The following is a 56362-nucleotide window of genomic DNA, read 5'->3' on the forward strand; positions in this document are numbered from 1 at the left end:
GTGTGGCTTTTCAGCTCGTGCAGTAGAGGTTTTGAGCCAAATTGGTCGTCCATTTGCTTTTGTCAATATCCTTGAAAACCCAGACATTCGTGCGACCTTGCCTATCATCGCTAACTGGCCAACTTTCCCACAGCTTTGGGTAAATGGCGAGTTGATTGGGGGTAGCGACATCATTTTGCAGATGTATCAATCAGGCGAGTTAAAGCCGCTCATTGAAGAGTTTAGCCCAGAAGTGTGATGTGTGATAAGAGCGGAGAAATTCGCTCTTTTTATTGGATGAATACAATGTTACAAATTTCCCAAAAAATCATTGAGCTGTGCCAAACGCCCCATACCGCTTTGCAGGCGATTCATTTGCTTATTGGGCATAATGGGGCGAGTGAGTCGGCGTTTAGGGCGATTTATGAACGAGTGATGAGCGACCAAGATGTCGATGGGGCGTATTATCTGGCAAGTTTTGCTCAAAAAATCGATGATTTACCTTTTGATGGTTTGCCACTCATTGATTTGGTCATGAATGGCAATGACAAAAATATGAAACTGTCTTTAATCGAAAAAATGCCAAAAGACATGCAAAGCGATTACTTGACTCGGCTCATCGATGTGTAGCATGACTCACCTGCTTGATAAATTAAGATTTTAGTCCCATGGCGTATGTTGCTACCATTGGCTTGATGAATGGCACTTTATCAAAGGCAATCAGACCGACATTGCGAGCCAGTTTCATGGCGGGATTGGTGCTGGTAAAACTACCTACGATAGTATCACAGAATTTCATGACACGTTTTTGGTCGGTTTGACGAGATTTTTCATAGGCAAACAATCTGTTTGGTTCGCCAAAATCTAGGTCGTCTGTGCCAAATTTTTGGGTTTGAGCGTCTTGTAAGGCATTGCCAAGTAGGTTGGCTAGGGCATGGGCGTCTCTTAGGCACAGATTGAAACCCTGTCCTGCCACAGGGTGCAAGGTATGGGCGGCGTTCCCCATAAGCACACAGCGACCCACAACTTGCCGATGAGAGATGACTTTTGTGAGAGGATAAGCTCCTCGCTTTCCTACACCTAAGAATTTTCCTGCGTCATTGCCAAATATTTGTCGTAGCGTTGCCAAAAAATAATCGTCATCGTCAAGATAGCGTGCCTCTTGACCTGTCTTACAAATAAACACTACCGAGCGTCTATGGGTGTCATTAATCGTGGGTAGGGGTAGTAGTGCCAAAGGTCCAGCGGTGTTGAATTTTTCGATGGCGATGTGATGATGAGGCATGTCTGTCTCTACCACGCCCACGATGCCTGTTTGTCCATAATCATGTGTGTCCACACCTACCCCCAGCATGTGGCGTATGGGCGAGTGTTGTCCATCACAGGCGACAACAAGTGGGGCAGATAGCTGTATTTGTCCGTCTGACCCATCGGCATAAATGTGTGCCATGTTGTCATCTTGGCGAATGTCGGTTACGGTCATGCCATCAAAGAGTGTGATGTATGGGCTATTTTTGGTGGCTTGTAACAGCATGCGTCCAAGCCACGCATTTTCCATGACCGACCCAAAGCTCTCTACGCCTTCTGCGTGTTTATCAAGCGTGGCACGCCCAAAGCTACCAAGCTCACTAATCAGCACTTTGTCAATATGGCAGGCGTGATGAGATAGGCTATCCCATAGTCCTATTTCGCCATAAATTTGCACACTTCGCCGAGATAGGGCGGTGTTTCGGCTATCCAAATAGGATTGTCTGTGATTATCCTCATCTGGAATGATGGTGGGATATTTGGTGGATTCTAGTAGCGTACTATAAATGCCACGATGTGCAAGCAGTAATGCAAAAGACAAGCCGACATGACCGCCACCGATGATGATGACGTGATTGTTGGGGTTGGGTGTTTTTGGGGTAGTCATGATGGTTTTAAAATAATAATAGATGTATTTGTCAAATTATAGCATATTTTATGTGCAAGTTTGATGTCGATTGTAAAATACCCATGCTGTTAAGTTAAAGATGGAATTTTTGGAGTATTAATAATTTTCATTGGGTTAAAATTTTGCTATAATGAATGAATTTTTAAATTTGGAGAAACTCATGAACATTCAAGCACTCATGCATCAAGCCCAAGCCATGCAAAAGCAGGTTGAGCAAAATGTTGAAGTCGCCAAAAAAACACTTGCTCAAAAAGAAGTGCAGGGTGAAGCAGGCAATGGCTTGGTTAAAGTTACCATGACAGGTCGCCATGTGGTAAAACGTCTGTCCATCGACCCCAGTTTGATGGGCGATGAGCCTGACATGATTGAGGATTTGGTGGCGGCCGCCATTAATGATGCAGTGCGTCAGGCTGACGAGTTGCATGAAGAAGTCATGGCGGGAGCAACTGCAGGTATGGGATTGCCTAAGGGTATGCAAGGCTTGTTTGGTTAATTCATGCTTACCCCAAAATTTGACCAACTCGTCAAAACCTTACAAATTCTGCCCTCAGTGGGGTCAAAATCGGCTCAACGTATGGCGATTGACTTACTCTCAAAAAAGCGAGAGCAGGGTTTGGCGTTGGCTCACGCCTTAGAAATTGCCATGACACAGATTAAAGAATGTCAAATTTGCCATTCATTTAGTGATGATGATATTTGTCCCATTTGTGCTGATGTGCGTCGTGATGATACGCTGTTGTGTGTTGTTGAATACGCCTCTGATGTCATGGCGATAGAGCAAAGCGGTGCGTATCGTGGCAGGTATTTTGTGCTGGGCGGACATCTATCTCCGCTTGATGGTATTGGGGCAGAGAATTTGCACATTGATGAGTTGGTGTTACTTGTCAAAAGTCGTGATATTGATGAGCTCATTCTTGCCACAGGGGCTACTATTGAGGGGCAGACTACTGCTTTTTTTATCCATGATGCCATCAAGTCTTATGTGCCTAAGATTACACGTTTGGCACAAGGCATTCCGATGGGTGGCGAGTTGGGTTATGTAGATAGTCTGACGCTTCACCAAGCCCTGCAAAACCGAGCGTTTTTGTAGATATCATACCCCTTGTTTACAGCGTTTGGATTTACCAAAGACCTAAGTCTAGACATAGTCTTGGGTTTTTTCTTTGGGCAAAATTTGGTGGTTGATTTTTTTAAAGAAAGCCTTTTGTTTAAAGGGTTTTTGTTATGTTTTAAACCAAAATAAATTTTCACTATTTATTTAAAAAATGATGTTTTTGAAAACATTTCTCAAAATCATACCAATTTATGATAAAAATCCTTTATAATGGCAAAGATTTTTGGTTTTGCAAAATCATATCTAACGATTAACCAATCCTTAAAGGATAGCTTTATGACAACAACCTATTACAATGACCCTGACCATATCGAAACCCAAGAGTGGCTCGACGCATTTGAGTCAGTCATTAAAAACGCCAGTAAAGAACGTGCAGGCTTTTTATTAAAAGCTCTGTATAACAAAGCAGTTCAAGAGGGCTTGCAAGCCAACCGCCTAGAAACCGCCTATGTCAATACCATTCCTGTCGAAGATGAACCTGCCTATCCAGGGGATTTGCACCTAGAACGCAAAATTCGTTCCATCATGCGTTACAACGCCCTTGCGATGGTCATGCGTGCCAACCAAAACGATGATGATTTGGGCGGACATTTGGCGACTTTTGCATCAAGTGCCACCCTTTATGAGACTGGCTTTAACCACTTTTGGCGTGCCCCAAGTGAGGCACACGGTGGCGACATGATTTATTATCAAGGTCATGGTGCCCCCGGTATGTATGCTCGCTCCTTTATGGAGGGTCGTCTATCTGAAGAGCAAATCAAAAACTTCCGCCGTGAAGTAGACGGTAAGGGACTTTCAAGCTACCCACACCCTTATCTCATGCCTGACTATTGGCAATTCCCAACCGTGTCGATGGGCCTTGGTCCACTCATGAGTATTTATCAGGCTCGTACCCAAAAATACCTAACCAACCGTAGCTTGATTAAGGACGAAGACCGCAAAGTGTGGGCGTTCTTGGGCGATGGCGAAACAGACGAGCCAGAGAGCTTGGGTGCGATTAGCATGGCAGGTCGTGAAAAGCTTGATAACCTGATTTGGGTGATTAACTGTAACCTACAACGCCTTGACGGTCCTGTGCGTGGTAATGGCAAAATCATTCAAGAGCTTGAATCGGTGTTTCGTGGGGCGGGCTGGCGTGTGATTAAAGTCATTTGGGGCGACCATTGGGACAGCCTACTTGCCAAAGACCACACAGGCGTACTCAAACACCGCATGGAAGAAGTGGTGGACGGCGAGTATCAGCTTTATACCGCTCGTGATGGGGCGTTTGTCCGTAAAGAATTTTTTGGCAAATATCCAGAGCTTGCCGACATGGCATCTGCCTTGTCTGATGAAGAAATTCATCGCCTAAATCGTGGTGGACACGACCCTAAAAAAGTCTATGCTGCTTATGCTGAGGCAATAAAAACCAAAGGTCAGCCAACGGTGATTTTGGTCAAAACTGTTAAGGGTTATGGCTTATCCACCCAAATCCAAGCGGTCAATAAAGCTCACCAGTTGAAAAAATTGGATGAAACAGGTCTAAAATATTTCCGTGATAGATTTGACCTACCAATCAGCGATGAAGAGCTTAAAAACTTACCATTTTATCGCCCAAGTGAGGACAGTCCAGAGTACAAGTACTTGATGGGTCGCCGTGAGGCATTGGGTGGACACTTGCCTGCTCGCCGTAGCGGTCATATCCCCCTAGAAATTCCAGAATTATCGATTTTTGATGGGGTATTACAAGGTAGTAAAGGCAAAGAGCAATCCACGACGATGGTATTTGTGCGCTTGCTATCTGCCCTATTAAAAGATAAAGGGCTCAACAAGTACGTTGTACCAATCGTTCCTGACGAGGCTCGTACCTTTGGTCTAGAAGGTATGTTCCGTCAGCTTGGTATTTATTCGTCAGTTGGTCAAAACTACACCGCTGAAGACGCCGAAGCCTTGATGGGCTACAAAGAAGCCAAAGACGGACACATGCTCGAAGAGGGTATTAACGAAGCAGGGGCGATGAGTTCTTGGATTAGCCTTGCGACAAGTTACTCAACCAATGCCTTGCCAATGATTCCGATGTACATCTACTACTCGATGTTTGGTTTCCAGCGTATTGGCGACTTAGCATGGGCAGCAGGCGATATGCAGGCACAAGGTTTCTTGTTTGGTGCTACCGCAGGTCGTACGACATTGAACGGTGAAGGCTTACAGCACCAAGACGGACACAGCCATATTCTATTTGGTACCGTACCAAACTGTGTAACCTATGACCCATGCTTTGGCTATGAGCTTGCCGTCATCATGCACGATGGTCTGAAACGCATGTATGGCAATGGCGAACGTGTGTACTACTACATCACTTTGATGAACGAAAACTACGAACATCACGCCATGCCAGCAGGTGTTGAAGAAGGCATTAAGCGTGGTATGTATCTACTAGAAGACAACGGCTCTACCCAAGTTCAGCTTTTGGGTTCTGGTGTGATTTTGCGTGAAGTACAAAAAGCAGCAACCATTTTGGCAGAAGAATTTAACATCAAAGCCAACGTATGGAGCGTAACGAGCTTCAACGAGTTGACTCGTGATGGTATGGCGTGCGATGATTACAATCGTCTGCACCCCACCGATGAGCCAAAACTGCCTTGGATTACAGAGCGACTCGCCCCACACAAAGGCATCGTGGTAGCAGCGACCGATTATATGCGTAACTATGCCGAGCAAGTGCGTGGTTGGCTTCCTGATAATCGCCCTTATGCAACTTTGGGTACAGATGGTTTTGGTCGCTCGGACACTCGTGCTAATTTGCGTAGTTTCTTTAATGTGGATGCACAGCACATCGTGGTGGCGACGTTGAAAAAACTCGCTGACGAAGGCGAGATTGACGTGCGTTTGGTGCAAGATGCGATTAGCAGTTTTGGCATTGACGCAGACCAAGCCCCAGCATGGCAACCACAACCGCACCATGATTATTACCCTGACGCACCCGCTCCTGCACACCCAACACCAAAAGCTGTGCCAGAGCTAAAAGACGACATCAAATAACCCAAATAGGAGAAAATCATGGAAATTAAAGCCCCCGATTTGGGTGTAGATAGTGCCATCGTTGCAGAAATTTTGGTAAAAGTTGGCGATGTCATTGCTGAGAATGACAGCCTAATTTTGGCAGAATCCGATAAAGCGTCCGTAGAAGTGCCGTCTCCTGTGAGTGGCAAAATTACAGCCATCTTGGTTAATGCTGGCGACAGTATTTCAACAGGTACAGTATTATTTACTGTGGAGGCAGGTGATGCTCAGCCTGCTCCTGCACCACAAACTGAAGAACCCAAAGCTGAGCCAGTTGCCGAAGCCAAAGTCGAAGCACCTGCCCCTGTCGCCTCACAAGCAACAGGCGAGGCAGTTAGCCAAACTCACAACCTACCTGATTTGGGTGTGGATAGTGCTGAAGTTGCCGAAGTGCTTGTCAATGTTGGCGATAGCGTAACAGAAGGTCAATCTTTGATGCTTGTCGAATCCGACAAAGCGTCCGTAGAAGTGCCAGCTCCTGTGAGCGGTGTGGTTGAGGCGATTTTGGTCAAGGCGGGCGACACCGTCTCAAATGGTCAAGCCTTTATTACCATCAAAGGTGGTGCAAGTGGTGCAGTGGTTAGCGAACAGCCACAAGCCCAAGCTCCTGCACCTGTCCCCAGAGCTAAACCTACCCCTGCACCACAAGCAAGCACGCAAGCTACCGCTCCTGCTAGTAAATTGCCAGAGGCTGAAGTTAATGCTCGTGCCAAAGATGCTCACGCAGGACCTGCGGTACGTAAATTGGCTCGTGAAATGGGTATTGACATTAGCTTAGTCAAAGGTACAGCACCGCACGGTCGTATCCTAAAAGAAGACCTATTTGGCTATGTCAAATCAGTGATTCAGAATGTCAATAATGCCAAACCCACCCAAGCCAGCACGGTCGCAAGCGGTTCGGCGATTAGCTTGCCACCACTACCTGACATGAGCAATCTTGAGATTTGGGGTGAAACTGAGACAGTTGAGCTATCACGCCTCCAAAAAGTCTCCATTCCGCAACTTAATCTTAATACCTTGTTGCCACAGGTTACGCAGTTTGATTTGGCAGACATTACTGACACCGAAGCCTTGCGTTCGTCTTTGAAAGATGAGTTTAAGGCAAAAGGCATTGGCTTGACCATTTTGGCATTTATTGTCAAAGCTGTGGCATATGCCTTGACCCAAAATCTCAAATTCAACAGCCATGTGTCTGACGACAACACCCAAATGATTGTCCGCAAAACTGTCAATATGGGTATCGCTGTTGCGACCGATGATGGCTTGGTTGTGCCCGTCATTCGCAACGCCCAAAGCAAAGGCATTAGCGAACTTGCCAAAGAGATTGGCGAACTTGCCAAAAAAGCCCGTGATAAGAAATTGACTGCCAAAGACCTGCAAGGTGCATCATTTACCATCTCATCGCAGGGCAATATGGGTGGCACGTACTTCACTCCGCTGGTCAATCACCCACAAGTGGCGATTTTGGGGATTTCTGAATCCACCATTCAGCCACGTTGGAATGGCAAAGAGTTTGAGCCACGTCTGATGTTGCCATTGTCATTGTCTTATGACCATCGTCTTATCAATGGGGCGGATGCGGCGGTATTTACTCGCTATATTGCTAAATTGCTTGCTGACCCACGCAAAATTTTACTGTAATCTTGGTAAAATAATGCTACAAAAAAGACGGAACATACACCGTCTTTTTTGTTATAATCCGTTTTATTTTTGGAGTTGTTTTATGAAAAAAATTGCCCTAGTCTCGCTTGCGATGCTCTTTACTCAATCTGTTTTTGCTAATACCGCCACATCTGCGCCCAGCTTGGTGGGCGATTGGCTGTGTGAGGCGACACTAAGTTATGAAGGGGGTGGTATCACGCAAGTTAAAAATCGTTTGAGCTATCAGCCTAGTGGCTGGGCAAGCGAGGTGGTTCAGGTTAATCGTTATCATAATGGTGCATTACAAGCCACCACCAATATTCGTTTGGGCTATCAATGGGAGCTTTTAGGCGGCCGCCAAAAAATATCCAATATGATGATTGATGTTTATGAAGTATACGATCACGTTACAGGGAAGGCTCTCGGGTTTGGCGAGGCGGCTGTGTTAAAACAAAACCTCTTAAATCAATATCAGCAAGATCCATGGCAAACCATTGCTTTTGTGAATGATCACATGCACCAATACATTGCTGATGATGGTTCTAAGGGTGTTTGTGTTAGAGAATCCTAAATGTCAAATCGCCGAACTTTTTTACAACTACTGGCTTTATCGCCCACTATTTTGATGTTTGCGTGCGGTAACACTCCAAAATTTACCAGACTGCCTGTGGGAAGTAAGGTGGTGGCGTTGGGCGATAGTCTTACTTTTGGCTATGGCGGTCAAGGCAAGGACTATCCATCGGTATTGGCGGAATTGACAGGTTGGCAAATCGAAAACATGGGGGTTAATGGCGATACTACCGCTGATGTGCTAAGACGTATTGAAGCGGTTATCGAGATGAATCCCAAACTTGTGCTGTTGGGGATTGGCGGTAATGATGTGTTAAAACGTGTCAATCCCTCCGAGACAAAATCAAATTTAATAAGAATTATCGAGGCATCTACAAAAGAAAATATCGATGTGGTGCTGATTGCCGAACCTTATTTTTCGGTAAGTGCCTTATTTGGCAAAGCAAGCGACAATCCCATTTATAAAGAAGTGGCTGACGAATTGTCCGTGCCATTATTTGCCAATGGCTGGTCAAAGATTTTATCCGATGATAAATTAAAATCCGACCAAATCCACGCTAATGGGGCAGGGTATGCTAAATTTGCCCAAATGTTATTTGAATATTTAAAGGGAATTGGCTATGTTTAATCGTGTTTTCATGAAGCAAGCATTGGTGGTTTCTTTGCTTGTTTCTACCAATGCTTTTGCTCAATCTGCATTAACGACAAATCAATTCATTGGAAAATGGCAATGCCATACCAAGCATAATGACCCTCTTATTCATCAAGAAAATATATTGCAATTTTTAAAAAATGGCGAAATGCGTGAGAGCGTATCCATCTCTTATGGACAAAAAAGTGATTATGCTTACCAAATAGAAAAAGCCACCGCCCATTCAAAATGGTCTATAAAAAATAACACACTGCATTATGACAATCATCAATTTTATCATTATGGTGTCAGAATGCCTAATGCTGATAAAAACGATATTTATCAGGCGAATGTGGCATTACAAAAATCATTGCCCATGATACAAGATATGATGAATGATGATATTCATCATCGTCAATTTAATGTGGATTTTATAAATAAAAACTCCTTTATTATGAATGATATAGACAATCAAATATTGACGACATGTCATAAAAAGAGTTTATTTGGTTTTTAGTTTAATGATTGCTATGGTAGTGGTCTATTTAGGAGATAAAAAGTGGTTAAATCAATACTGCTAAAATTGGCATTGTTTTTGGGTTGTTTGCCAATGATGGCAATGGCAATGATACCCTCTAAGCAGACATTGGTGGGGGATTGGCTTTGTACTACTGATGATGACGATTATGTCTCTTCGGCACTCATACGTTATCGAGCCGATGGTACTGCCAGTGAAATGATAGAATATCAAGAAAAAGATAGTTTTTACCCGCTTGTGGAGTTGGTTTTTGCAAATTATCGCTGGGAGCTTAAAGGCGATAAATTGTACATGACAGATACTGATGATTTGGCGTATTATGCCAGTTATTATAACTCTTCTTATGATGGAGGGGGTATGGTAAAAATGAGCGATGAGACCACCCAAGAGATGAAATTAGATGTCATAAATAGTTATAAAGAAAATAACTGGCACTATATCAAATTTCATGGTAGTGATAAACATCATTATTATTTTGAAAATGGCTTTACGGGAGATTGTCGTCGGTTAAAATAATAAGATTGAAATAGGTGTGATGATGATAAAGATAATTCTCTTTTTGGTTTGTTTGATGGTTATGCCCTCAATGGCAGGGTATTCATTTTCCAAAAATGATTTGGTGGGTAGATGGCATTGTCATACCACAGCAAATGTCAAAAATCAACCTCAGGCATGGGTATATCATACCAGTATTGAGGAGATTGATGTAGATGGTGTGAGTAAATCCTTTGTAGTGGGAGAGTTGGGATTTTCCCATATTTTATTTCGTGCATTTTTTGCCAAATCTTTAAATGAATGGAAATTGGATAAAGATAAACTTTATACAAAAATCACGCACATCGATACTTATGTTTATCATGACATGTTAGAAAAACCTGACGAGGAGAAACAAGAGATTATCAGAATGAGCGCAGAGGATTATAAATACCCTTTAATCATAAAATTTAATGATAAAGATACTTATACGCTAACACCAACTAAGCCGCCTAGTGATGATGGTTTTTTTGATAACGTATCTCCCACGTCTTGTCGTCGTATGATGGATTGAGCGGAGGAAAATATGAGTTTTATTGGTTATTTGATTTTGGGTAGCGTGGTTTATGCGGTGGGTTTTTTCATTCATAAAAAATGGCTGACCCCAAAACGTGAAATGGTCGTGAAATACACTTTGTTGCACCCTGTGATTATCAAGTTGCTTTTGGCGTGTTTGGTGGTTATGATGTTGGTGTCGGTGCTTTTGGGGAAATTTGTATTGGGTCATGATGGTATTGATGTGGCATTTGTGGGGGTTAATAGTTTGGTGGCAACATTTGTTTTTTATTTTGGGTTAAACCCCGACCAAACCCAAATGAATATTCCAGATTAAAAGTATTGGTAAATGGGCTAGATGGCACGTCATTTATCATAAAATATCATTTGCATAAACAGCCAAACGGTGGTAAATTATAGCGGTTTTAGTTCTTTGGTTTTTGGAGCGAGTATGTCAAATAAGTTGCTTGATTTGATTGAATCATCAGGGGCAAAGTGGGTGGATTTTCGTTTTACCGACACACAAGGCAAGGAGATGCATCTCACTTTTCCAGCGTATAGTGTGGACGAGGATACCCTAGAAGACGGTAAGATGTTTGATGCATCGAGTGTGGCAGGTTGGAAAGGGGTGGAAAGCTCGGACATGATTTTGCTTCCTGACCCTAATACGGCTTATCTTGACCCATTTTTTGAAGTGCCAACGGTAGTGGTAAGCTGTGATATCATCGAGCCTGATACCATGCAAGGTTATGCCAAAGACCCACGCTCCATCGCACGTCGTGCCGAGATGTACTTGCGTTCAACTGGGATTGGCGATGAAGCACTTATTGGTCCTGAGCCTGAGTTTTTTGTGTTTGATGAAGTCAAATGGGACATTGACATGTCAGGGGCAAGACACACCGTCATCAGCGAGGCGGCGGCGTGGAGTACGGACAAAGACTACCCATGGGGCAACAACGGTCAGCGTCCTACTGTCAAAGGAGCTTATGCGGTTGTGCCACCGATTGACCATTATCATGACATGCGTTCGGTCATGTGCGACCGTATCCATGATGTTATCGGCGAAGGTCGCATCGAGGTACACCATCATGAGGTAGCAAGTGGTCAGCTCGAGATTGGCATTTCGTTTAATACCCTCGTTAAAAAAGCGGACGAAGTTCAGCAGTTTAAATACATCGTGCAAAACGTCGCTAACCAATTTGGTAAAACTGCCACTTTCATGCCAAAACCCCTTGTTGGCGATAATGGCTCTGGCATGCACGTCAACATGTCGATTTCCAAAGACGGTGTCAATACTTTCTCTGGCGATGAATATGCAGGTTTGTCAAAAACCGCTCTTTATTTCATCGGTGGGGTCATCAAGCACGCTCGTGCCTTAAATGCTATTACCAACCCCAGCACCAATAGCTACAAACGCCTCGTACCGCATTATGAAGCGCCGATTAAGCTTGCTTATTCTGCCTCTAACCGCTCGGCAAGTATCCGTATCCCTCATGTAAATAGCCCCAAAGCGGTACGTGTGGAAGTGCGTTTCCCTGACCCATCAGCGAACCCCTATTTGGCATTTGCAGCACTACTCATGGCGGGTCTTGACGGCATCGAAAATAAAATCGACCCAGGTGAAGCCTCTGATAAAAACTTGTATGATTTGCCCCCAGAGGAGGAAATGCTCATTCCTACCGTTGCCGAAAATCTAGAAGTGGCGTTAAATGCTCTACGTGATGACCATGAGTTTTTGTTAAAGGGCGATGTGTTTACCAAAGAAATGATTGATGATTATATTGCTCTTAAAATGAAAGAAGTGCAACGCATCAATGAAGCGGTACACCCCTTAGAGTTTGATATGTATTATCGTTGCTGATCTTAGCTTGATAAGAGACAAACGGTATAAGTTTTATCTTGTGCCGTTTTGTTTTTGCGTGCATTTTTTGATAAATTTGGGTACAATAACACAATGTTAAAAATCATTGGAAGTCCTATGAAATACTCTTTAAAATCCCTTGCGGTGGCAATGCTCATCGCTTTGCCAAGCGTGAGTTTCGCTTATCATGTCAACATCACAGAGCCAGCTGGGGAGCGTGCGTATCATCGCCCTGCCCAAAATATCAAGGTGCAAGCCTCTATCTCTCCACGATTGGAGATGGGCGATACGGCAGCGGTTTTATTGGATGGTGCGGTGGTTGCCGATGGGGTCAGTGCGAGCATACCAACACTGGATTTGTCGGTGGGCGAGCACGATTTGGAAGTGATTGTCATGGATAAAAATGCCAATACCATTGCCAGTGATACACGTAAAATTTACGTCATTCAAACCAATCAAATCCAACGCCAAAAGAAAGCTGCTATCGCTAAATGGCAAGAATACGAGAATTCCTCTATCTGGCATAAGATTGCGGTGGGGCTAAACCCTAAGGTTCAAGCACCGCCTAAGGTAGATGAAACCACACCAACATGGGAAATCAATAAACCAAAAACCCAGTAATTTGGTGGTGTTGCCATGACGTGCTTGGGTGTGGGTCATGGCAAGATGATTTGGGTAATTTGCCAACGTAGCATGCCATCACGAGTAAGGATTATTCCTGTGGGTTGATTGGAGATATTACCTGTAACCATAAAGCGATGCAAGCCACAATACCGAAGGCTTGCATCGCTTGGAGCAGCCTTACCAAAGCGAGCCACAACCTTCTTTGTGATGATACTCTCTTGGTTGTGAATGGCGGTGTCTAAGTCATGCACAAGCAAATCCTTTACAAGGCTTTCGTAATCAACATAATCGCTGGCGACCGCCCACACCGCCACTAATTTTTTACTGTCTGCACTGATGTCATTTGTCAGTAGCTTTTTTAAATTGTCTGCATTAATGGCTTGCTCGGTGGTTTTGTTAATCTCTTGCTTGGCTCTGTTTGAGAGTGTGTCTTTGATATTTGGGAATAGTGTAGTTAGTCCAACAAGTTTTGGGTTGTTGTTGAGTGTCTCATCTAGCCTTGCGTGTAGGATGGTTTTGATGTGTTGTTGAGTTCGAGGAATGTCCACATAGGAGATGACTTTGTCATAATCACCAGCTTGATACGCAGATTTTATTTGGTATAATGTATAATAAGGCGATAGCACAATCACGCCCACCACGCACATGATCACCAAAAATGCCAGCCAAAATTTTTTCATCATTAGTCCTTAGGTTAGATTAGCACACGCCACAGCACAAAGCTCATCGCAATCAGATGAAAGAGTATGCCTACCCACCAAATCGGTATGGTGAGCCCAATTGCCACAAACCCTACAAATCCCCCTAATGCAATCCAGTCATGGCGTTTTTGGTTAAGTAGGTCGGAACGTAGAGCTTGAATTTCCCGAAGTGTTTTATCTTGTCTTGCTCCTAGTGTGGCTAGTGACTGCATGCCTTGCGTCATGAGTTTGGGAAATTCGGTGGTGCTAAGCAAAAGCTCGGTGGATTTTTCTCGGATTTCTTGAAGGTTTTTGATGGGGTCAAGTTGCTCACGCACCCATGCAGTCAAGATGGGCTTGGCAAGCGACCAAATGTCAAGCTCTGGATAGAGTTCACGACCCAGCCCCTCAACATGAATGAGGGTTTTTAGTAAAAGCATGAGCTGGGGAGGAATGCTTAGGTGGTGGCGACGTGCAATGGTCAAAATTTCAAACAGAATCCCTGCAAAATCCAGCTCACTCATGGGCTTGGACACCATTGGGCTGACGGTGCGTGCCATGTCATTAATCAGGGCGTATTTGTCGGCGGAGGGCGGTATCCAGCCTGCACCGCTGATGATGTCTACTAAGATGTCATAATTGCCATTCATGACCGACAAAAGCATGCGTGCAACAATCAGTTGGTCATCAGGTGGCAACTGTCCCATGATAGCACAGTCTAGCCCTAGATATCGTGGATTTGCGACCGCTTCGCCATTTGGTAGGGTTTCGACAAAGATGTTGCCAGGGTGCATGTCGGCATGAAAAAAATTATCCCTAAACACTTGCGTGAAAAATATCGTCAAGCCGTTTTTGGCGAGCGTGGCACGGTCATAGCCTAGTTTATCCAAAGCATCGGTCTGAGAAATGGGTATGCCAAAAATTCTCTCTGATACCATCACGGATTTGCTTGCCATATACACTTCTGGCACATAGATAAGCTGTGAGTTTGTGAAGTTGTTACGCATGCGTGTGGCGTTGGCAGACTCCAAAGTCAAATCCAGTTCATTGAGCATGATTTGTCGATACTCTTCAACAATCTCAATGACGTGTATCGCACGTGCCGACTCCATGCGAGCAGATACCCAACTTGCCAACGTGCGTAGCAGTTCAAAATCAGCAATGATACCTTGACGCAGATTTGGACGAACGACCTTAACCACCACTTCTCGCCCATCAGGTAAAGATGCGGTATGTACTTGGGCGATACTGGCAGCAGCAAGAGGTTTGTCATCAAAACGTGCAAAAAGTTCGTTGACGGGCTTGCCAAGTCCTGTTTTTGGGTCTTCGATGGTACTTTTTAGGGTGGCTACATCAAAAGGGGCGACTTTATCTTGTAATAAAGACAATTGGGCGATGATGTGAGGTGGCAATAAATCTGAGCGTGTGGAGAGTAGCTGTCCTAGCTTTAAAAATAATGTTCCCATTTCTTCAAGGGCAAATTTAATCCCCATCGGCTGATGGGATTTGCCAATACTGGCAGGGTGCATGCGAATGATTCGGCACAAAGGGGCAAGCTCTGGTACATCGCCTAAGTGTGTATCTAAACGATATTTGGCGGCGATACGGTATAAATGACGTAGGCGTTTTTGGTGGGAGATGAGCATGGTTATTGGTGGGGGATTTTAAATGAGTGAATAATGTTTTTTAAAATAGCTGAGTCAAATTTGGTGTTTGGGGTTGGCAAGGCAAGATTTTCTACCAAAGCCAAAGCATTAAAGCATTGGCATAGCTGATACACGTCCATGAGTATCTGGTCATGACCGTACATCATCACGGCCTCATCATAAGATAGCTTGACAAATGCCAATAAATCGGCAAGGTCATTAAATGTCATGTGGGTATCAGCAACGGGTAGGGCATCTTGTGCCTCAAAAATCTGCATTGGCACAGACTCAAAACGCACGCCATGCTCGCCAAACACAACATTGGCATGCAGGTGGGGTTCAAGCAGGGTAATTTGTACAGTTTTATCAATGAGTGGCACCAAACTTGCTGATGCCTCCTCATTTAGCATAAGCATGTGGTTAATGCTACGCTCTATGCCAAGCAAGATAAAAGTTAGAAGCATAAGGTTTATTGATTCGCCTTAAAACCACGATGAATGGCAACAATGCCACCTGTTAAGTTGTGATAGTCGCAATGCACAAAACCCGCTTGCTCCATCATGTCTTTTAGGGTGGCTTGGTCTGGGTGCATGCGAATGGATTCGGCAAGATATTGGTAGCTCTCGCTATCGCCTGCGACAATCTTACCCATGAGGGGTAGGGCGGTAAACGAATATAAATCGTAGGCTTTGGAGAGTGGCTCAAATACAGGTTTGCTAAATTCTAGCACCAAAAGTCGTCCACCAGGTTTAAGTACACGGTGCATGGCTTCTAGGGCTTTTTGTTTGTCGGTTACGTTACGAAGTCCAAAGCTGATTGTTACCAAATCAAAGCTCTCATCAGCAAATGGCGTGAGTGTCTCAGCATTGGCAAGCACAAAATCCACATTATTACAGCCAGCATTAATAAGGCGTGTGCGACCCACTTCGAGCATGGCTTCATTAATATCAGACAGCACCACTCTCCCAGAGTGTCCCACGGCACGGCTAAATGCTTTTGCCAAATCGCCTGTACCACCTGCAATATCAAGCACATGTTGACCCAAGCGAACGCCAGTTAAGTTAATAGCGACACGCTTCCAAAGTCTGTGAATGCCAAAACTCATGAGGTCATTCATGATATCGTATTTAGTGGCGACAGATGTGAATACTTGCCCTACTTTGGCTTCCTTGTCAAAGGCGTTGATGGTTTGATAACCAAAATGCGTGGTTTCGCCCACATTTTCAGAGTAGCGACCATCAGCATGGTCAGTACCAGCAGGGGTTTGCATGGTAGATTGTCCTTGCGGTGTGCCTGTGGGTAGAATGTTTGGGTTGGTAAATTCGCTTTGATGGTCGGTCATGGTGATTCCAGTTTGTCAATAGATATGGTTATTATACGATAATTTGACAATAAATGGGTGTTTTTGTGGTGTTAGCGATGAATTTCCTCAATAACCGCTAGCTCGTTTTCTATAAAAGGGGTGGTAAAGTCGCTGGCGTGTTTTAGAGGCTTCATAGCAACTAACCCATCTTGGATAAAGTCATAAAGAGGCTGGTAGCCGTTATCGTACGCCATATTTTTGGCAAGTTTAAAGGCATTTTGCAAGATAAATGAGCTAAAATATTTATGTGATTGCTCGCACACACCCTCAATGGCATACAGCTGGGCGGTGCGCGCTTCTTTGGCGTTGACCTTGCGATACACCGCTGGCATGAGTTCATCTAAGTTGTTATTGTTGGCGTCATTGGGTTGATAATGAAAATCCGCCAACAAACTTTTTGCCAACGCCAAATCCAGCTCAATGGTATCAATGGCAAGACCAACCCCTGATATGCCAGCACCGAGTGCATTAGCAGGAATGAGCTTTTCAAGCTTGCCCGAGCCATTTAGGGCGTTGTTGCCTGCGGTCAGCAACTGCCGAGCCAGCACGTCAAAATCATCATCACCATAAATGCGACTGATGAGATAATTGGCAAGCGGTGCGGTTTTTTCATCGTGGAATAACGCATGGTTAGTGCGTCTGATACGTTGTTTTTGCCAATGCTGCACTGCCGTGAGTGCCTTTTTTAGGGTGGTATCATGATGATGAGGCAGAGCTTGATAGTGTAGCAAGGTATCGACAAGCGTCTGAATTTGGGACATGGTACACCTTTAAAAGATTTCGGCGTTTTTGAGGGGACTGGCTTCCCGGTCTTTTTCGTTAATGATGAGACCTTGACTGTCAATCCCCCAATCAATATTCAAATCCACATCATTCCATACAATACTGCGTTCGCTGTTTTTGTCATAAAAATTTGTCGTTTTGTACAAAAATTGAGTATTGTCTTCTAGTGCCACAAAACCGTGAGCAAAGCCAGCAGGAACCCAAAATTGACGGTGGTTGTCAGCAGTCAGCTCCACACCCACCCATTGCCCAAAGGTGGGGCTATTTTTACGAATGTCCACCGCCACATCAAAAGCTCTGCCTTGTACCACTCGCACCAGTTTGCCCTGTGCAAAAGGCGGTAATTGATAATGTAACCCCCGCAATACCCCTTTTTTGGAGATGGAATGATTGTCTTGGACAAAAGTGGGCACTTCAAAGCCTCGTTCTTTTAAAGCGGTTTCAAAAGTTTTTTGATTAAAACTTTCAAAAAAACAGCCCCGCTCATCATTAAAAACTTTGGGTTCAAAAATTAAAAGTTCGGGAATTTTGGTTTCAATAATATTCATCATTCGCTCTCTTGTGCTAATTTTAAAATATATTGTCCATAGCCTGTTTTGGCAAAAAATTCGCCACGCATTTTTAATTGCTCACGGCTTATCCAGCCATTATTAAAGGCAATTTCTTCTAGGCAGGCAACTTTTAAGCCTTGACGGTTTTCAATGGTTTGCACAAATTGACTGGCTTCCAATAAACTATCGTGTGTGCCTGTATCAAGCCACGCAAAACCCCGCCCTAATAATTCCACATTCAAACTGCCTTTATTTAAATAGGCATTATTAACATCAGTAATTTCAAGTTCGCCTCGTGAGCTTGGTTTAATATTTTTGGCAATTTCTATTACATCATTATCATAAAAATACAGCCCTGTTACAGCATAATTGGACTTTGGCGATTTTGGTTTTTCTTCAATAGAAAGTGCTTTGCCATCTTTATCAAATTCCACCACGCCAAAGCGTTCTGGGTCATTGACATAATAGCCAAATACCGTTGCTCCATTTTGTTTTTGGGTGGCTCGTTTTAATTGCTCGCTAAAATGTTGTCCATAAAAAATATTATCGCCCAAAATCAAACACACATCATCATCGCCAATAAACTCTTCGCCCAAAATAAAAGCTTGGGCTAATCCATCTGGACTTGGCTGAACTTTATAAGACAGTTTAATACCAATTTCTTCGCCTGTACCCAATAACTTTTCAAAATTTGGCAAATCTTCTGGTGTAGAAATAATCAAAATTTCTTGAATGCCAGCCAGCATTAATACCGATAAAGGATAATAAATCATCGGTTTGTCATAAATGGGCAATAATTGCTTGGAAGTACCCATTGTAATCGGATATAGGCGAGTGCCAGACCCACCTGCCAAAATAATACCTTTACGAGTTTTCATATATCAGTTTCCTATTTAAATCAGTTGATTTTGTGCCAATACTTTTAAAGTTTGCTCCACACCAAATTGCCAATGCGGTAAATTTAACCCAAAAGTATTTTTTAATGTATCGCAATTTAAACGAGAATTAAAAGGGCGTTTGGCGGGTGTTGGGTAGTCGCTGGTGGGAATTGGATTAACCGTATTGATTTTTAATTCAATACCGAGTTCATTGGCGGTTTTAAAAATAAAATTGGCATAGTCATACCACGAGCAAAACCCATTGGGGGCTAAATGATAATGCCCTGTTAGATTATCTTTTTCAAAAGATGAACTTCTTTGATAAATTTGTATGATTTGAGCGGTTATATCAGCAATCAAAAAGGCAGGCGTTGGCGAGCCGATTTGGTCATTAATAATAGTTAAAGTTGCTCGCTCTTTGCCAAGTTTGATCATCGTCTTTAAAAAATTATTGCCATAACTGCCATAAACCCAACTGGTGCGAATGTTAATAAAATGACAGCCGCTATTTTCTAGGGCAATTTCGCCATTTTGTTTGGATAAGCCATAATAATTTATCGGATTGGTAATATCATTTTCTTGCCAAGCACTATCGCCATCACCATTAAATACATAATCGGTGGAATAATGAATGAGTAGGGCGTTTATTTTTTTGGCACAATCGGCTAAATGTTTGACTGCCAAATGATTGATTAAATCGGCAGTTTCTTTATCACTTTCGGCTTTATCCACCGCTGTATAAGCGGTGGCATTAATGATAACATCAGGATTAAATTCATCAATGACTTTGCTAATGGCATTAAAATTACTGACATCGCCACAATAACCGTCCGCATTGGTATTTCTATCCAATGCCAATAGTTGCCCAATGGATTGTAGGCTGCGGTTTAATTCAAAACCAACTTGTCCGTTTTTGCCGAGTAATAAAATTTTCATTATGATTTAACCTGATTGTATTTAATCTTGATACTGCTTTTCAATCCACTTTTGATATTCGCCACTTTGCACATTTTGTACCCAGCTTTGATTTTCCAAATACCAAATGACGGTTTTGCGTAGCCCTGTTTCAAAAGTCTCCATTGGTTTCCAGCCAAGTTCTTTTTCAATTTTACTAGCATCAATGGCATATCTGACATCGTGTCCAGCTCTGTCTTTGACAAAAGTAATTAATTCTTTGTAATTAGAAATATTGGCAGGTTTATTTGGGGCAAGCTCTTCTAATAATTCACAGATTTTATTTACTACCACAATGTTTTTTTGTTCATTATGGCCGCCAATATTATAACTCTCGCCAATTACCCCTTTGGTTAAAACCAAATATAAGGCACGGGCGTGGTCTTCAACATAGAGCCAATCCCGAATTTGATTGCCATCGCCATAAACAGGTAATGGTTTGCCATTTAGGGCGTTTAATATCATTAAGGGAATTAACTTTTCGGGAAAATGATAACAGCCATAATTATTAGAACAATTGGTCATCACAATCGGCAAGCCATAAGTTCTATGCCACGCTCGCACCAAATGGTCGCTACTGGCTTTACTTGCCGAATAGGGCGAGCTTGGGGCATAAGGCGTATTTTCGGTAAATAAATCGTCTGTACCGTGCAAATCGCCAAAAACTTCATCGGTAGAAATGTGATGAAATCTAAAATGGGTTTTTTTATCATCGCTCAATGAATCATAATAATGGCGAGCGACTTCAAGCAAAGTAAATGTGCCAATAATATTGGTCTGAATAAAAACATCAGAACCTGTAATAGACCTGTCCACATGGCTTTCGGCAGCTAGGTGCATTATACAATCTGGCTGAAAAGTATTAAACAGCTCAATTAACTTTGTACGGTCGCAAATATCGGTTTGGCTAAATTGATAATTAGGACTAGCACTCACGCTTGCCAAAGATTCTAAATTGCCCGCATAGGTCAATTTATCGACATTTAATACTTCATCAGAAGTATGCTCAATAATATGGCGAATAACCGCAGAGCCGATAAAGCCTGCACCGCCTGTGATTAGGATTTTCATACTGCTTTCATCTCTCAATTCAATTTTTGCCAATCATATTTTTAGAAAATCTTTTCAGATAGCTACGTCGCCATCTTGCAAGGATTTTATTTTTAAATACCCAGTTAAAAAACCTTGAACGCCCAACCGTAAAATGACTACAAACTGCAAAAAAATCTTGTGGTTGCTTCCTTTGATATTGAATTTCTTTATATTGATGCTCAATATCAAAATAACTTTGATTTAAATGACCACCACTTTTATGTAATAAGTGAAAATCAATAACATAACACGCTAATCCCATTGCAATCGCATTTTGACATAAATCCAAGGCGTATAAATGAAATCCATTTAAAAGTGCAGATGAGTTGGCAAAGCGATTTTTACGGTTCAAAATTAAAAAGTTTTCATCGAGGCTCGCCACAGATACTGGAAAATTGCCAACAGATAAATTGTCCATTGCTGGGTCGGTAATTCTGACCTTTAAATCTCCTAAATAATCTCTACCAGCATTGCCACATACTGCCCAATTTTTATTTTTATGCTCCAATTCTTTTAAGCAAGTATCAAGTTTTTCTCTATCATCATCAAAAAATACAATGTCTTGATGACAAAAAATTAAATACTCGCCTTGTGCTGTTTGTAAAGCGACATTGATACCAAGATAGCCATCCGCACAATTACTCTTTTGATTGTCAAAATATAAAAACTCAACATCATCGCCAACAAATCCCTTATTTTTTGCACTTTCTACCATTTCTAGGTATTCATCAAGGCGAGTTACCAAAGTACAAAAAGTGTATTTTTTGGTAAATATCAATTCAGTTGTAATAGGAATTGGGACATTCATAAAGTAAACCTCGCTATATCAAAGAAAGGGAAGTATGTGGTTTAATGTCTAAAATATATTTTATCCAATTCCCAAAAGAATATTTTTCGGTAATCGATTTATCTAAAATTGCATAGGGTTTATGTAAAAATTCTTGGAATTTATCCAAATCCAAATTTTGATTATCCCAAATAAACACATTGTCAGGGTGATATAAATCATAATCTTTGACTTTATGATTATTGGTAATCAGCTTCTTATGATAATGAATTGATTCAAAAAAGCGAAAAGATAATCCATTATGTTCTGCTTTAACAAAATCTACCAAAATATCAGAGTTTTTGACATGGTTCAGATTGTTCTCAAAGCTCATGGATTGACTTAAAAATTGGATTTTGTCCGCATTTTTATATTCGTGCCGACCTTCGCTTTTTTCATCTAAGATGCAAAATTTTGGGTCAATATCACATTGACTGATTTGCCCCAAAAATCCATCAATCATTGGGGTACGATTTGACCAATGTCTGCCGACAAAATAGACGCTCGGATTATTTATATTATATGGTGGCAACTTCGCTATTTCGTCATCATCAAAATCAAAATAAAAGTTAGTTGTACTCAATAGATTAAACTGCGGATTGTTTTTAATATCGTCTACATCAAAGGCAAAAAACCGCTCAAACTTGGGAATGTAATCCATGATCTCTGGAAAAATGGCAAATCCGTCCCAATGATAAGCAATATTGTGATGGGCTAACTCATACACCTTATCAAAAACAAAAGGCTCAAAAATAGAAGCGTGAATAAAAAGTGTGTAGTCTATCTTATCTTTACCATAAACTAAGCCATGAGTGGTAAGCTGATGAGCGAGGTTCTCCTCCAAAAATGTTTTTGCTTGGCGTTTGGCCTTATAATTGCGTTCTTGTAAAAATACATGACGCAAAAACTTATAAACTTTTTCCCAGTTACTTTTGTAGGCAAAAGGTCGATAAGTGCCATCAATGACAGTAAATCCATGATATTCAAGGTTTTTCATGATCATCTCAGGTAGACCAACTACGTCAGGCATGGCGAGCATGATGGTTTTGCCTGTGCCGAATTTATCGTGAGGGCGTGTTGCGTCGTGCATGGGTATCGTTTTGATTTATTTTTTGAATATTATACAGTATTTAATGAAAAATGTAAAAAAATATTGTATAATCGGATGTACTTTAAACAAGGAGGGTTTTTTATGAATCAGTTGTTGGTGTCGGTTATTATTCCATGTTTTAATGCCTCGGAGTATGTGGTGGAGACGGCTAGATAGCGTGGCAAATCAGACCTATAAAAACATTGAGGTAATTGCCATTGATGATGGCTCTACTGATGATAAATTGGATATTTTATATGGCTATCAAAAAAAACATGCCAACGCTGACGGTAATTAGTCAGCCTAATACTTACTGTGTCATTGCTCGTCAAAACGCCATTGCTCATGCCAAAGGAGGTTATTTGGTGTGTTTGGATAGTGATGATAAACTTCATCCAAATTACATAGAAAAATGTGTCAATCTTGCCCAAAAAGATGATTTGGATATTATCTATGCAGATGCACAGTATTTTGATGCGATTGATAAAAAGTGAGATTTACCAGAATTTAAACTACCTGATTTTTTACATTGTAACTGCATTTATATTACAGCCATGATTAAAAAATCAACTTTTGACAAAGTGGGTGGATTTGATATAAATTTAACTCACTTTGAGGATTGGGATTTGTTTATTTCTATCATAAAAAATGGCGGAAGGGTTGGTAAGATAAATGAGGTTTTATTCTTTTATAGGCAACGAAAAAATAACTCATCAATAACCAATCTTGCAGATGATGAAAAGCTATCTAGCAATGTTTTAAAAATATATCTAAAACATTATGATTTCTATATGAAAAACAATATTTATTTTCACAAAATGCTATTTAGGGATTTTCTAAAAATAGACCAAAATGAATCGTCAGACGATAAAACAAGCCATAAATCTTGGTTTGGTCAATTAAAACATTTCCTATCATAGAGATAAATTAACTATGAAACTATCCATATTGATTGTTAATTATAATACAGAGAAATTTATCTGTGATTTATTGCTAAGTTTGGAAAATCAAACTTTTCATAAGTCTGATTATGAGATTATCATTGTAAATAACATCCAAAATTCAAAACTTGATGAGATGATAAAAAACCATTGTTTTGAAGATAAGTTTAATTTGCGTATTATTAATAGCGATGATAATATTGGATTTGGGCGTGCGATGAATTTGGGTTTTAGATGTGCCAAAGGAGAGCATGTTTTGCTAATGAATCCAGACATTAAAATGCGTCAAGATGATTATTTGCAAAATTTATTAAATTTCGCCCATAAAAATAATAATTATGGCATTATTTCAACAAGAGTGCTTGATGACAACAATAATGACACCTCCACATATTATAGTTATGAATTTGGTCAAACTTTGGGGTTTGATGGTCAAATTTGTTGGTTTCAGGGTTCGTTGTTATTAATTCGCCATGAGATTTTTAAGCAGTTGGATGGATTTGATGATGACTTTTTTATGTATTGCGAAGATGTAGATTTGTGCCTAAGAGTCAAAAAGTTAGGTCTTGATTTATTGAAAAATGATGATTTGGAAGTATATCATTTTGGTGGTGCAAGTGAGCCAAACCATAATTATGATTATTACCTTAGATACTATAAATCCAGATTTCTTTTTGCAAAAAAACATTATCAAGACGATATTTTTGCTGATTTGATTGATAAATTTTATCAAAAAACACGAAGTCGCATTGTTTTTTATCAGATTTTGTCATTAATGTTTAAAAAATATCAGAGGCATTATCTAAAAAATAAAGTAACCTATGATATTTGCCATAAAATCAAACAACAAGGTACGAATTGGTTGGTTTACTCTCCAAACTAAATAGTAAAGGTGGATTTAATGAAAATTTTACATGTCTTATTAACTCGTATGCCCATTCCGCCTGTCAAATACGGTGGGACAGAGCGTGTGCTTTGGGCGTTATATCAAGGTCAGACCCAGTTGGGTCATGATGTGCGTTTTTTGTTAAAAGAAAATGCCAATAATTCGCCTTATGTGCAAGTTTATGATGCCAATAAACCATTGCATGAACAGATTGATGATTGGGCGGATATTGTGCATTTTCATTTTCCTTATGAGGGCGAATTGCATAAGCCTTTTGTATGTACCGAGCATAGTAATTGCGAAACAGAAAAAGAGTTCCCCATTAATACCATTTATTTGTCATCGAAACACGCCGAGAATAATAATGCCGTGTGTTATGTGCATAATGGTTTATATTGGGCGGATTATGGCGAACCAAATTTGACAAATCCACAAAATTATGTGCATTTTTTGGCAAAAGCATCTTGGCGAGTAAAAAACTTACAAGGTACGGTAAGAATTGCTCGAAATGCTAATATGTCTTTGCGTGTTTTAGGTGGTCATCGTTTTAATATTCGCCGAAATCCTTATTTTTATTTATCACCAAAGCTTAAATTTCATGGCATGGTGGGAGGCGAAACCAAAAATAAATTGATTGCCAATTCAAGGGGTTTGATATTTCCTGTATTATGGCATGAACCTTTTGGTTTGGCGGTTACAGAAAGTTTATATTTGGGTTGCCCTGTTTTTGCTTCGCCTTTTGGCTCTTTGCCTGACATTATCAGTCAAGAGAATTTGGGCGTGCTATCGGACAGCTATGAAGTATTAACCGAAGCGGTTAGAAACATTGATAGATTTGATAGACAAGCTTGTCATGAACATGCCAAAAATCATTTTAGTCATCTCTCCATGTCAAGGGCATATATTGAATGCTATGAAAAAGTATTGGCGGGCGAGAATCTCAATCCCGCCAAGCCACGTTCAAAAGCAAATATCAAAGCCAAATTAAGCATGATTGATGAATAGATTTCCTATTGAAATGATATGATTTTATAAAAGGTGCGTTTGCCAATACTGCGATGTAGTCTTTGAAAGATTTTTTTAATCTTAATAAAGAAGCCATCGTTGTTTTGGTAAATAAAATCATTTTTTTGTCGTTCGCTGTCCAATTGACTGGGTAGATTTTGCGGTTTTATTCTGTCAGCTTGGATAGCCAACGCTGGTGTTAGTTGGTAGGTATTTAATTCTTTTAATAACGCCCCAAAAATAACATGGTCAATGGCAAAAATATAATCGTTGGGTAGGGACTTTATGTAATCTATTGCTTTTTTTGCACAATGTTGATTGATAATATAAGCCGCTGCTCCAACATGAGTGCTTTTAAGTATTTTTAATTGACGCTCAAAAACATCAATGCCATTATTACCCAAATGCACCAGCTCTTTCCATGTTTCTAATTTAATGATATCAAAATCAATATCCTGCACCCATGTATCATTATTTAAAAACAAATGAGCATTTTCCCCCAAATAGACATCATCTTCAAATATTGCCAGATATTTAATGTCTTCATCAAGCATTTTTCGCCAAAGACAAACGTGGCTTAAAAAACATGCTTTTTCTCCATTGGATAGACGTTGATTTTGTGTCAAATTAATACCAAGTTTTTGGCAAGTAACCCCAATTAAATCAGGTGTAATCGCATCAAAAAACTCAAAAGAAATGTCTTGCTTGCCAAATTCGTTTTTGATATGCTGACGGCGGTCATGTGCAGTGCTTAGGCTGATGACGTGGTTTTGTAATTTCATGACAATTCTTTCCATTCATCGATGGTTGAAGAAAGTATTTGGCGAATTTGTTCGTCATTCATGCCATTTGTTTTGAGATTGGTAATAATCAAGCGTTTTGCTTGTTTTTCTCCTTGTTCAATACCCAATTGCTTACCTTGTTCAATACCTAACTCAATGCCAATTATTTTGCCTTCTTCTAAACCGATTTTTTTGCCCTCTGCCACATAAGTATCGATGGCAGACATAAAATCCCAGTAATTTTTTAAGCTGTGCATGTAGTTGTAATGATCGGCATCATTTAAGTTAGCGACTTCTGCTCTTATAAAAGCATCATGGAAAACAATACTATCCTTAAAAATCAAAGGAATATTTTGTAGCTCTTCTAGGTTTTTAATAAAAAATAGCCATTTGTCTAATTGTGTTTTAAGTTCATGCTCTTTTTTATTAAAATTAGGCATTTCCAAATAGATAAAAGTTAATTTATCATAAAAAACTCGGTTATTTTGGTTTTTTAATTGCACGGTATGTACGACTTCTCGGCTTTCTTCAAGTGTCTTGTCCGTATCATCAAATGTAAAATCCAAAATAGAAATACAATAAATGGCTTCTAATTTATAATTCCAGCCATTGCCTTTTTGGGTTTGTTCACGAATTGGAAATGTGGTGTAAAATAAAGTACGTTCTTTAAAGTAGCGTTGTTTAACACGTTGTAATTCAACAATGAATTTTTCGCCTGTAATACTTTCGCAATAAATATCATAAACTGCCTTTCGGTCATCATCATTGATGCCAAGTTGTTCGTTGTTTTTAAAATTTAATTGGGCAATTTGATGATGTGTAGGAAGCATTGAGTTTAAAAAATCAATCAACAATGGCTTGCTTGCCTCTTCGCCAAATAATTTTTTAAAACCAAAATCAGTATAGGGATTTAAAAAACGACCTTTCATTTATTTCTCCTGATTCATTTGCCAAAGCATGATGTATTTATCCATGGTATAGCCCAGCGAGGCAAATGCCAATATATAACCATATGCTCCGCCCATAAAATCCGCTCGAATGACATATTCTCGAATGAATGAAAACCAAGACCGCAATAACATGCCAAATAAACTTATTTTTTTGCCTTTTTGATGTTTTTCACTTGCCCAATCGTGGCTGTATCTGATGTTTTTTAATAAAAAATGGTGCAAATCATCATTGGTGATGTGGGGTAAATAGCCATCTAATGTGTGGCTGGGCTTACCTTTTTGGTCTAAGGATTCATGCACTTGTAAATCTGAATATCTGAAATCTTGATTGCTATAAAGACGTGCTAATTTATCTGTATACCATTTTCTTGGTTGGACTTCTACGCCACAAAAAGTATTGACGCGTGCGATATTAAATACTTTATCTGTCTGCAATGGCTCTTTTAAGACGTCAACAATCGCTTGTCTTAATGGTTGCTCCAAACGCTCATCAGCGTCCAATACCAATACATAATCTGATGTGGCATAAGATTGGGCTAATTGTCGTTGCTTGCCAAAACCTTGCCAATCGGTATTGACATACCATTTTGCTCCGTATTGCTCGGCAATTTCTTGGGTGTTGTCGGTGCTCCCGCTGTCCAAAATAATAATCTCATCAACAATATCATGCACGGTGTCTAGACAGGCTTTTAAATGTTTGGATTCATTTTTGCAAATCATAACCAAAGACAGCGTGCTTTTTTTATTTGACACATCAATAGGATTTAATTGTTTTGTCATTTGGGTGGATTTTAAAAAAGCATTTTCGGCTTGGTTGTGTGTCAAATCATAAAGGCAGGCATATTTATTAAAAGTATACTGGGTAAATAATAAAGAATAAATAAGTCCATATTTCCCTTGTAAAAAACGTCCATCGATAAGATATTGTTTAAAGAACGCCCAAAAAGGATTTAACAATACCTTATAAAATTTACCTTTTTTGCCTTGGTTGTGGCGGTCGTCTGCCCACGCTTTGGCGTATTCTAGACGTTTACTTAGCCAAAACAATGGCGTATCTGCGGTATGATGACGTAAAAACCCTTGCAAATGTTCGGTTTTTGCATCATTTAATACTACTGATTCGTGGACAAGATTATTATCGTATTGAAAATGTTTTGGATATAATCGCCAATGGGCTTTAATTGCCCAGTGTTTATTATCAATTTCATGACCAAAAACACAGTCAATACGCTTAATGCCATAAACTGTATTATTTGGTTTGGTGTTTTTAATATTTAAAATACTTTGTTTTAATTCGGAAGTAATTTCTTCATCAGCGTCCAATGCCAATATCCAATCGCCTGTGGCATAAGATTGAGCGAGTTGGCGTTGTTTGCCGAAGCCTTGCCAGTCGGTATTAACAAACCATTTGGCGTTGCATTGCTCGGCAATTTCACGACTATTATCGGTGCTACCACTGTCCAAAATAATAATTTCATCCGCCAAACCATCTAGGGCAGGCAAAGAAATCTTTAAATTTTTGGCTTCGTTTTTGATAATCATTACAACGGATAATGAATAACTCATCTCCAATGCTCCACAATCCACTTTGTCGGCAATACCTTACGATACCATTTTCCACTTCTACCGACAATTGCGTCAGGCGGATTAACTTCGCCGTGAAAAATCACCATTTTGGCAGTTTTTGGCAGTATTGGTGCTTTAAAAAAACTCATTGGAAAAGGTTGAACGCATTGATATTTAAAGCTCACGCACCACGAACTGTCCCAATATTCCAAATGATGATGTTCCCTTAAATAATTGGACAAAAACGCCTGTTCGTGACGGACTTCACTTCGTACTTTTTCAAAATTTTGTTCAAAATAATTAAGTAAATTCGGATAAGTATTTTGCCCCACTTTGAAGCGATATACCGAGCTATTACCCACCATTCGCCACGGCTTTTTCCAATCACGAATAATCATCACGCTATCATCATGATTTGCCTTGTGAGTAAAAAAGCAATCAATATTATCTGTAATGACAATGTCAATGTCTAAAAACAATGCCGTACCCTTTAAATCGTACAATTCTGGCTTAAAGGTCGTGAGTTTTTTCCAGCCCCGTTCTGGAATATTATCAGGTAAATTTAATGCAGGAATGGGATAACATTTCACATTTTCATCAATGCCTGCCTTATCATCAGTTAGACACACCATTTGAAAGGGGAGCGTACAATGGCGTTTGACCATATTATATAGGCGATTGACATAGTCCGCCCCATATTTAGTGCCCCATTTCATACAAATGACATAGCGGTTTTCGTTATTAGGGTCAGTCATTATTATTCTCCATTTCCAAACGCTTGTGATAAATGGTCTTAAAATCCAATAAATATAAATTCTCGGCAATGGGCGTATATTTAAATCGCCGATAGCCCCACATATAATGGGTAAAATGAGCGTTTATCATTGTTTCCATGCTGCGATTGAGAGCGATGGTGGAGATGATGGGGTCTTTATTATACAATTTTTCATCGTTTAAATCATAACAATAAATATGAAAGCCGTCTTTTTCTTTGATGCACGCAAGTCCAACCAAAGCACAATTTGTTTTGCTGATGAGTTTGGGGGCAAGCGTCCCTGTCAGAGTAGGTACATCAAAAAAAGGCACAATTTCTCCGCCATGCCTATCAGGAACATGGTCTGGTAAAATCACGCTACAACCACCGCCTTTTAGGGCTTTAAAAATGGCTTTGACCCCTGTGGTATCTGTTGGCACCAGTGTGGCATTGAGTTTTTCTCGCCCTTGTCGAACCAGTATGTCCATGTCGGCATTGCCTGTGGGCTTGTACATGATGGTTAGGGGCTTGTGTTTGGCAACCCACGCATTCATCATCTCCCATGTGCCAATATGGGGAGCGATGATGAGTAGTCCATTGGGATTGTCCAGTGCTTTTTTTAAAATTTCATAATGATGAACGTGCTTGATTTGGTTGATTGACCATGCTGGTGGCATGACCCAACATTTGGCACTATCGACTGTACTGATGAGTTGATTGGTAATGCTTTTTTTGGCTAAGTTTTGTCTTTCGCTGTCGCTAAGTGTTGGGCGAACAAGCATGATATTGATGTTGGTACTACGGTACAGGCTGTTATTTTTAAATAAGCACAAAAAGAATGCGACAAATTGTGCCAACAGCGACAATATCGACATTGGCACAATTTTTAATAATAAAAAAAGAATATGGTACATCAATTAAAGGATTGATTTGTCAGTCTTTTTTCTCTTTTTCACGCACACGAATTCCCAGCTCACGCAGTTGCTTGGCGTCCACTTCGGCAGGGGCTTGGGTCAATGGGCATTCTGCGGTTTTGGTTTTTGGGAAGGCAATCACATCACGGATTGAGCTTGCTCCTGTCATGAGCATAATCAGACGGTCAAGACCAAACGCCAAACCACCGTGTGGCGGAGCACCGTATTTCAACGCATTTAGTAAGAATGAGAATTTCTCTTCGGCTTCTGCTTCATCAATGCCTAATGCTTCAAAGACCGCTTTTTGCATTTCTAGGGTGTTGATACGAAGTGAACCACCACCAATTTCTGTGCCATTTAGCACCATATCATAAGCGATGGATAGGGCGGTTTCTGGGCTGTTTTTCATTTCTTCGACCGTGCCTTTGGGGCGAGTGAATGGGTGATGAACAGATGTCCACTTACCGTCATCGGTTTCTTCAAACATTGGGAAATCGACCACCCATAGCGGAGCCCATTCGTAAGTCAGCAGATTTAGGTCATGACCGATTTTGACACGAAGTGCCCCCATCGCATCATTGACGACTTTGGCTTTGTCTGCCCCAAAGAAAATCAAATCGCCGTTTTGGGCCCCTGTACGCTTGATAAGCTCAACAAGTACCTCATCGGTCATATTTTTGATGATGGGCGATTGTAGTCCGCTTTCTTTATCTACGCCGTTGTTGATGTTGGAGATGTCATTGACTTTAATATAAGCCAAGCCTTTTGCTCCATAAATACCAACAAATTTGGTGTATTCATCGATTTGTTTACGGCTGATTTCGCCACCTTTTGGAATGCGTAGGGCAACCACTCGTCCTTTGGGGTCTTGTGCTGGCGTTGAGAATACTTTAAATTCAACCGATTGCATGATGTCGGCAACATCAACAAGCTTTAATGGGATACGCAAATCTGGCTTGTCAGAGGCATAATCACGCATTGCTTCGCTATATGGCATGCGGATAAATTTGTCAAATTTCACGCCGAGTAGCTCATCAAACAGCTTAACTGTCATACCTTCCATCAAGTCCATGATGTCATTGTCATCAAGGAATGAAGTCTCAACGTCAATCTGGGTAAATTCTGGCTGACGGTCGGCACGCAAGTCCTCATCACGGAAACACTTGGCGATTTGATAATAACGGTCAACCCCACCCACCATGAGCAGTTGTTTAAATAGCTGTGGCGATTGGGGTAGGGCATAAAACTCGCCATTGGACACACGGCTTGGTACAAGATAATCTCTTGCTCCTTCGGGGGTGGCACGAGTTAGGATTGGCGTTTCTACGTCCAAAAAGCCATGCTCGTCTAGGTAGTTACGGATAAGGCTCGTTACTTTTGAGCGAAAACGCAAGCGGTCAAGCATCTCTGGACGGCGAATGTCAAGGAAGCGGTATTTTAGACGAAGCTCCTCTGAAACATTGGTAAAGTCATCGTTTAGGGGGAATGGTGGCGTCTCTGAGGTGGCAAGTGTCTCAATTTCTTTGGCAAGAAGCTCAATTTGACCGCTTTTCATGTTGGGGTTTTCGGTGCCTTCATAACGGCGACGTACACGACCTGTGATTTTTAGGATATATTCTGGGCGAGCCTTGTCAGCGGTGGCAAAGGCTTCTGGAGTATCAGGGTCAATGACAACCTGCAAAAGCCCATCACGGTCTCTCATGTCTAGGAAAATTACCCCACCATGGTCTCGTCTGCGGTGTACCCAGCCGACAACGGTGATGGTTTGGTCGATGTAGTTTTCGGTAACGCTACCGCAATATTCTGTACGCACAGCCATAATTTTGCCTTAATAATAAAAATCTCTAAACTCAATATTATGCCTTGTAATGATAAAACGCGCAAGATGTTTGATAACTTTTTTGTCAGTTTTTTGTGGAATTTTGATTTTATAAATAGTCAAAATGAGCGTGATGTGATAGGATTAGCTTTTTAAATCAGTTTTGTTTTGATGATTAACACTGGGAAAACTACGCACGCATGAATACCTTAAATATCGTCTATCTTGTATCCGCTTTGCTGATTTTTGCCAGTATTATGACAAGCACGCTGTCGGCTCGCTTGGGTGTGCCATTACTCCTGTTTTTCTTGGGTGTGGGTATGCTTGCTGGTGAAGAGGGGGTGCTAGGTATTGAATTTGCCGAATACTCGCTTGTAAATTTCATCGGTCAAGCGGCGTTGGCGTGTATTTTGCTTGATGGTGGCTTACGTACATCTTTGACATCGTTTCGTGTGGGGTTAAAACCTGCCATCACGCTAGCGACATGGGGGGTGCTTGCCACCGTTGTGAGTTTGGGTCTGTTCATTACGTATCTTTTGGGGGTGGATTGGCGACTTGGGCTGTTAATGGCAGCGATTGTGGGTAGTACCGATGCGGCAGCGGTGTTTAGTTTGCTTAGAAATGGTGGGGTGAAACTTAACGACCGTGTCCAAGCCACGCTTGAAATCGAGTCGGGAGCAAACGACCCTCTTGCCATCTTACTTGTTACGGTGCTCATTGCTCTAAATCTTGACCCTGCCAGCCAAAGTGTGAGCGGTGTCTTTGTCATGCTACTTACCCAAATTGTAGTGGGGTTGGTGGTTGGTTTGATGTCAGGATTGGGGTTATCAAAACTGCTCCCCAAAGTGCATTTGGCGGAAGGCATGTACGCCATTCTCATCATGTCAGCAGGTTTAGCGGTGTTTAGCTTGACCAATCTTTTGGGCGGCTCTGGCTTTTTGGCGATTTATCTGGCAGGCGTGGTGATTGGTAATACCAAAGTGCGTGCCACCGAGCATGTCTTGCGAGTGATGGACAGTTTTGCGTGGCTTTCGCAAGCGGTGCTATTTGTGGTGCTTGGACTTTTGGTTACGCCATCGCATATTTTGCAGATGTGGCATTATTCTTTGTTGATTTTCTTGTTTTTGTTGTTCATTTCTCGCCCATTGGCGGTGGCAAGCAGCCTGAAACTTTTTGGTTTTAATGCTCGTGAAATTGGCTTTATTTCGTGGGTGGGACTTCGTGGGGCGGTGCCGATTACGCTTGCGATTTTACCCATTATGAATGATGTTAAAGGAGCTGGACTTGCTTTTAATATTGTTTTTGGCGTCGTGATTTTGTCGCTGTTGGCACAAGGGGCGACCATTCCTCTGATGGCAAAATTATTTAAGGTGTGGTTACCGACCGATGCCGAACCCAAAGCCGAACATGAGATTTGGGTGGGCGATAATGCCAATATCACGCTTTATGAATTTGAGGTTAAGGCAGGAGCATTTGCCATTGGGCGACACCCCAAGCGCATTTCTAGCAGGGTAAACTTGGAGGGTGTGAACGTCTTTGCTTTGGTTCGCAATCATCGATTGGTTGACATTCATGATGATACCACATTAAAGGTCGGCGATGTGGTGTGGTATGCCATGAGTGCTGATGTTGCCCCAGCGATTGCCAAGATTTTTAATAATTCAGTGTCAGAGTACCAAAAAACCAGTGAATTTTATGGCGACTGGCTGTTATCTCCCCATGTGAAACTCGTAGATTTGCCTTTTTATCGGTTGGCGATGGCGAGTGCGACACCGACATTTTCCAAGCTAACCCCAGTGGCACAGGCACTTGATGGTAAACTGGGTAATCTGGGTAAGTTATCTGTGCAAATACCTCCCAAACCCACATCGGTACTGACAGGTGTGGATGATGAACTCATCGAGAGTTTGGCATGTGCCAAAGACATGACGGTGGCACAGTTTATGTTGTCGCATTTTAGCACCAACATGGTCAAGGGCGATACGGTCAAGCTAAATGAGCATTGGTCTTTGGTGGTGCGTGATATTGATGATCATGGTAGGCTGTGTGGTGTAGGGCTAAAAAACACACTTAAAAAAGAGTAAAAACACTTTGAATTGATAAAATCGCCCCCATGTCATGCAGATAAGGCATTTAAATAAGGTAAATTATGTTATTTCATTCCTCCAAAAAACCCACAGAGTTGCAGATTGTTCATCTTAACAAAACTCAGCAAAAACGAGGCGAGCAACTCAAATCTGTGTTAGAAAATAGCCAAAAAGACGACAAAAAATGTGGCTTGTTTGGTAAAATTTGCAAAAAAGCCAAAGACAAGACCAAAAAAGACGACACCCAAAAATCCAATAAAAGCATTTTTGTGCTGGATTTTGAGGGCGACATCAAGGCATCAGCGGTGGCTCATTTGCGTGAAGAGATTAGCGTGATTATCAGTAGTGCCAAAGCAGGCGATGAGGTGGTGGTGCGTTTGGAGAGCGGCGGCGGTCAGGTCAGTGCTTATGGTTTGGCAAGCTCCCAATTGGCTCGTATAAAAGAGGCAGGGCTTGGTTTGACGGTGTGCGTGGATAAAGTCTCAGCCAGTGGTGGCTATATGATGGCGTGCGTGGCAGATAAGATTATCGCCAGTGATTTTGCGGTCATTGGTTCGGTGGGCGTGGTTAGTCAACTTCCCAATTTTCACAAACTCCTCAAAAAACACGACATCGATTTTGAGATGTTTACCGCAGGCGAGTACAAGCGTACTGTTACCATGTTTGGCGAAAATGACGATGACGACCGCATTAAGCACCAAGCCGATATTGACCGCATTCACGAACTCTTTAAGGCTTTTGTCAAGAAAAATCGCCCAAGTTTAGATGTGGATAAAATCGCCACAGGCGAGATTTGGTTTGGGCAAGATGCTCTTGATCTGGGGTTGATTGATGAGATTGGTACTTCTGATGCTTATGTGCTTGACTTGATGAAATCTCATGAGGTTTTTGTTTTGCATACACGCACCAAACCGACATTGGCAGAAAAATTGGGTTTTGAGCAAATGGGTGTCAAGGTTGGCGAGATGGCAGGGCAAGCCCTATCATCTATCGGTGAACAGATTGCCAAATACAACCGTCCGTAAGTGAGTGGTTGTGTACATTATTTTGCTTATCATTATGACAAAATTGGTGTAAAATACCCCAAAAATAGCGGACGTTGGTGGTTCGCTATTTGTCATTTTTATGGTTATTATTGAGTGCGTTATGAAAAAATTAGAAGAAGCCTTCGCCAAAGCGGACAAATTGGGCAGAGTGATTGCCAATCGCTTTAACAAAATCAAAGATTTAAGCGACATTCGAGGCATCGGTCAGGGCAAAACGGTACTGATTACAGGGGCAAGTTCTGGACTTGGGGCGATGATGGCTCGTAAGTTTGCCTTTCTGGGTTATGATTTGGCGATTTGTGCCAGACGTTTGGAGCGTTTGGAAAATTTAAAAGCCGACCTTGAAAAAGAATTTGGCATTAAAGTTTATGTCCGCACCCTTGACGTTACCGTTTATGACGATGTGTTTACGGTTTTTGAGGCGTTCGCCCAAGATGTCAAAGAAAGTGGTGGCGTACTTGATAAAATCATCGTCAATGCAGGCGTGGGCGACAGTCGTGTCATCGGTCATGGGCGTTTTGCCATCAACCGAGCCACTGCCGAGACCAACTTTATCTCCGCCCTTGCTCAGTGCGAATCTGCCATGCAAATCTTTCGCCGTCAAAACAGTGGACAACTGGTGGTCATCTCCTCCATGTCAGCGGTACGTGGTTTGCCTAGACATCTGACCACCTACGCCGCCGCCAAAGCAGGACTCGCTAGGCTTGCCGAAGGCATTCGTGCTGACATGATTAAAGAAAAACTACCCATCACCGTCTCCACCATTTACCCTGGTTATGTGCGTACCGACCTTAATATCGGAGCAAAATATCTGCCCTTTGAGGTCGAGGAGGACGAAGGGGCGGACGTGATTGTCAAGGCGATTGAAGCCAAAGTCGATGAGGCGTATGTTCCAGCGTGGCCATGGTTGCCGATTGGGCTTGGCATGAAGTATTTGCCATTAAAACTGATCACTAAATTTATTTAAACCTTGTTTCAACTTAATTTAAGGAATGCTAACATGAGTGGTCAAATTACATTGGCTGGCAACTCTGTTGAAGTGGCAGGCGATTTCCCCAGAGTGGGCGATGTTATTGCTGATTTTGCGTTGGTGGCAGGCGATTTATCGGAAGTTAAATTGTCCGACTTTGCAGGCAAACGCAAAATTTTGAACATTTTCCCAAGCATTGATACGGGCATTTGTGCCACATCGGTGCGTGTGTTTAACCAAAAAGCGTCTGGTCTGGGTAATACCGTTGTGCTTTGCATTTCAGCGGATTTGCCTTTTGCTCAATCTCGCTTTTGTGGGGCGGAAGGTTTGGATAATGTCAAAACCTTGTCGACGTTTAGAAATGCTGATTTTGCCAAAAATCTTGGCGTGGCGATGGTAAGTGGTGCGTTGGCGGGGCTAACCGCTCGTGCGGTCATTGCGCTTGATGGCGACAACAAAGTACTGCACAGCGAGCTTGTGCCAGAGATTAAACAAGAGCCTGATTATGAAAGTGCGTTAAGCGTACTTTAATCAAATAAGCCCCATGAAAGTGGGGTTTATTTTTCATAAATTTATTTGACATAATACATTTGTTTCTATTTATCAAATAAGATAAGCAAAGTTGTGTCATGGGTTGAATGCTACTTAATAACAAACCTCCCTCGCTCATCAAAAAACCGCCGAACCACCAATAGGGCGGATAATGTGCAAGATAGCGTACTACCTGCACAAATCAAAAACATGGTAACAATCTGATAACGCACCGCTTGGGTGGGGTTAGCCCCAGCCAAAATCTGCCCTGTCATCATACCGGGTAGACTCACCAGTCCCACCACGAGCATGGAATTGATGGTGGGGGTTAGCCCAGCCAAGATGGCGGATTTGACAAATTCATGCACCGCCTCAAAGGGGGTGGCAGAGAGCGACAGATGAGTTTTTATCAACGACTGTTTGTCGTGCAGGGTGTTGATGAGGTCGTTGGCGGTTAGGCTGATGGCGGTCAGCGAGTTACCCAAAATTAACCCCAAAATCGGTACGATGTATTGGGGTTGATACCATGATACCCTAAAAATCATCGTCATGGCAATCATCGTAATAACCCCTGTAGCAAAAGCAAGCGAGAGTATGCTGTCAAAAAGTAAGCCTTGATAGGGTTTTTTGACGCGGTTTTTGGCAGAGATACTGGCGATGAGCGTCATGATGGTGAGTATGCTAAGTACTTGCCACGCACTTTCACGAGCGAACACCCATGCTAAAATCAGCCCAATGAGTGATAGCTGTACTACGGTTCTGATGCCTGCCATGATAAGCGTTTTTATCAGTCCAAGTTTGAGATAAGCCGACACGCCAATTGTGATGACAAGTAGGGTGCTTGCTAAGGCGATATCCGCCAATGTGAGTGTGATTGTCATCAATCGCCCCTAAGTCATACACACCATGTCCAAAACGCCGTCATCCATACGCCATAACTCTGCCCCCAGCGTGTGTTGTTCGGTGGGGGTGTGCGTTACCCAAACGAGGGCTTTTTTATCATCATGCCAATCTAGCACCAGTTGTATCAAGCGATGAGCTGTCTCATCGTCAAGGGCGGAGGTTATTTCGTCAAATAGGGCAATGACGGGGTTAAATTGTAAGGTGCGTAAAAAATTAACAAGTTGGCGTTCGCCCCCTGAGAGATTTTCTATGGATTGGTTTAAAAATTGTTCAGTTTTGCCAAGTTTGTTGAGTTTTTCTAAATGCCATTTTGGGTTAAACATCTTGTCTTGATGGTATTTAAAGGCAAATGGAGCTTTTAGATTATCAAGTACCGTACCGCTCGTCAGGTTGGCAATTTGATGAAATAGGGCGACTTGGGTGCGGTAGATTGGCGGTGGGATTTGACTGATGGGTATATTATTTAACATAATCCTATTAAGCATGGGTTTTTCCAAAGGTAACAAATCTGCCAAAGCTTGTAACAGCACCGATTTACCAGAACCAGACCGTCCAACGAGGACAACTTTTTGCCCTGCATACAGTTTAAGGGAGATATTCTCCAACAAAGGTCGGTCTTGAATACGGTGGGATAGATGATGAACACTGAGTAGGGACATGGGGATTTTAAATGGTTTAATAAAATAAAACAAAAACCGCATTGCACGGTTTTTGTTTGTGGGTAGGGTGCTTAGTGTCTAAAATGACGCATGCCTGTGAACACCATTGCAATGCCATGTTCATTGGCGGCAGCAATCACTTCATCGTCACGAACCGAACCACCGGGTTGGATAATGCATTTGATGCCGGCACGGGCTGCGTTGTCAATGCCATCACGGAATGGGAAGAATGCATCTGACGCCATGACCGCACCGACCACTTCTAGTCCTGCATGCTCGGCTTTAATGCCTGCAATGCGAGCGGAGTTCACTCGGCTCATCTGACCTGCTCCAATACCAACTGTTTGACGATTTTTGGCGTAGACGATGGCGTTGGATTTGACATATTTGGCAACTTTCCATGCAAAGATTAAATCGTCAAGCTGTTCGTCCGTTGGGGCGATGTCGGTAACGACTTTTAGGTCTGACTTGTCAATCATGCCTAAATCCTGCTCTTGCACAAGTAATCCGCCACAAACTCGCTTGTAATCAAATTGAGCTTGTCTCTCATTAATTTTTGGTAATTCGCCACAGACAAGCAAACGAATATTTTTTTTGCTTGCCACGATTTCTGATACACCGTCCGCCACGCTTGGGGCGATGATGACTTCCACGAATTGACGGTCAATGATGGTTTGGGCGGTATCGCAGTCAAGTTCACGGTTAAAGGCGATAATGCCACCAAAAGCAGACTCTGGGTCGGTGGCATAAGCTAGGTTGTAAGCGTCTAAAATGCCGTCCAAAGATACTGCCACACCGCATGGGTTGGCATGCTTGACAATCACACAAGCAGGCTTGGCAAAGGATTTGACGCATTCTAGGGCTGCATCAGTATCAGCGATGTTGTTATAAGATAATTCTTTGCCTTGTAATTGTTTGGAGGTAGAAATGCTTGCTTCGACTGCTCCACTTTCCACATAAAATCCTGCGGTTTGGTGTGGATTTTCGCCATAACGCAAATCTTGGGCTTTGGTAAATTGAGCATTAAAAGTGCGTGGGAATTTTGTTTTGGCGGTTGCGTCATCAGATAGATTTTCGCCTTTTTCAAGCAGTCTTGCTCCCAAGAAGCTTGCTATCATGCCATCATATTGGGCGGTGTGTTCAAAGGCTTTGACCGCCAAATCAAAACGGGTGCTGTCTGATAATTTGCCGTCTGCCTTTAATTCATTAATGACGGTGTTATAGTCGGCTGGATTTGTGATGATACCAACGTATTTGTGGTTTTTGGCGGAGGAGCGTACCATTGCAGGTCCACCAATATCGATGTTTTCGATGGCATCAGACATGGTAACATCGGTTTTGGCGATGGTCTGAGCAAAGGGATAGAGATTGACTACCACAAGGTCAATGGGGGAGATTTTGTGTTCGCTCATGACTGCTTCGTCAATATCGCGTCTGCCCAAAATACCGCCGTGAATTTTGGGGTGTAATGTTTTGACTCGTCCGTCCATCATTTCGGGAAAGCCCGTGTGTTCAGATACTTCGGTGACGGCAAGTCCATTGTTTTTTAGAAGCTTGTACGTTCCGCCTGTGGAGAGGATTTCAATGTTTAGAGCGGATAATTCTTTGGCGAATTCTACAATGCCTGTCTTGTCAGAGACAGAAAGTAGAGCGAATTTTTTCATAAAAGCACCTTATGAGTTGGTCAATGATAAAACGAAAACCCGCCATTTGACGGGTCTGGGGTTATAATAATCCATGAGTTTTTAGTTTTGTGCGAAGTGTGCCACGATTTAGTCCAAGCATTTGTGCTGCTTTGGATTGATTGTTGCGAGTGTGTTTCATGATGTGAATGAGTAGAGGTTTTTCAAACTCACTCAAAAAAATCTCATACATGTTGGTGGGTCGTTCGCCATTTAGGTGAGACAGATAATTTTCAACAGCTGTTTGCACTTCTTGATATAAGGGGGTGTGTCCTCGATTATGCTCTTGGCTAAATGTGTTGAATGTTGTCATAACAATTCCTCTTTGCGGTGCCGTGTCAAGAATTGGTTGCAAACAGCCAAATCAGGGCTGTTGATAAAACGGTTTTACAGTTACTGATTTGGCATTGGCAGTGGTCTTTGCCGACAGCATGATGCGTTTGCGTTGATTGGCGAGAATGGTGGTTTGTGACTCACTAAGATAGTCTTTGGTGTCCGCCACAAAGTCCGCCACGACAGCACCATTATCGTCTTTTAGTTGTACAAGCAGGTAGGGGAATAACTGCTCGGTATTGCTTTTGTTGTTGATGTAAATAATGACATCCTTTCCGTTTTGTAGGGTTGATTCTATGTGTAGGCTGTTTAAGTCCGCAGAGGGAATTTGGCAGGGTGTCATGTCGCACAACAGATGAGCCAACCCTGAGGTTTCAGGATTTCTGGCGATTTTATCAACATTGAAAAGAACGTACTGCACGCCTAGCAAAACCACCAAAATCACACACCCAAATAACCACAGCAACTGAGTCCCCAAAGGTTTTTTGGTGGCAATTTGCTGGGCGGTGGGCGTATCAGAAGTAACCTGCTTGATGCTGATGGGTTTTTTGGCTTTTGGAGCAGCCACAGGAATGACGGCACTCAAATCCACATTGTTAATCACAGGAGAAGTGGCGGTATTGACTGTTTGTGAGGTATTGACAGGCTTGCTATCATCAAGCAGATTTTTAATCCACGCCTCGTCTTCGTTATCCGCCATTTCGTCTTTTGTGCTTTTAGCAATCTTGGGTGCAACACTAATGGCTTCATTAAGAAAATTATCAAGCTCATCATCAGAAAATGCTACTGACGAGACATCGGTTGGAGCATTGTTTGTTCCGTCCATTTCGTCATGAATCATGCCTTCTGTGGGTGTAGGCTTGGTGCGTTTACGTCTAGAAACACCAGAAGCGGGGAGATCATCTTGGGGTTGTTGTGGCTGAGAGCTTGTTTGCGCTGTGTTCGTAGGTGTGATGATATTGGCATTTAGGAAAAATACCTGCTGACAACGACCGCACTTGGCACGTGCGTTGGGGTCGCCCATTTTGGCAACTGGCATGGGATAGGTTGTGTTGCAGTTGGGGCATTGGGTCTGACTACTCATGATTTTTCCAAAATGATTTTTGATAATTGTTTACAAAAAGCCAATGAAATTCCCAAAATTATACGATATTGTTGGTATTTTGGCAATTTTAATTTGTCTAACTGCGTTTAATGGCGGATAAACGATACCAGTGATGGTCGTTGGCATTATCGTAATGGTAGGGTGCGTCCATATCAAAGCTCGTTTGATAAGCATTCATCACATCGCTCACTTGATTTTCAATCAGTCCTGCCAGCACGATAGAGCCTTTGTCCTTTAACAGGGTGGCAAAATAAGGAGCAAAATGAATGAGTGGTTTGGCTAAGATATTGGCGGTAATGGTGTCGGCTTGGATGGTGTGTTCTTCTTGATAAGCCTTAAATTCTTCGGGCAAGAATACCAAAATTTTATCCTCTACGCCATTTAGTTTGGCGTTTTGGCGAGTAGCAAGAATAGCTTGGGGGTCGATGTCCACCGCAAGCACTTGTTTTGCCCCAAGTAGCAACGCTCCCACGCCTAGCACACCTGAGCCACAACCATAATCAATCACTACTTTGTCCGTCAAATCCTGCTCGGTAAGCCAATCAAGGCACAGACGAGTGGTGGCATGATAACCTGTGCCAAATGCCAAACCAGGGTCTAAGATAAGGTTGGTGGCGGTAGGATCGGGGGCTTCTAGCCACTGTGGGACTATCCATAGATTGCCTGCACAAGGGACGGGCTTATAATGCGTCATCCATTCTCGTGTCCAGTCTTTGTCATCAAGCACGGATAGCCACACACGGCTTGCTCCCACTTCGGCACTGATGTCTTGGGCGAGGCTCTCAAAGTTGGTTTGGGCAAAACGGTTGTCTGTATTGGTGTCAAAAATGGCAGTCAAAACGACATCGCACCAAAGTGGCTCTTCGTTGGGCATCGGTTCAAAAAGTGGCTCATCACCTGCATCTTCAAGCAAGATGGAAACGGCTTCGGCTTCATAAAATAAGGCTTCTGCCAGTTCGACTTGCTCTTTGGTGAGTTGTAGATGAATTTGTTGCCATGCCATAAGATTTTCCTGTCAAAATACGTGGTAAAATGTGAAAATGCCATATTTGGTAAGAATGGCGGTTAAATGGGGGTGTCGGTGGTATCGCCGTCCTTTAATATTGCCAAATCGTCCTTGCAAATATTATCAAGTTGAGATTTGCAAAAAGTGGGGTCTAATCGACAAATGACGTTTTGTAACTCCTCAATGCGAGCATCTTGGGCTTGGATGTGTACCAACAATTTGGTGATACTGGTGGTTAGGGGGTCATTAGCGTCAGGGCTTAGTCCATAGGCGTTAAAGTTGATGTCTTGAACGCTTTGGGGATTGATTTGGCTTTTTGGGGTGTTTGGCTTGGTTTTATCAATCATGCGAGCAGATGAGCCAACCATCGTGGTATTTGCAGGGACGGGTTTGACAACGACTGCATTTGAGCCGATTTTGGCATTATCGCCCACCGTAAAACCCCCCAAAATCTTAGCTCCTGCTCCCACCACGACATTATTGCCAAGTGTGGGGTGGCGTTTTGCACCTTTTTCCCATGAAACGCCACCGAGTGTCACCCCATGATATAAAGTAACATCATCACCAATTTCAGCGGTTTCGCCAATCACAACGCCCATGCCATGATCAATGAATAAGCGTTTGCCAATCTTGGCGGCAGGGTGAATCTCAATGCCTGTACCAACACGAGTAAGGTGTGATAGTGAGCGGGCTAAGAATTTGTGGTCGGCTTGCCATAGTGCGTGTGAAAAACGATGGGCAATGCGTGCATGCACTCCTGGATAGGTAAGCAAAATCTCTGGCTTGTGGCGTGCGGCAGGGTCTCGCTCCAAGACGGCGGTTAAATCATCATCGATGGCATGAACCAAATTTTTTAGACGGCGAATGATGGACATGATGTTTTCCAATGAATTTAGTGTGGTATTTTACCATCAAAAATATGATTTTACCACTTGTCATGACGAGTGCAAATTTATTTAACATAATCTATACTTTTGAACTGACGCCAATATACTAACCCCAATCTCATAAAAACAATAAATTTATCAAAAGGTAAATGGCAAGTTATCCCTCCAAAATGGCAGATTGTATTTTAAAAGAAGTAAAGGCTTAATTGGGGGTGGTTTTCTTTTTAATCAGTACCAATACAGCACCGTTACCGCCATCTTTGGGAGGGGCGGACACAAACGCCATGACATCACTGATTTGGCGCAACCAACCGTTGACGTAGGTTTTTAAAAGAGCATCCGTACCTTTTCCGTGTACGATTTTTACCACAGTTTCGCCATTTTGTTTGGCGTTATTAATCAGTAAAAGCACCGCTTCTCTGGCGTCGTCAATACTAGCACCATGCAAATCAACCGCATCATACCAACGTAGCTTGCCTTGTTTTAATTGCTCAAAGACTTTGTTTTGGAGGGTGGGATTTTTGTAACTTAAAAAGGATTCGGCGGACACAGGGTTTAGCAGAGCCTGCATGTCAGAGAGTTTGGCACTCTGGACTTGCTCTGCTCCTTCGGCACTGGCTCGGCGAAAGAGGGCGTTTGGGTCTTTGGGGTTGGTTTTTTGGGGGTGACTGACAGAGGGGTTGTGTTGTAGGGGTGTAACGCCGTGCATTGCCTGTGCAAATAATGCTTGGTCGTCCATTTCTTTTTGGCTGATGATTGGTTTTTTGGGTGATGGGCTGGGCTTTTTGCTCATTTCTTTGAGCTGATTTTGGGCGTCTTTGGAAAGTAGATTTTTAAAAGTACTCATCGGATTATCCAAATAAATGTTGGCTTAATTTTAACATAACGTACGGATTTTTGGATTATTTTTTCGCACTGATGATGCCACTTGCCACGATGATGGCAATGCCAACCAATGCCCATGCATCAAGCACTTCGCCAAACAGCACTACCCCAAACAAAATCACAAACACCACGCCCAAATAAGACAATGTCGCTACGACAAATTTTTGCCCCACTTGATAGGCATAAGTCATCAAAAGTTGCCCTGCTAGGGCGGTAATGCCCACGCCAACAACATAAGGCAAACTTGCCAAACTTAGGGGCGTAAAACCAAAAAACAACGCCAACACCCCAGACATGAGTGTGGATAATAACGAAAAATAAAACACAATCCGCCACGCAGGTTCGCCAAGCAAGGACAACTCTCGCACTTGCAAATAGGCATAGCCACTAATCGCTCCGCTCATCAGTCCCATGAGCATGGCAAAAGTGTCGCCTCCTGTGCTGGGTTTTAATAAAATCACGATACCAATAAAACCCAAGATTAGTGATACCCAGCTGATTGGCGAGGGTTTTTGCTTTAAAATGATGATGGACAAAAGTCCCAAAAACAAGGCGGATGTATTTTGTAGGGTGCTTGCCATCGCAAGGGGCAAATGCAACACCACATAAAAATTCATCAGCAGAGCGACCGAGCCAGCGAGCGACCGCCAAAAATGTTCTTTGGGATAAGCCGTGCGAAAATCTCGCCCCTTTGCCCACGAAAATCCGCCCAACACCACCAGCGAAAACAGTACTCGCCAAAAGGTGATTTCGTAGGTGTGCATGGCAAACTTTTGCCCAGCCAATTTGACAAACACGAGCATGAGAGCAAAGGATAGGCAAGCGATGACCATATAAAATGAGCCAAAAAACGAGCCTTGATTGGGGTTGGTGGGGCTTGACATGATAAAATAATGGTATAAATTTCCCATTATAACATGATTTTATTATGTATAAAAATTGTAAATTTTGGGTTAAAAATCGGCGTTTAAAATTTTCTTTTCGGACAATAATAAATCAATAACAAATGATTACATTTTAAGTGATAGACTTTGATAAAATGTCATTACCTTTTGTTTGATGGAGTTATTTATGCCAATTCGCCATTATGCTTATCCTACCAAGAACCGCAAAAATATCAAAATCAGAGATATTGGGGGTTTGCCTGATGATGTACAATTAAAATTTCAAAGTGTAGACATTCGCTATCATCAAAGTCAAATGCAAAAACAATTTTTCTTTTGCACCGTACATTTGCCCAATCAAAAGGACGATGAAGGCTATGATTTGGAATTGGAGATTATGATAGATGATTTGGGCAAATCTTATGATGAGGTTGGCGAGATGATTGATGACATTCATCAAAGTAGAAAATCCTTTAAAAGGTATGATAAGTACGATGAATATCATATGCTTTATGCCAATGATGATGATTATGATGTGAAAAACTATGATAATGATGAATTTAATTTACAGGGTGGATTATATAGTTATCATTACGAAGTACGGCTTAATGATGTTAAATTTGATGATTTAAAAAATCACACCAAAGTTTGGTTTGAAACACCCAAAGACGCAGGTGGTTATCTTGTCTTAAAAATCAAAATTAGTGGCACAAGCTATCAAGGTATGGTTATTATTGATGGTAAATACTTGGTGTAAATGGTGTTATCAAAATAAAAAAGGGATAATGACTTATCCCTTTTCTGTATGAATGATATTAACGATTTGGCAAATGCTCTTTGACATCTTTGGCAAATTGGCGTAACACTTCTACCGTCGCTTCCCAATCCAAACAGCCGTCCGTAACCGATTTGCCATATTCTAATTGTGATAAATCGGCAGGGATATTTTGGCGACCGCCTTTAAGGTGGCTTTCAATCATCAAACCCATGATGGATTTGTTGCCATTTTGGATTTGCTCGGCAACGTTGGCGATGACCATAGGTTGTAAGTAGGGGTCTTTGCCTGAGTTGGCGTGGCTTGCGTCCACCATGATTTTACCGTTGGTTTTGCCTTTGGCAAGCTCGTTTTCGGCAGCAGCGATGGCGGTGGCATCATAGTTGGGCTGGTCGTTGCCACCACGTAGGACAACGTGAGCGTATTTGTTGCCTTTGGATTTGATGATGGACACTTGACCGTCTGATGACAGACCCAAAAAGCTATGCCCTGATTTGACCGCTTGCATGGCATTGACCGCCACCGTCATTGAGCCGTCTGTGCCGTTTTTAAAACCGACAGGGCAAGACAGACCGCTTGACATTTCACGGTGCGTTTGGGATTCGGTGGTTCTTGCTCCGATGGCTGACCAGCTAATCAAGTCCTGCATGTATTGTGGGGTGTTGGGGTCAAGAGCTTCGGTGGCACAGGGCAAGCCTTTTTCATTGAGTTCAAGGAGTAGCTTGCGAGCCATGCCAAGCCCCTTTTCAATGTCAAAACTGTCGTCCATGTTTGGGTCGTTGATGAGACCTTTCCAGCCTGTGGTGGTACGAGGTTTTTCAAAATAGACACGCATGATGATAAAAAGCTCGTTTTTGAGCTCTTCTGCCAAAACTTTTAATTTATCAGCATATTCGTGGGCGGCGACCGTGTCATGAATGGAGCAAGGTCCTACGACCACCAAAATGCGTTTGTCAACGCCGTCCAAAATGTCTTGAATGACTTTGCGACCGTGCAATACGGTACTAAACGCAAGGCTTGATAATGGATAAGTGCGTTTTAATTCAGCAGGGGTAATGAGCGGAGTGATGCTTTCGATGTTCACGTCATCAATTTCGGTATGGTGGGTTAAAAATGACATAATGCCTACCTTGTTTTGTTGTTTTGTGGGTTTGGCTATTATGCACAGATTTGCACCGTTTGACAAGTCAAAATCCACCAAAAATGGCAAAAATTGTAAAAATTGGTTATTGATTGGTCAAATTTGATAAATTATGGTTATGTTAAAAATGCGTAAAAGTTTGGCAAGTGTTGCAAATTTTATCAAAATGTATTATAATTTGTATATACAATTTTATTAACAAAAACTTATTGATAATAGGTGTAATCATGGCAAACATCGTGGCTCGCATTGATGATGAGTTGAAGGCTGAATCTTTTTTGGCATTACAAGAGCTTGGCGTAACGCCGTCTGAGCTGATTCGTCAGACCTTGCAATACGTGGCTTATCACAAAAAATTACCCTTTAAAACGGTGGTTTTGACGGACGAAGATGACGAACTTTTGGCACTTGCCAAAGAACGCCTTGCCAATCCTGCTCCACGCATTCAAGTGAATTTGGACGAGCTGTGATGACGTACACACTGGAATTCGACGAGTGAGCATTCAAAGAATGGCAAAAATTAGGCGACACCATTAAAGCCCAATTCAAAAAGAAATTGACCAAAATTTTGCAAAATCCGCACATCACCGCTAACCGTCTGAGTGGCGAACACCATTTGTACAAAATCAAATTGCGTTCAGCAGGTTATCGCCTTGTTTATCAGGTTGAGGTGTTTGTGATTGTGGTGGGCAAACGTGAGAAAAAGGCGGTGTACGAGCTGGCTCAGGCACGGCTTGGCAAGGGTGCGGACGAGCAAGCCTAAGGTGGTAAAACTTCAAGCAAAATTTTGCCCAATTTTGCCAAATGTGCTATCATAGTGAAATTTTAATTTTGAGAATGACAATGACTACGCCCACTTATGTTGACATTTTGTCCGTTGTTGCCGATGATTTTGCTGTCATGGATAAGCAAGTTTTTGGCTCTTTAAATTCCAAAGTTCAGCTCATCATGAAAGTCTCCGACCATGTCATTAACGCAGGGGGCAAACGCATGCGACCGTTGATGACGCTCCTTGTGTCTCGCCTGCTTGACGATAAGCAAAATCAGCAAAGTTTGGAGCTTGGGGCAATCACCGAAATGCTCCACACCGCCACGCTCGTGCACGATGATGTGATTGACGAATCGGGCATGAGACGTGGGCGACCGACCGCCAACGCCACTTGGAATAATGCCACTGCGGTGCTGGTGGGCGATTATTTGATTGCCCGCTCGTTTAACCTTTTGGTGGGTTTTAATGACATGACACTCTTAAAACTCTTTTCGGACGGTACTTGCGACATTGCTGAGGGAGAGGTATTACAATTACAACATCAGCACAACATTGAGACCACCGAGAGTGATTATTTGCAAATCATTGACGGCAAAACTTCTCGGCTCTTTATGATGGCGTGCGTGGGTTCGGCTCTACTTCATGGCAAGCATGATGATAAAGAATTATTGGCGACTTTGTCGGACTTTGGACAGCATTTTGGCAATGCTTTTCAGATGATTGATGATGTGCTGGACTTTGTGGGCGATAGCGAGACGATGGGTAAAAACTTAGGCGATGATTTGGCAGAAGGTAAGCCCACTTTGCCAATCATCAAAACCTTAGAATTTTTAAAAAATACCAACTCGCCCGACTACGACCGCCTAAGAATTGCCGTACAAACAGGCAAAACCGACAATGCAGGCGAGCTGATTGAGCTGGTGCGGTCAAGTGGGGCTTTGGATTATTGCAAAAATCGAGCGTTGGACGAAACCGCCCTTGCCCAAAGTGCGTTGATGAAATTACCCGATAACAAATACCGTCAAGCGTTGTATCAATTGACCGAGCTGGCAAGTGCAAGACTGGTATGATTGTTAAAAACCACCGTTAAATGGTGGTTTTTTATGATTTGGTGTTTTTGATAAACAACCAATATTGATGATTGTGGGTTATTTTTAAAATATGTTGTTGTTCTGTTTGATAAATTTCATAATCACCATTTAAAATAACATCATGGATAATGTTGTCATCTAAATCTTTGGGTGGTGGCGAGCAAGCAATTTCGGTCGTTGGTAAGTTGCCTTGAATTTTTATGCCTGTTTTGGTGAGTATAAATTCACCATTCATGGTGTTGCAATTATTGGGCATATGCACCCAATAATTGTTTAATTCTACACTTTTTTCAAAGGTCAATACAAAATCATCTTTTTTAACAATTGGCAAATTTATGTTGTTAAAATTGGCATCACTAACCACAATCAATCGCCATTGATTGGATATGTTTTCATAAGTTAACGCTAATTTTTGCCAATCATTGGATTTTAAGGAAGTTAATAATTCATCATTGGTTGGTAATGCTGGCGGTGGATTATTGTTGTCTTTGCTAATATTTGCGATATTGACATCATTTTCAATCGTATTTTTTGAATTTTGATTGTGGTTGGTGCAAGCAGAAAGTAACATTATGGCTAAAAGAATGGAAATTTTTATGTTCATCATACTGTGTCCTTGTTAAGTTTGATGATTTATTATCACACATCATATCGATGATTTCAAATGGAGAATTGGATAAAAGGGTGGAAATCTTGGTTGATTTGGTGAACATCCTTTCACCACCCTTGACAAAGCCTCAATCATGGCTATAATATCACGCCAATTTGTAACAAGATGTTTCAATCATGACTTTTTTGATTTTTGCCATTTGTGCCAGCGTGCTGGTGTCCGTTTTTCTCAAAATCGCTCGCCAAAAAAACCTAGACATATACCAAGCCATTTTGGTGAACTACATTACCGCCATTACATTGTGTGTGCTGTTGCTCAAACCAAACTTTGACAACATCGGTGAGGTGGTGTCTAGTGGGGCGTTTATTTTTGTGGCGTTGGGTATTTTGCTTCCCAGCGTGTTTGTCATCATGGCAAAGGCGGTGGCACTGGTGGGGATTGCCAAATCCGATGTGGCACAGCGTTTGGCGTTATTTTTGCCGATTTTGGCATCGTTTACCATTTTTGGCGAGAGTTTGACCCTTGCCAAAGGTGTGGGGATTGTGCTTGCCTTTGGCTCGCTCGTGGCTTTGACTTATAAACCTGCCCACACCCAAAGCCAATCACAACTTAGCCTAAAAAACACCGCCTTGATTTTTGGGGGGGGGGTGTGGGTTGGTTATGGCGTGATTGATATTTTGTTTAAACAAATGTCAAAAATGGGCAATGCCTTTCCCAGTACGCTACTCATCAGCTTTGTGTTGGCATTCGTGTTATTGCTGGTTTATTTGCTGGTTAATAAAACCAAGTGGCAACCCCAAAGTTTGGCAAGTGGTGTGATATTGGGGGCGTTAAACTTTGCCAATATCTTATTTTATATCAAAGCCCACCAAGCCTTTAAAGATGACCCCACCTTAGTATTTGCAGGCATGAATATTGGCGTGATTTGTTTGGGGGCGATTGTGGGACTACTTATTTTTAAAGAAAAGATTTCCAAAATCAATGGCATGGGTATCATACTTGGCATTTGTGCGGTGTGGTGTTTGTTTTATTTGAAATGATTTAGTGCTATAATACCTCTTTTGTTTGGTGTTTATTATGACAAAATCAATTTATCCTGTCATTACCATTGATGGCCCAAGTGGTGCAGGCAAAGGCACAATTGCTTATCGTCTTGCCGAGCATTTTGGCTTTAATCTCCTAGATAGTGGTGCTTTATATCGCATTGTGGGTTTGCTTGCGTTTAAACAGGGCATTTTGACCAATGACATTTTAAATGGCAAAACAGACAATGACTTTGAATCAAAAGTTGCCGAATTAACCCAATCTTTACAGCTGGATTTTGTGATTAACAAAGAACGCCAAACGGTGGAAATCGTGATAGATGGTAAGCCTTTGGCGGACGACATTCGCACCGAGACGGTGGGGGCGTACGCCTCTAAGGTGGCGACTTTACCAAGCGTTCGCACCGCCTTGCTCGATGTTCAGCGACACATGGCAAGCCGTTCAGGGCTGGTGGCAGATGGTCGAGACATGGGGACGGTGATTTTTCCAGAGGCGACTGCCAAGATTTTTTTGACCGCAAGTAGTGTTGCCCGTGCTGACCGCCGTGTTAAGCAGTTGATAAATAACGGAAAAATTGCCGATTATGACAAGATTTTGGCAGAAATCAACGCACGGGACGAACAAGACCAAAACCGTGCCGTTGCCCCCCTAAAACCTGCCGATGATGCCTTGATGGTTGATAGTTCAGAAATGAACATTGATGAGGTGTTTGCCAAATGCGTGGCATTTATCAAGGAAAAAATGGCGTGATTGCAATACGGACATGCAATTTATTTGTGAATTGAAACTTTAAACCTTGCTTATTTGCAAAACTTGTATTATAATCGCAAAGATTTTTTGTGGCTTGTCAAGCCAAAACTAGCACTTCTTGACAAAGTCCACGCAACGTGAACCGTACTGGCTAGACAGGCTACGGCTATTTTTAAGGTAAATTAAATGGTATCATTTGCTGAACTGTTTGAACAAAGCAATGCAAACGAAGTAAAAGTTGAAATCGGTGCAGTTATTCAAGGTAAAGTTGTCGCTATTGACAGCGACTGGATTACTGTGGACACTGGATTGAAGTCTGAGGGCATCATTGAGCGTGCTGAATTTTTAAATGAAGCTGGCGAGCTTGAAGTAGCTTTGGGCGACACTGTGGACGTAGTGATTGAGAAAGTTGATAACGGCATGGGTCAAACAGTGCTTTCTCGTGAAAAAGCCAAGCGTGAAGAAAGCTGGCGTGCACTTGAACAAATTCATGAGAATGATGAAATTGTTACCGGTCTAATCTCTTCAAAAGTTAAAGGCGGCTTTACTGTTGAGATTGGCTCTGTGCGTGCTTTCCTGCCAGGTTCTTTGGTAGATGTACGTCCTATCCGTGAGACTACTCACCTAGAAGGCAAAGAGCTAGAATTTAAAGTTATTAAAATTGACAAAATCCGCAACAACATCGTGGTGTCTCGCCGTGCCGTTATGGAAGCTGAAAACAGTGCCGAGCGTGATGAGCTACTAGCCAAGCTAGAAGAAGGTATGGAAGTGGTGGGTATCGTTAAGAACCTAACCGACTACGGTGCGTTTGTTGATTTGGGCGGCATTGACGGCTTGCTACACATTACCGACATGGCTTGGAAGCGTATCAAGCACCCATCAGAGGCGGTAGAAGTTGGTCAAGAGCTTAAAGTTAAAGTATTGAAGTTTGACCGTGAGCGTAACCGTGTAAGCTTGGGTCTAAAACAGCTAGGTGCTGACCCATGGAGCGAAGTTGAGCAAACCTACCCAGTAGGTACTATTACCAAAGCTCGTGTTACTAACCTAACCGACTATGGCTGTTTTGCTGAAATCGCCGAAGGCATTGAAGGCTTGGTGCACGTTTCTGAAATGGATCACACCAACAAAAACATTCACCCATCAAAAGTTGTTCAAGTGGGCGACGAAGTAAACGTGATGGTTCTAGAAATCGATGGCGAGCGTCGTCGTATCAGCTTGGGCATCAAACAAACTATGGCAAACCCATGGGAAGAGTTTGATAAAAAATACTCAAAAGGTGACAAAATCACTGGTACCATCAAATCAATTACTGACTTTGGTCTATTCATTGGTCTAGAAGGCGGTATTGATGGTTTGGTGCACTTGTCTGACATCTCTTGGACTGAAAATGGCGAAGAGGCTATCCGTAGCTATACCAAAGGCGACACCGTAGAAGCACAAGTTCTACAAGTAGATGCAGAAGCCAATCGTATCAGCTTGGGTATTAAACAACTAAGCTCTGACTCTTTTGGCGAATACTTGGCGACCAATGAGCGTGGTGCTATTGTTAAAGGTACTGTTAAAGAAGTTGATGCCAAAGGTGCCGTAATTTCTTTGGCAGATGATGTGGAAGGCTATCTAGCTGCTGCTGACATCGCTCGTGAACGTACTGAAGACGCCTCAAAAGTACTAAACGTTGGCGATGAAGTGGAAGCCAAAATCGTCCGTGCCGATCGCAAAGCTCGTACCATCACTTTGTCTATCAAAGCAAAAGATGAAGCTGATGAACGTCAAGCCATTAAAGAGCTTTCTAGTGTTGCCACAGAAAATCAACCAAAAACCTTAGGCGACATTTTCGCTGATCAACTAAAAGGTTAATTGGCAACTAAACAAAAAGACCTTGGAGGAATTCAAGGTCTTTTTTTAAATGAGTAATAAATGACAAAAAATTGGTTTTAATTTTACAAAAATTGCGGTATTATTTGAGTCTTAAAGTAGCTCTTATAAAACAAAGCAGGTTATTGTGGTGTACGTATTCACTGTAATTTATGCTCAATACCGTACCTTGTTGAAATGGTTTTGGAGAATACAATGCAAACAGCAGAGCATGACAGCAAATCTTTGATTTTAAAAAAGTCGGATTTAATAGCTAATGTCGTTCATCGATGTGAAAATTTAGAAGAGGCGGTGGTTGATGAGGCGGTGCGTGAAATCTTGGACATGATGACGTATAGCATCTCCAAAAATGAAAGGGTGGAGATTAGAGGCTTTGGTAGTTTTTGTCTACACCATCGTGATGCACGCAGAGCCAGAAATCCCAAAACGGGAGAATATGTGGACGTAGATGCAAAGGCTGTACCTCATTTTAAACCTGGTAAGGCATTGCGTGAATTGGTTGATGTGGCAGGGTAGGTAAGATAATGTTTTTATTTATTACGGTTTTGTTGATGGTATTTTTTGGGTATGCCATCGCATTGGTGCTTGCCAACAACAGTGAAATTGCTGTTAATCTACTTTTTTTGCAAGTGCCGACCACCAATTTGGGTTTGTTGTTGATTGTTAGTATCGTACTGGGTGTATTGATTGGTATTTTGTTGTCCTTGTTGCTGTTTAGAGTGCTGCAAAATAAACTTGAAATTCGTCGCCTTCAAAAAGAAAAGGCAGAATTACAGGCAAAACTCAATGAGGCAAACATCGTTATTGAACACTCTCGAAATTCTCACATACTTACTGATGAGACTTCAAATATTCAAACAGACAGTTCTGTGTCGTCTACTCACGAAGAGAGGTTGTAAACATGCATGAGTCTCTAAAATCGCCCATCGTTGTGGCTGTGGATAAGCATGATTTATCATCGGCATTGGCACTGGCTGATGAATTAGACCCTGCATTGTGCCGTCTAAAAGTGGGCAAAGAGCTATTTACTGCATGTGGCGTAGAAGTGGTTCGCTCATTTCATCAGCGTGGTTTTGAGGTGTTTTTGGACTTAAAGTTCCACGATATTCCCAATACAACCGCTCAGGCGGTTTTGGCAGCGGCAGATTTGGGTGTGTGGATGGTTAATGTGCATGCCTCCATCGGTTCTGAGGCGATGGCTTTGTGTCGCCGTAGACTGGACGAGGGAGATTATCGCACGCTACTGATTGCTGTTACGGTGCTAACCTCCATGACACAAAATACGTTATTGGAACTAGGGGTGCATGGCTCATTGGAGGAGCACGTGCTTCGTTTGGCAGGTCTAGCACATCGTGCAGGGTTGGACGGTGTCGTCTGTTCGGCACAAGAAGCCAAAAAATTAAAAGAGACATTTGGGTCGGATTTTAAATTGGTAACGCCTGGCATTCGCTTGTCTAATGATGATAAAAACGACCAAAAACGTGTCTGCACGCCTTGTGAGGCATTGAGCAATGGTTCGGACTATTTGGTTATTGGGCGTTCTATTACTGGTGCAAATAACCCCAACCAAAAATTAAGAGAAATCTTAACCATAATTTAAGAGATGTGCCAGTACTCTAAATGTGCAATTTCAATCATGTTAAATTAAAAAGCCCTGACATTTATCAGGGCTTTGGTTTATGAAGATTAAAAACGCTTTTTAAACTTGCCGCCTAAGGCATTTTGGGCGTTTTGTAACTCGTTCATTTTTTGGCGAACTTGCTCTTCGCTCATGCCCAAATTGATGGTGCTTGGGTCAAGTCCCATTTCATGAATTTCATTGGTCATTTTGGCGAAATCTTGCTGTTTATTGCCACCAAACAATGGACCGCCTCCACTCATGCCTTTGGTAAGACCTTGTACCGCTCTCATCATTTTTTCGATGCCGTCAGGACGGCTAATCATTTTCATCATTTTTGCCATTTGTTTATGCTGTTTTAGTAGGGCATTGACATCTTGGATTTGTTTGCCAGAGCCAGCGGCAATACGGCGTTTACGACTGGGGGTGATTTTGTCAGGGTTTTGGCGTTCAAAGGGGGTCATGGAGTGAATGAGTGCTTCCATTTGCTTGACCTTTTCCTCAGGCTTGGCTTGTGCTAGGGCTTCTTGGATGTTTGCTCCGCTCATGCCCGGCATTTTGTCCAAAAATCCTGCCATGCCTCCCATGTTTTTCATTTGTTGAAATTGGGTAAGCAGGTCATCAAGGTCGAACTCGCCACCTTTTTGGATTTTTTGAGCCATGCGTTCGGCTTGTTCACGGTCGATTTTGTTTTCAACCTCTTCCACCAAACTAAGCACGTCGCCCATACCCAAGATACGCTGGGCGATACGCTCAGGGTGGAAAAGTTCTAGGGCTTCTAATTTTTCGCCACGACCCAAAAATTTAATGGGTTTACCCGTAATGACACGCACCGACAACGCTGCACCACCACGAGCGTCCCCGTCCGTTTTGGTTAAAATCACACCTGTCAAGGGTAGGGCATCGTTAAAGGCTTTGGCAGTGTTGGCGGCATCTTGACCTGTCATAGAGTCCACGACAAATAGAGTCTCGGTGGGGTTGACGGCTTCGGTCAGCTCTTTGATTTCGGTCATCATCTCCTCATCAATCGCTAGGCGACCTGCGGTGTCAATGATGAGAATGTCAGCAAATTGGATTTTGGCTTGTTCAATGGCACGGTTTGCGATGTCAATGGGTTTTTCGTCCACGCTTGACGGCACGAACATTGCTCCAACTTGGCTTGCGACAAATTCAAGTTGATTGATGGCAGCAGGGCGGTACACGTCCGCTGAGACGAGCATGACTTTTTTGCCTTGTTTGTCTTGCAAAAATTTAGCCAGCTTACCT

62 protein-coding genes and 1 pseudogene (2 of these 63 running past the window's edge) are annotated in these 56362 nt (G+C 42.2%); 33 read left to right on the forward strand and 30 right to left on the reverse strand.

Annotation, left to right across the window (positions count from 1 at the left end; genetic code table 11):
* Positions 1-238: the 3' portion of a Grx4 family monothiol glutaredoxin gene (grxD, locus tag Q4B79_RS00545; RefSeq protein WP_303084468.1), read on the forward strand. 98 nt of this gene lie to the left of the window's left edge; only the last 238 of its 336 coding nucleotides appear in the window; its start codon lies off the left edge, out of view; its stop codon occupies positions 236-238.
* 47 nt (positions 239-285) lie between these two features.
* Positions 286-609: a hypothetical protein gene (locus Q4B79_RS00550; protein ID WP_303084469.1), complete on the forward strand. Its 324-nt coding sequence runs from the start codon at positions 286-288 to the stop codon at positions 607-609.
* A 22-nt stretch (positions 610-631) separates the two neighbouring features.
* Here Q4B79_RS00550 and Q4B79_RS00555 read toward each other — a convergent pair whose 3' ends face one another.
* Positions 632-1894 (reverse strand): FAD-dependent monooxygenase, encoded by a 1263-nt coding sequence (locus Q4B79_RS00555; protein ID WP_303084470.1) that lies wholly within the window; start codon positions 1892-1894, stop codon positions 632-634.
* Between the two features lie 181 nt (positions 1895-2075).
* On the opposite strand from Q4B79_RS00555, the gene Q4B79_RS00560 reads away from it, so the two are divergent.
* The 12 genes from Q4B79_RS00560 (at position 2076) to Q4B79_RS00615 (ending at position 12962) form a co-directional block, all read left to right on the forward strand.
* Positions 2076-2408 carry a YbaB/EbfC family nucleoid-associated protein gene (locus tag Q4B79_RS00560; RefSeq protein ID WP_303084471.1) on the forward strand — a complete coding sequence of 111 codons (333 nt, stop codon included), beginning with the start codon at positions 2076-2078 and terminating at the stop codon, positions 2406-2408.
* Positions 2409-2411: 3 nt separating this feature from the next.
* Positions 2412-3005 carry a recombination mediator RecR gene (gene recR, locus Q4B79_RS00565; protein ID WP_303084472.1) on the forward strand — a complete coding sequence of 198 codons (594 nt, stop codon included), beginning with the start codon at positions 2412-2414 and terminating at the stop codon, positions 3003-3005.
* A gap of 300 nt (positions 3006-3305) precedes the next feature.
* Positions 3306-6050 carry a pyruvate dehydrogenase (acetyl-transferring), homodimeric type gene (gene aceE, locus Q4B79_RS00570; protein ID WP_303084473.1) on the forward strand — a complete coding sequence of 915 codons (2745 nt, stop codon included), beginning with the start codon at positions 3306-3308 and terminating at the stop codon, positions 6048-6050.
* An 18-nt stretch (positions 6051-6068) separates the two neighbouring features.
* Positions 6069-7712 (forward strand): dihydrolipoyllysine-residue acetyltransferase, encoded by a 1644-nt coding sequence (locus tag Q4B79_RS00575; protein WP_303084474.1) that lies wholly within the window; start codon positions 6069-6071, stop codon positions 7710-7712.
* 82 nt (positions 7713-7794) lie between these two features.
* On the forward strand, positions 7795-8283 hold the full coding sequence (locus tag Q4B79_RS00580; RefSeq protein WP_303084475.1) for a hypothetical protein: 489 nt from the start codon (positions 7795-7797) through the stop codon (positions 8281-8283).
* Positions 8284-8910: a GDSL-type esterase/lipase family protein gene (locus Q4B79_RS00585; RefSeq protein ID WP_303084476.1), complete on the forward strand. Its 627-nt coding sequence runs from the start codon at positions 8284-8286 to the stop codon at positions 8908-8910.
* Positions 8903-9430, forward strand: a complete 528-nt coding sequence (locus Q4B79_RS00590) for a hypothetical protein (RefSeq protein WP_303084477.1) — start codon at positions 8903-8905, stop codon at positions 9428-9430. The genes Q4B79_RS00585 and Q4B79_RS00590 overlap by 8 nt, the downstream gene beginning before the upstream one ends.
* A gap of 42 nt (positions 9431-9472) precedes the next feature.
* Positions 9473-9967 (forward strand): hypothetical protein, encoded by a 495-nt coding sequence (locus Q4B79_RS00595; protein WP_303084478.1) that lies wholly within the window; start codon positions 9473-9475, stop codon positions 9965-9967.
* A 55-nt stretch (positions 9968-10022) separates the two neighbouring features.
* Positions 10023-10499, forward strand: coding sequence for a hypothetical protein (locus tag Q4B79_RS00600; protein WP_303084479.1), 477 nt, complete (start codon positions 10023-10025; stop codon positions 10497-10499).
* Between the two features lie 12 nt (positions 10500-10511).
* Entirely contained in the window at positions 10512-10817 is a 306-nt protein-coding gene (locus Q4B79_RS00605) for a hypothetical protein (RefSeq protein ID WP_303084480.1), read from the forward strand.
* Positions 10818-10931: 114 nt separating this feature from the next.
* The gene (gene glnA / locus Q4B79_RS00610; protein WP_303084481.1) at positions 10932-12341 is read left to right on the forward strand and encodes a type I glutamate--ammonia ligase; all 1410 of its coding nucleotides are present in this window, start codon (positions 10932-10934) and stop codon (positions 12339-12341) included.
* A 117-nt stretch (positions 12342-12458) separates the two neighbouring features.
* A complete protein-coding gene (locus tag Q4B79_RS00615) occupies positions 12459-12962 on the forward strand; it encodes a hypothetical protein (RefSeq protein WP_303084482.1) in 504 nt (167 codons plus the stop codon).
* Positions 12963-12997: 35 nt separating this feature from the next.
* Here the strand turns inward: Q4B79_RS00615 and Q4B79_RS00620 are convergent, their stop codons facing one another.
* The 11 genes from Q4B79_RS00620 to Q4B79_RS00670 all read right to left on the reverse strand — a co-directional run bounded on the left by Q4B79_RS00620 (position 12998) and on the right by Q4B79_RS00670 (position 22828).
* Positions 12998-13645 carry a DUF2939 domain-containing protein gene (locus tag Q4B79_RS00620; protein ID WP_303084483.1) on the reverse strand — a complete coding sequence of 216 codons (648 nt, stop codon included), beginning with the start codon at positions 13643-13645 and terminating at the stop codon, positions 12998-13000.
* Positions 13646-13659: 14 nt separating this feature from the next.
* Positions 13660-15291: an AarF/ABC1/UbiB kinase family protein gene (locus tag Q4B79_RS00625; protein WP_303084484.1), complete on the reverse strand. Its 1632-nt coding sequence runs from the start codon at positions 15289-15291 to the stop codon at positions 13660-13662.
* A 2-nt stretch (positions 15292-15293) separates the two neighbouring features.
* Positions 15294-15755, reverse strand: a complete 462-nt coding sequence (locus tag Q4B79_RS00630) for a hypothetical protein (protein WP_303084485.1) — start codon at positions 15753-15755, stop codon at positions 15294-15296.
* A 5-nt stretch (positions 15756-15760) separates the two neighbouring features.
* Positions 15761-16633 carry a bifunctional demethylmenaquinone methyltransferase/2-methoxy-6-polyprenyl-1,4-benzoquinol methylase UbiE gene (ubiE, locus tag Q4B79_RS00635; protein WP_303084486.1) on the reverse strand — a complete coding sequence of 291 codons (873 nt, stop codon included), beginning with the start codon at positions 16631-16633 and terminating at the stop codon, positions 15761-15763.
* 71 nt (positions 16634-16704) lie between these two features.
* Entirely contained in the window at positions 16705-17415 is a 711-nt protein-coding gene (locus Q4B79_RS00640) for a hypothetical protein (protein WP_303084487.1), read from the reverse strand.
* A gap of 9 nt (positions 17416-17424) precedes the next feature.
* Positions 17425-17985 carry a dTDP-4-dehydrorhamnose 3,5-epimerase gene (rfbC, locus tag Q4B79_RS00645; RefSeq protein ID WP_303084549.1) on the reverse strand — a complete coding sequence of 187 codons (561 nt, stop codon included), beginning with the start codon at positions 17983-17985 and terminating at the stop codon, positions 17425-17427.
* Positions 17985-18866: a glucose-1-phosphate thymidylyltransferase RfbA gene (gene rfbA, locus Q4B79_RS00650; protein WP_303084488.1), complete on the reverse strand. Its 882-nt coding sequence runs from the start codon at positions 18864-18866 to the stop codon at positions 17985-17987. The genes rfbC and rfbA overlap by 1 nt, the downstream gene beginning before the upstream one ends.
* Before the next feature lie 15 nt (positions 18867-18881).
* Positions 18882-19802, reverse strand: a complete 921-nt coding sequence (rfbD, locus tag Q4B79_RS00655) for a dTDP-4-dehydrorhamnose reductase (RefSeq protein ID WP_303084489.1) — start codon at positions 19800-19802, stop codon at positions 18882-18884.
* A 21-nt stretch (positions 19803-19823) separates the two neighbouring features.
* Positions 19824-20891, reverse strand: a complete 1068-nt coding sequence (rfbB, locus tag Q4B79_RS00660) for a dTDP-glucose 4,6-dehydratase (protein WP_303084490.1) — start codon at positions 20889-20891, stop codon at positions 19824-19826.
* Positions 20892-20910: 19 nt separating this feature from the next.
* Positions 20911-21720, reverse strand: coding sequence for an acyl esterase (locus tag Q4B79_RS00665; RefSeq protein WP_303084491.1), 810 nt, complete (start codon positions 21718-21720; stop codon positions 20911-20913).
* A gap of 13 nt (positions 21721-21733) precedes the next feature.
* Complete coding sequence (locus tag Q4B79_RS00670; protein ID WP_303084492.1) at positions 21734-22828, reverse strand: hypothetical protein; 1095 nt, start codon at positions 22826-22828, stop codon at positions 21734-21736.
* A 154-nt stretch (positions 22829-22982) separates the two neighbouring features.
* Here Q4B79_RS00670 and Q4B79_RS00675 point away from each other — a divergent pair, with 154 nt between their 5' ends.
* Genes Q4B79_RS00675 through Q4B79_RS00695 form a run of 5 tightly spaced genes read left to right on the forward strand, consistent with a single transcriptional unit; the run spans position 22983 to position 25660 of the window.
* Positions 22983-23126: a glycosyltransferase gene (locus tag Q4B79_RS00675; RefSeq protein WP_303084493.1), complete on the forward strand. Its 144-nt coding sequence runs from the start codon at positions 22983-22985 to the stop codon at positions 23124-23126.
* Positions 23086-23322 (forward strand): glycosyltransferase, encoded by a 237-nt coding sequence (locus Q4B79_RS00680; RefSeq protein ID WP_303084494.1) that lies wholly within the window; start codon positions 23086-23088, stop codon positions 23320-23322. Before Q4B79_RS00675 ends, Q4B79_RS00680 begins: the two co-directional genes overlap by 41 nt.
* Before the next feature lie 60 nt (positions 23323-23382).
* Positions 23383-23748 (forward strand): hypothetical protein, encoded by a 366-nt coding sequence (locus Q4B79_RS00685; protein ID WP_303084495.1) that lies wholly within the window; start codon positions 23383-23385, stop codon positions 23746-23748.
* A gap of 13 nt (positions 23749-23761) precedes the next feature.
* Positions 23762-24652 carry a glycosyltransferase family 2 protein gene (locus tag Q4B79_RS00690; RefSeq protein WP_303084496.1) on the forward strand — a complete coding sequence of 297 codons (891 nt, stop codon included), beginning with the start codon at positions 23762-23764 and terminating at the stop codon, positions 24650-24652.
* Positions 24653-24670: 18 nt separating this feature from the next.
* The gene (locus tag Q4B79_RS00695; protein ID WP_303084497.1) at positions 24671-25660 is read left to right on the forward strand and encodes a glycosyltransferase family 4 protein; all 990 of its coding nucleotides are present in this window, start codon (positions 24671-24673) and stop codon (positions 25658-25660) included.
* A gap of 5 nt (positions 25661-25665) precedes the next feature.
* Here Q4B79_RS00695 and Q4B79_RS00700 read toward each other — a convergent pair whose 3' ends face one another.
* From Q4B79_RS00700 to aspS, 6 genes are read right to left on the reverse strand one after another with little or no spacing between them, the layout of a single operon-like run.
* Positions 25666-26442 carry a glycosyltransferase family 25 protein gene (locus tag Q4B79_RS00700; protein ID WP_303084498.1) on the reverse strand — a complete coding sequence of 259 codons (777 nt, stop codon included), beginning with the start codon at positions 26440-26442 and terminating at the stop codon, positions 25666-25668.
* A complete protein-coding gene (locus Q4B79_RS00705; RefSeq protein WP_303084499.1) occupies positions 26439-27371 on the reverse strand; it encodes an Rpn family recombination-promoting nuclease/putative transposase in 933 nt (310 codons plus the stop codon). The genes Q4B79_RS00700 and Q4B79_RS00705 overlap by 4 nt, the downstream gene beginning before the upstream one ends.
* Complete coding sequence (locus tag Q4B79_RS00710) at positions 27372-28958, reverse strand: glycosyltransferase family 2 protein (RefSeq protein ID WP_303084500.1); 1587 nt, start codon at positions 28956-28958, stop codon at positions 27372-27374. It lies immediately after the preceding gene.
* Complete coding sequence (locus Q4B79_RS00715; RefSeq protein ID WP_303084501.1) at positions 28955-29713, reverse strand: glycosyltransferase; 759 nt, start codon at positions 29711-29713, stop codon at positions 28955-28957. The genes Q4B79_RS00710 and Q4B79_RS00715 overlap by 4 nt, the downstream gene beginning before the upstream one ends.
* Positions 29706-30626 carry a lysophospholipid acyltransferase family protein gene (locus tag Q4B79_RS00720; RefSeq protein WP_303084502.1) on the reverse strand — a complete coding sequence of 307 codons (921 nt, stop codon included), beginning with the start codon at positions 30624-30626 and terminating at the stop codon, positions 29706-29708. Before Q4B79_RS00720 ends, Q4B79_RS00715 begins: the two co-directional genes overlap by 8 nt.
* Positions 30627-30645: 19 nt before the next feature.
* A complete protein-coding gene (aspS, locus tag Q4B79_RS00725) occupies positions 30646-32445 on the reverse strand; it encodes an aspartate--tRNA ligase (RefSeq protein WP_303084503.1) in 1800 nt (599 codons plus the stop codon).
* 200 nt (positions 32446-32645) lie between these two features.
* On the opposite strand from aspS, the gene Q4B79_RS00730 reads away from it, so the two are divergent.
* The 4 genes from Q4B79_RS00730 (at position 32646) to tpx (ending at position 37079) form a co-directional block, all read left to right on the forward strand.
* Entirely contained in the window at positions 32646-34529 is a 1884-nt protein-coding gene (locus Q4B79_RS00730) for a potassium/proton antiporter (RefSeq protein ID WP_303084504.1), read from the forward strand.
* A 65-nt stretch (positions 34530-34594) separates the two neighbouring features.
* Positions 34595-35557 (forward strand): protease SohB, encoded by a 963-nt coding sequence (gene sohB, locus Q4B79_RS00735; protein ID WP_303084505.1) that lies wholly within the window; start codon positions 34595-34597, stop codon positions 35555-35557.
* A gap of 121 nt (positions 35558-35678) precedes the next feature.
* Positions 35679-36545 carry an SDR family oxidoreductase gene (locus Q4B79_RS00740; RefSeq protein WP_303084506.1) on the forward strand — a complete coding sequence of 289 codons (867 nt, stop codon included), beginning with the start codon at positions 35679-35681 and terminating at the stop codon, positions 36543-36545.
* A 33-nt stretch (positions 36546-36578) separates the two neighbouring features.
* Positions 36579-37079 carry a thiol peroxidase gene (gene tpx, locus Q4B79_RS00745; RefSeq protein WP_303084507.1) on the forward strand — a complete coding sequence of 167 codons (501 nt, stop codon included), beginning with the start codon at positions 36579-36581 and terminating at the stop codon, positions 37077-37079.
* 110 nt (positions 37080-37189) lie between these two features.
* Here the strand turns inward: tpx and fetB are convergent, their stop codons facing one another.
* The 9 genes from fetB to Q4B79_RS00790 form a co-directional block, all read right to left on the reverse strand.
* Complete coding sequence (gene fetB, locus Q4B79_RS00750) at positions 37190-37960, reverse strand: iron export ABC transporter permease subunit FetB (RefSeq protein WP_303084508.1); 771 nt, start codon at positions 37958-37960, stop codon at positions 37190-37192.
* 9 nt (positions 37961-37969) lie between these two features.
* Complete coding sequence (locus Q4B79_RS00755) at positions 37970-38641, reverse strand: ATP-binding cassette domain-containing protein (RefSeq protein ID WP_303084509.1); 672 nt, start codon at positions 38639-38641, stop codon at positions 37970-37972.
* Positions 38642-38712: 71 nt separating this feature from the next.
* Positions 38713-40305, reverse strand: coding sequence for a bifunctional phosphoribosylaminoimidazolecarboxamide formyltransferase/IMP cyclohydrolase (purH, locus tag Q4B79_RS00760; protein WP_303084510.1), 1593 nt, complete (start codon positions 40303-40305; stop codon positions 38713-38715).
* A 61-nt stretch (positions 40306-40366) separates the two neighbouring features.
* On the reverse strand, positions 40367-40636 hold the full coding sequence (gene fis, locus Q4B79_RS00765) for a DNA-binding transcriptional regulator Fis (protein WP_303084511.1): 270 nt from the start codon (positions 40634-40636) through the stop codon (positions 40367-40369).
* A 51-nt stretch (positions 40637-40687) separates the two neighbouring features.
* Entirely contained in the window at positions 40688-41740 is a 1053-nt protein-coding gene (locus tag Q4B79_RS00770; protein ID WP_303084512.1) for a DUF3426 domain-containing protein, read from the reverse strand.
* Positions 41741-41837: 97 nt separating this feature from the next.
* Positions 41838-42764, reverse strand: coding sequence for a 50S ribosomal protein L11 methyltransferase (gene prmA, locus Q4B79_RS00775; RefSeq protein ID WP_303084513.1), 927 nt, complete (start codon positions 42762-42764; stop codon positions 41838-41840).
* A 62-nt stretch (positions 42765-42826) separates the two neighbouring features.
* Positions 42827-43642 carry a serine O-acetyltransferase gene (gene cysE, locus Q4B79_RS00780; protein ID WP_303084514.1) on the reverse strand — a complete coding sequence of 272 codons (816 nt, stop codon included), beginning with the start codon at positions 43640-43642 and terminating at the stop codon, positions 42827-42829.
* Between the two features lie 214 nt (positions 43643-43856).
* Positions 43857-44513 (reverse strand): Smr/MutS family protein, encoded by a 657-nt coding sequence (locus Q4B79_RS00785; RefSeq protein ID WP_303084515.1) that lies wholly within the window; start codon positions 44511-44513, stop codon positions 43857-43859.
* A 43-nt stretch (positions 44514-44556) separates the two neighbouring features.
* Entirely contained in the window at positions 44557-45423 is an 867-nt protein-coding gene (locus Q4B79_RS00790) for a DMT family transporter (RefSeq protein WP_303084516.1), read from the reverse strand.
* Between the two features lie 187 nt (positions 45424-45610).
* On the opposite strand from Q4B79_RS00790, the gene Q4B79_RS00795 reads away from it, so the two are divergent.
* Entirely contained in the window at positions 45611-46180 is a 570-nt protein-coding gene (locus Q4B79_RS00795; protein ID WP_303084517.1) for a hypothetical protein, read from the forward strand.
* Between the two features lie 58 nt (positions 46181-46238).
* Here Q4B79_RS00795 and Q4B79_RS00800 read toward each other — a convergent pair whose 3' ends face one another.
* Positions 46239-47318: a 3-deoxy-7-phosphoheptulonate synthase gene (locus Q4B79_RS00800; protein ID WP_303084518.1), complete on the reverse strand. Its 1080-nt coding sequence runs from the start codon at positions 47316-47318 to the stop codon at positions 46239-46241.
* A gap of 248 nt (positions 47319-47566) precedes the next feature.
* Here Q4B79_RS00800 and Q4B79_RS00805 point away from each other — a divergent pair, with 248 nt between their 5' ends.
* The 3 genes and pseudogenes from Q4B79_RS00805 to Q4B79_RS00815 all read left to right on the forward strand — a co-directional run bounded on the left by Q4B79_RS00805 (position 47567) and on the right by Q4B79_RS00815 (position 49178).
* A complete protein-coding gene (locus tag Q4B79_RS00805; protein ID WP_303084519.1) occupies positions 47567-47809 on the forward strand; it encodes a type II toxin-antitoxin system RelB/DinJ family antitoxin in 243 nt (80 codons plus the stop codon).
* Positions 47809-48102 (forward strand): annotated as a pseudogene (locus Q4B79_RS00810) (type II toxin-antitoxin system RelE/ParE family toxin). The gene Q4B79_RS00805 and the pseudogene Q4B79_RS00810 overlap by 1 nt, the downstream one beginning before the upstream one ends.
* A gap of 80 nt (positions 48103-48182) precedes the next feature.
* Complete coding sequence (locus tag Q4B79_RS00815; protein ID WP_303084520.1) at positions 48183-49178, forward strand: polyprenyl synthetase family protein; 996 nt, start codon at positions 48183-48185, stop codon at positions 49176-49178.
* A 31-nt stretch (positions 49179-49209) separates the two neighbouring features.
* On the opposite strand, the gene Q4B79_RS00820 is transcribed toward Q4B79_RS00815, so the two are convergent.
* Complete coding sequence (locus Q4B79_RS00820; RefSeq protein WP_303084521.1) at positions 49210-49806, reverse strand: META domain-containing protein; 597 nt, start codon at positions 49804-49806, stop codon at positions 49210-49212.
* Between the two features lie 179 nt (positions 49807-49985).
* On the opposite strand from Q4B79_RS00820, the gene Q4B79_RS00825 reads away from it, so the two are divergent.
* The 6 genes from Q4B79_RS00825 to pyrF all read left to right on the forward strand — a co-directional run bounded on the left by Q4B79_RS00825 (position 49986) and on the right by pyrF (position 55078).
* A complete protein-coding gene (locus tag Q4B79_RS00825) occupies positions 49986-50849 on the forward strand; it encodes an EamA/RhaT family transporter (protein WP_303084522.1) in 864 nt (287 codons plus the stop codon).
* A gap of 37 nt (positions 50850-50886) precedes the next feature.
* Positions 50887-51603, forward strand: coding sequence for a (d)CMP kinase (gene cmk, locus Q4B79_RS00830; RefSeq protein ID WP_303084523.1), 717 nt, complete (start codon positions 50887-50889; stop codon positions 51601-51603).
* 186 nt (positions 51604-51789) lie between these two features.
* The gene (gene rpsA, locus Q4B79_RS00835) at positions 51790-53460 is read left to right on the forward strand and encodes a 30S ribosomal protein S1 (RefSeq protein WP_303084524.1); all 1671 of its coding nucleotides are present in this window, start codon (positions 51790-51792) and stop codon (positions 53458-53460) included.
* Positions 53461-53673: 213 nt separating this feature from the next.
* On the forward strand, positions 53674-53994 hold the full coding sequence (locus Q4B79_RS00840; protein ID WP_303084525.1) for an integration host factor subunit beta: 321 nt from the start codon (positions 53674-53676) through the stop codon (positions 53992-53994).
* 8 nt (positions 53995-54002) lie between these two features.
* A complete protein-coding gene (locus Q4B79_RS00845) occupies positions 54003-54377 on the forward strand; it encodes a LapA family protein (RefSeq protein ID WP_303084526.1) in 375 nt (124 codons plus the stop codon).
* A gap of 2 nt (positions 54378-54379) precedes the next feature.
* Positions 54380-55078: an orotidine-5'-phosphate decarboxylase gene (gene pyrF / locus Q4B79_RS00850; protein WP_303084527.1), complete on the forward strand. Its 699-nt coding sequence runs from the start codon at positions 54380-54382 to the stop codon at positions 55076-55078.
* Positions 55079-55164: 86 nt separating this feature from the next.
* Here the strand turns inward: pyrF and ffh are convergent, their stop codons facing one another.
* Positions 55165-56362, reverse strand: the 3' portion of a protein-coding gene (gene ffh, locus Q4B79_RS00855) for a signal recognition particle protein (RefSeq protein ID WP_303084528.1). It continues 350 nt past the right edge of the window; 1198 of the gene's 1548 nt are visible here — the last part of the coding sequence; its start codon lies off the right edge, out of view; the stop codon is at positions 55165-55167.

It is taken from the genome of Moraxella sp., from assembly GCF_030525845.1.
Lineage (GTDB): Bacteria > Pseudomonadota > Gammaproteobacteria > Pseudomonadales > Moraxellaceae > Moraxella.

Bases quoted from the DNA above. Each gene is read 5' to 3' on its own strand.
- Q4B79_RS00550 (WP_303084469.1), top strand. From the start codon at position 286: ATGTTACAAATTTCCCAAAAAATCATTGAGCTGTGCCAAACGCCCCAT.
- Q4B79_RS00555 (WP_303084470.1), bottom strand. From the start codon at position 1,894: ATGACTACCCCAAAAACACCCAACCCCAACAATCACGTCATCATCATC.
- Q4B79_RS00560 (WP_303084471.1), top strand. From the start codon at position 2,076: ATGAACATTCAAGCACTCATGCATCAAGCCCAAGCCATGCAAAAGCAG.
- recR (WP_303084472.1), top strand. From the start codon at position 2,412: ATGCTTACCCCAAAATTTGACCAACTCGTCAAAACCTTACAAATTCTG.
- aceE (WP_303084473.1), top strand. From the start codon at position 3,306: ATGACAACAACCTATTACAATGACCCTGACCATATCGAAACCCAAGAG.
- Q4B79_RS00575 (WP_303084474.1), top strand. From the start codon at position 6,069: ATGGAAATTAAAGCCCCCGATTTGGGTGTAGATAGTGCCATCGTTGCA.
- Q4B79_RS00580 (WP_303084475.1), top strand. From the start codon at position 7,795: ATGAAAAAAATTGCCCTAGTCTCGCTTGCGATGCTCTTTACTCAATCT.
- Q4B79_RS00585 (WP_303084476.1), top strand. From the start codon at position 8,284: ATGTCAAATCGCCGAACTTTTTTACAACTACTGGCTTTATCGCCCACT.
- Q4B79_RS00590 (WP_303084477.1), top strand. From the start codon at position 8,903: ATGTTTAATCGTGTTTTCATGAAGCAAGCATTGGTGGTTTCTTTGCTT.
- Q4B79_RS00600 (WP_303084479.1), top strand. From the start codon at position 10,023: ATGGTTATGCCCTCAATGGCAGGGTATTCATTTTCCAAAAATGATTTG.
- Q4B79_RS00605 (WP_303084480.1), top strand. From the start codon at position 10,512: ATGAGTTTTATTGGTTATTTGATTTTGGGTAGCGTGGTTTATGCGGTG.
- glnA (WP_303084481.1), top strand. From the start codon at position 10,932: ATGTCAAATAAGTTGCTTGATTTGATTGAATCATCAGGGGCAAAGTGG.
- Q4B79_RS00615 (WP_303084482.1), top strand. From the start codon at position 12,459: ATGAAATACTCTTTAAAATCCCTTGCGGTGGCAATGCTCATCGCTTTG.
- Q4B79_RS00620 (WP_303084483.1), bottom strand. From the start codon at position 13,645: ATGAAAAAATTTTGGCTGGCATTTTTGGTGATCATGTGCGTGGTGGGC.
- Q4B79_RS00625 (WP_303084484.1), bottom strand. From the start codon at position 15,291: ATGCTCATCTCCCACCAAAAACGCCTACGTCATTTATACCGTATCGCC.
- Q4B79_RS00630 (WP_303084485.1), bottom strand. From the start codon at position 15,755: ATGCTTCTAACTTTTATCTTGCTTGGCATAGAGCGTAGCATTAACCAC.
- ubiE (WP_303084486.1), bottom strand. From the start codon at position 16,633: ATGACCGACCATCAAAGCGAATTTACCAACCCAAACATTCTACCCACA.
- Q4B79_RS00640 (WP_303084487.1), bottom strand. From the start codon at position 17,415: ATGTCCCAAATTCAGACGCTTGTCGATACCTTGCTACACTATCAAGCT.
- rfbC (WP_303084549.1), bottom strand. From the start codon at position 17,985: ATGAATATTATTGAAACCAAAATTCCCGAACTTTTAATTTTTGAACCC.
- rfbA (WP_303084488.1), bottom strand. From the start codon at position 18,866: ATGAAAACTCGTAAAGGTATTATTTTGGCAGGTGGGTCTGGCACTCGC.
- rfbD (WP_303084489.1), bottom strand. From the start codon at position 19,802: ATGAAAATTTTATTACTCGGCAAAAACGGACAAGTTGGTTTTGAATTA.
- rfbB (WP_303084490.1), bottom strand. From the start codon at position 20,891: ATGAAAATCCTAATCACAGGCGGTGCAGGCTTTATCGGCTCTGCGGTT.
- Q4B79_RS00665 (WP_303084491.1), bottom strand. From the start codon at position 21,720: ATGAATGTCCCAATTCCTATTACAACTGAATTGATATTTACCAAAAAA.
- Q4B79_RS00670 (WP_303084492.1), bottom strand. From the start codon at position 22,828: ATGCACGACGCAACACGCCCTCACGATAAATTCGGCACAGGCAAAACC.
- Q4B79_RS00675 (WP_303084493.1), top strand. From the start codon at position 22,983: ATGTGGTGGAGACGGCTAGATAGCGTGGCAAATCAGACCTATAAAAAC.
- Q4B79_RS00680 (WP_303084494.1), top strand. From the start codon at position 23,086: ATGGCTATCAAAAAAAACATGCCAACGCTGACGGTAATTAGTCAGCCT.
- Q4B79_RS00685 (WP_303084495.1), top strand. From the start codon at position 23,383: ATGATTAAAAAATCAACTTTTGACAAAGTGGGTGGATTTGATATAAAT.
- Q4B79_RS00690 (WP_303084496.1), top strand. From the start codon at position 23,762: ATGAAACTATCCATATTGATTGTTAATTATAATACAGAGAAATTTATC.
- Q4B79_RS00695 (WP_303084497.1), top strand. From the start codon at position 24,671: ATGAAAATTTTACATGTCTTATTAACTCGTATGCCCATTCCGCCTGTC.
- Q4B79_RS00700 (WP_303084498.1), bottom strand. From the start codon at position 26,442: ATGAAATTACAAAACCACGTCATCAGCCTAAGCACTGCACATGACCGC.
- Q4B79_RS00705 (WP_303084499.1), bottom strand. From the start codon at position 27,371: ATGAAAGGTCGTTTTTTAAATCCCTATACTGATTTTGGTTTTAAAAAA.
- Q4B79_RS00710 (WP_303084500.1), bottom strand. From the start codon at position 28,958: ATGAGTTATTCATTATCCGTTGTAATGATTATCAAAAACGAAGCCAAA.
- Q4B79_RS00715 (WP_303084501.1), bottom strand. From the start codon at position 29,713: ATGACTGACCCTAATAACGAAAACCGCTATGTCATTTGTATGAAATGG.
- Q4B79_RS00720 (WP_303084502.1), bottom strand. From the start codon at position 30,626: ATGTACCATATTCTTTTTTTATTATTAAAAATTGTGCCAATGTCGATA.
- aspS (WP_303084503.1), bottom strand. From the start codon at position 32,445: ATGGCTGTGCGTACAGAATATTGCGGTAGCGTTACCGAAAACTACATC.
- Q4B79_RS00730 (WP_303084504.1), top strand. From the start codon at position 32,646: ATGAATACCTTAAATATCGTCTATCTTGTATCCGCTTTGCTGATTTTT.
- sohB (WP_303084505.1), top strand. From the start codon at position 34,595: ATGTTATTTCATTCCTCCAAAAAACCCACAGAGTTGCAGATTGTTCAT.
- Q4B79_RS00740 (WP_303084506.1), top strand. From the start codon at position 35,679: ATGAAAAAATTAGAAGAAGCCTTCGCCAAAGCGGACAAATTGGGCAGA.
- tpx (WP_303084507.1), top strand. From the start codon at position 36,579: ATGAGTGGTCAAATTACATTGGCTGGCAACTCTGTTGAAGTGGCAGGC.
- fetB (WP_303084508.1), bottom strand. From the start codon at position 37,960: ATGACAATCACACTCACATTGGCGGATATCGCCTTAGCAAGCACCCTA.
- Q4B79_RS00755 (WP_303084509.1), bottom strand. From the start codon at position 38,641: ATGTCCCTACTCAGTGTTCATCATCTATCCCACCGTATTCAAGACCGA.
- purH (WP_303084510.1), bottom strand. From the start codon at position 40,305: ATGAAAAAATTCGCTCTACTTTCTGTCTCTGACAAGACAGGCATTGTA.
- fis (WP_303084511.1), bottom strand. From the start codon at position 40,636: ATGACAACATTCAACACATTTAGCCAAGAGCATAATCGAGGACACACC.
- Q4B79_RS00770 (WP_303084512.1), bottom strand. From the start codon at position 41,740: ATGAGTAGTCAGACCCAATGCCCCAACTGCAACACAACCTATCCCATG.
- prmA (WP_303084513.1), bottom strand. From the start codon at position 42,764: ATGGCATGGCAACAAATTCATCTACAACTCACCAAAGAGCAAGTCGAA.
- cysE (WP_303084514.1), bottom strand. From the start codon at position 43,642: ATGTCCATCATTCGCCGTCTAAAAAATTTGGTTCATGCCATCGATGAT.
- Q4B79_RS00790 (WP_303084516.1), bottom strand. From the start codon at position 45,423: ATGTCAAGCCCCACCAACCCCAATCAAGGCTCGTTTTTTGGCTCATTT.
- Q4B79_RS00795 (WP_303084517.1), top strand. From the start codon at position 45,611: ATGCCAATTCGCCATTATGCTTATCCTACCAAGAACCGCAAAAATATC.
- Q4B79_RS00800 (WP_303084518.1), bottom strand. From the start codon at position 47,318: ATGTCATTTTTAACCCACCATACCGAAATTGATGACGTGAACATCGAA.
- Q4B79_RS00805 (WP_303084519.1), top strand. From the start codon at position 47,567: ATGGCAAACATCGTGGCTCGCATTGATGATGAGTTGAAGGCTGAATCT.
- Q4B79_RS00815 (WP_303084520.1), top strand. From the start codon at position 48,183: ATGACTACGCCCACTTATGTTGACATTTTGTCCGTTGTTGCCGATGAT.
- Q4B79_RS00820 (WP_303084521.1), bottom strand. From the start codon at position 49,806: ATGATGAACATAAAAATTTCCATTCTTTTAGCCATAATGTTACTTTCT.
- Q4B79_RS00825 (WP_303084522.1), top strand. From the start codon at position 49,986: ATGACTTTTTTGATTTTTGCCATTTGTGCCAGCGTGCTGGTGTCCGTT.
- cmk (WP_303084523.1), top strand. From the start codon at position 50,887: ATGACAAAATCAATTTATCCTGTCATTACCATTGATGGCCCAAGTGGT.
- rpsA (WP_303084524.1), top strand. From the start codon at position 51,790: ATGGTATCATTTGCTGAACTGTTTGAACAAAGCAATGCAAACGAAGTA.
- Q4B79_RS00840 (WP_303084525.1), top strand. From the start codon at position 53,674: ATGCAAACAGCAGAGCATGACAGCAAATCTTTGATTTTAAAAAAGTCG.
- Q4B79_RS00845 (WP_303084526.1), top strand. From the start codon at position 54,003: ATGTTTTTATTTATTACGGTTTTGTTGATGGTATTTTTTGGGTATGCC.
- pyrF (WP_303084527.1), top strand. From the start codon at position 54,380: ATGCATGAGTCTCTAAAATCGCCCATCGTTGTGGCTGTGGATAAGCAT.